Here is a 57,202-nt window from a genome sequence, read left to right on the forward strand (position 1 = left end):
GTTGGCGCCGTGGGAGGTGGTCGAGCGCAAGGCCCGCGAGGTGCTGCGGCGAGGGCGGGCGGCCGAAGGGCACGTGTTCAACCTGGGGCACGGCGTGCTCCCTTCGACCGACCCCGACCAGCTCAAGCGCCTCACCGACCTGGTCCACGCCTTCACCCCCGAGTCCTGACGCCCGCGCCGCCGGTCCTGGAATGACCGTCTCGGGGCCTTGACGCCCGGCCTGCGGCGACCCCGTCTCAGGGCCTTGACGCCCGCGCCGCCGGGCCTGCGGCGGCCGTCTCCGGGCCCTGACGCCCCGGGGTGCCGACATGACCGCCTTCGGGTGCTGCCGCCCGTGCCGAGGGCGGTGCTCGCGTGAGCGCGCCACCGTGTAACGCCCTGTGATGCGCCGCGCCTCACCGCCCTCGACGCGCCCCGCTGTGAAGCGTCGCGTCGATGCCGGGCGGCGCGGCTGCCGGGGTCAGGCGGTTTCCGGGTCCGGGTCGCCCGGGCGCGGGCCACGGGGAGGTGCCGGGATCCCGGGGCGTCGGGCGCGGTCACGGCGGACCAAGTAGACCAGCAGTGCCACCAGAGGCAGTGCGACGATCGTCCACGGCAGCACCGCGCCCAGTACCGTGAGCACGACCTTCGTGAAGGACACCAGCCCGTTCCATCCCGACTTGAGCCCCCCGAGGAACCCGGCGGGCTCTTCCTCTTCCGGCTCGTCCGCGACCGCGACCGGCCCGAGCAGCCGGAGCGTCAGCGTGGCCATGGACACCTGGGCGGCCAGCTCCTTCTGCTGCGCCTGCAGCGATTCGAGGTCGGCCTCCCGAGCGGAGATCTCCCGCTCGACCTCCAGCACCTGCCCGATCGTGTCGGCCCGCGTCAGCAGCGCACGCAGCGACTCGAGCGCCTGCTCGGCCGACTTCAGCCGGCTGTTGACGTCGGCCACTTGCAGCGTGACGTCCTGGGCGGCCTGGTTCATGGAGATCTGCTTACCCAGGTCCTTGCCGAGCCGCCCGAGCACCCCGCCGTACCCGTTCGGCGGGATCTTGAACTCCAGCGTCGCCGAGTCTCGGGAGTCACTGGCCGAGCGGCTCTCCTCCTTGGACAGGTACCCTCCGGCCGCGATCACGATCTGCTTGGCCTGCTCGACGGCCGCGGCGACCTGCTTGACCCGCACGGTCATGCTGCCGGTGTAGATGACCTGCCGCGCCTGCTGGGTGACCTTGACGTTGGAGACGATGCCGTCCTGGCCGCCCTGCTTCTGAGGCTGGCGCTGCTTGGCCTGGACCTCGGCGGTGGCAGCCTGCTCCCTGACCGCGGACTCGGGGGCGGGGGCTCCGGCCGTATCCGAGGTGCTCTGCAACGTGCTGCCACTGCCACCGCAGCTCGTCAGAGCCAGGGCCGCGCAGGCGGCCGAGAGCGCGATGCCGTACCGGATTCTCCTCATGCCTCTAAGACGGCGTGCGGATCATCCCGGTTTGAAGGCGGGAGTCACGGTACGGTCACCGTGTTCATGGCCTGACTCCGTCGCCGTATGCCGCGGCCCTCGCGGCCCCGAGCGGCTGGCCATGCCCATGAGGCGGTAGCGTCAGGAGGCGTGGAAGGGAATCGGGCGCACGTGGTCGTCGTCGGCGCGGGAATCTCCGGTCTCGCCGCCGCTTGGTACATCCGGCAGGGCGCCGGCGAGCGGGTCAAGGTGACCGTGCTCGAGGCGGGCCCGCGCGTCGGGGGCAAGTTGCACGTCTCGGAGGTCGCCGGGGTGAGCGTCGACGCGGGCGCCGAGGCCATGCTGGCCAGGCGGCCCGAGGGCGCCGAGCTGGCCCGGGCCGTCGGGCTCGGCGACGACCTGGTGTTCCCCGGCACCATGCAATCGGCCGTCTACACCAGGGGCGCGCTGCGCCCGATGCCGAAGGGGCAGGTCATGGGCGTCCCCGCCGACCTGACCGAGCTGGCCAAGTCGGGCATCATCTCGCCCGGCGGGCTGCTGCGCGTGCCCCTCGACCAGATCCTGCCGCCCACGCTGGTGCGCACCGACGTGTCCGTGGCCGCCTACATTCGCGCGAGGATGGGCGGCGAGGTCGTGGACCGGCTGGTGGAGCCGCTGCTCGGCGGCGTCTACGCAGGCCGTTCCGACATGTTGTCGCTGGAGGCCACGATGCCGCGGGTGGCGGCCGTCGCCCGTTCCGAGCGCTCGCTGCTGACGGCGGCCCGGCACCTCGTGGAGGAGACGCCCAAAGACGCCGGGCCGGTCTTCACCTCGCTGGCGCACGGCGTCGGCGCGCTCCCCCAGGCGGTCGCCAAGGCGTCGGGGGCCGACGTCAGGACGGGGGTCACCGTACGCGAGCTGCACAGGACCGAGCAGGGCTGGCGGCTGGTGACCGGTCCGGTGCCCAGACCCGAGACGATCGAAGCCGACGCGGTGATCGTCGCGGTGCCGGGGCCGGCCGCGGCCCGGCTGCTCAAGGCCGAGGCGCCCAAGGCGGCCGGGGAGCTGGCCAGGATCGAATACGCCAGCATGGCCATCGTCACGCTCGCTTACCCGCTGGGCGCCTTCCCCGAGCCGCCCGCCTTCAGCGGCTACCTGGTGCCGCCCGTCGAGGGGAGACCGGTCAAGGCGGTCACGTTCAGCTCGGTGAAGTGGCCCCACCTGGCCGGGGACCTGGTGATCCTGCGCTGCTCGATCGGCAGGATCGGCGAGGAGCACTTGCTGCACCGCGAGGACACCGAGCTGGTGTCGCTGGCCACGGCGGAGATGGCCGACGTGATGGGCGCGCGGGGGCTGCCGGTCGACAGCAGGGTGACGCGCTGGGGTGGCGGGCTGCCGCAGTACAACGTGGGACACCTGGATCGGGTGGCGCGCGTGCGCGCAGCGGTCGCGATGCAGCCGGGGCTGGCCGTCTGCGGCGCCGCCTACGACGGAATCGGCATCCCGGCCTGCGTCGGCACCGCCCGCACGGCCGCCGCCCGGATTCTCGACCACCTGTCCCTGCGAGGAGAATAGGAACCATGACAGAGGCAGCTCCGCGGCTCAAGGCCCGCGATCTCAACCAGGTGATCCGTTACACGATGTGGTCGGTCTTCCAGGTGACCGAGCCGTGTCCCGTTGACCGTGACGGCCTGGCGGGCGAGGTCGAGGAGTTGCTGGAGCAGGCCGCCGGCAAGGACGTCGTGACCAGGGGGGTCTACGACGTGGCCGGGTTGCGGGCCGACGCCGACTACATGTTCTGGTGGCACGCGGCCACGCCCGAGGATCTGCAGGACGTCTACGCCAGGTTCCGCCGCACCACGCTCGGGCGGCACAGCAGGCCCGTGTGGTCGGCGATGGCGTTGCACCGGCCGGCCGAGTTCAACAAGTCGCACATTCCGGCGTTCCTCGCGGAGGAGGAGCCGCGGGCGTATGTGAGCGTTTATCCGTTCGTCCGCTCATATGAGTGGTATCTGCTGGAGGACTCCGAGCGGCGGGCCATGCTGGCCGAGCATGGCAGGATGGCGCGCGACTATCCCGACGTGCGGGCCAACACCGTGGCCTGCTTCTCGCTCAACGACTACGAGTGGATGCTGGCGTTCGAGGCCGACGAGCTGCACCGGATCGTCGACCTGATGCGGACGCTGCGGGGCGCGCAGGCCCGCCGTCACACCCGCGTCGAGATCCCGTTCTACACCGGCGCGCGCAAGCCGGTCCGCGAGCTGGTCGCCGCTCTGCCGTAATCCGCCGACCCGAGCCCGGCGTCCTTGATCGGGGGGAGAGTCAGATCCAAGTTGGCGATCCAACTGAAGTGATCTACCCCCTTTGTCAGAATCAGGGAAATCCCTTGTTCGTGGGATGTGACGTGTGGTGGCACGTTCCACGGGGGCAAGGAGGGGCGGGTGGAGACATCCGGAGGGCCGGGCCGCGGACGGCGCCCGGCCGGTCGGCACGCGGCGGGCCGCTCGCGGCACGGGCGGCGGCGTCGCCGTGCTGTGCGGCGGGGGCTGGTGCTGGGGGCATTGGCGCTGGCCGGTGGAGTGGCCGGGCTGCTGGGCACGGGCGGGACCTTCGGCGGGGCGCCGGTGGCCTCCAGATCGCCGGCGCAGCCCGGGTCGCACGCGCGGGCGGAGGAGGCGAGCCCGTCCGCGGCGCTGCCGGGCCGGGCGGGGGCGGCGAGCCCGAGGTCGAGTGGCCAGGCCAAGGCGCGCGAGATCGAGCAGGCCGCGCCGAAGGAGACCAAGACCCCTGTGCGGGAAGAGACTCCCGGCGCGGTGGCGGGCTCCGCCGCGCCTGACGTGGTCGAGGGTTCGGCGCCGCCAGAGGAGGGGCCGGAGGAGCCCGTGCTCCTGGTGCCGGGGATGGACGACACCGATGGCTACCGCGCCGACGGGCCCTCGGCGCATACGGACCGGCGGGCGGCGGAGTATTTCCGTACGCACTGGGGCCCGGACGACAAGGCGCTGAAACGCCTCAAAGACATTCGCACCATCGGCGGATATTTGCGGATTTATACTGATTTACCGGAAACGGCGCACAATTCCCCTCACGCCATAACGTTGTGCAAGCGCGGCCTCGCCTATCTGAAGGCCGCCGGGGTGGCCAGGCCGGTCGTGTTCGTGCAGGCCAGGTTCGGCGGGAACGGCAACCCGGTGCTCGCCAACATCCTCGGCCCCTCCGACCGGAGCTGCCGCGTCACCCACCCGGCGCCGGACTGAGCGGTCACCGCACTCGCACCCGTGTTTTCGCGCACACCTCGCACCGTTGGGTCACGATGCGACCGATGGCCTCGATCGTCACCCAGCGGTGGCGGAGATGGCGGAACCCCACGCGGGATTCTTTACCCGTGGCCGAAGGTTGATACGCGGAGTCGCGAGTCGATCACGCCTTGGGCTCGAGCCGCAGCGAGACCGAGTTGATGCAGTAGCGATCGTCGGTCGGAGTCGGATAACCCTCGCCGTGGAACACGTGCCCCAGATGCGAGTCGCACCGAGCGCACCGGACCTCGATCCGGAGCATGCCGTGACTGCGGTCCTCGATCAGCGTCACCGCATCGGAGTCGGCAGGCGCGAAGAAGCTCGGCCACCCGCAGTGGGACTCGAACTTCGTGTCGGACCGGAACAGCTCGGCCCCGCAGGCGCGGCACGAGTAGACGCCCTCGGTCTTGGTGTCGACGTACTCCCCCGTGAACGGGCGCTCGGTCCCGGCTTCCCTGAGGACGTGGAACTCCTCGGGGGCAAGCTGGACCCGCCACTCGGCCTCGCTCTTGACGACCTTTTCCATACGTCCAGGGTACGAGATCCGGCAAAAAGAGATCTCCACTGGGTGAAGCATCCATTCTGGGGAGAATTCGCGTCTTTGTAGGCAAGGGGGTGTCATCGCCTCCTGCCAAGGGGTGAGATCGTCCGCAGATCCCGCCGAGCGGCACAGCCCACGCCCGTGCTGGAGCCGCTGGGGATCGTCATGGCCGACCGGGTGGCGCGCCAGCGCCCGGAACGGCGACGGACGATCTGTTGGCCCGCCCCGTCGAGCCCTCGGTCCCGCCACCGAGGCGGCTCCGGGGCGGGCCCGCCCTGTTCAGTACCCCGCAGGGGCGGATCCGCCTCAATGTCGCAGGACGGTAGTAGGTTCGGGGGCATGGCATCGCCGTTCATAGAGCTCGAGGTTGGCGAGCGGACCGTCAAGGTCACCAACCCCGACAAGGTGTACTTTCCGGAGATCGGCGCCACGAAGCGCGAACTGGTCGCCTACTACGTGAGCGTCGGCGACGGCGTCCTGCGGGCGCTGAAGGACCGGCCGACCAACCTCAAGCGCCACCCCGACGGCGTGCAGACCGAGGCGATCTACCAGAAGCGCATGCCGCCCAAGCATCCCGACTGGCTCCAGTCGGTCACCGTCACATTCCCGAGCGGCCGGACGGCGCAGTCCGTGCGGGTCACCGAGGTGGCCGCCATCGCCTACTGCGCCAACCTGGGCACCATCGACTTCCATCCCTGGCAGGTGCGGGCCTCCGACGTCGAGCACCCCGACGAGCTGCGCATCGACCTGGACCCGCAGCCCGGCCTGGACTTCGACGCCGCACGCAAGGCCGCGTTCCTCACCAGGGACGTGCTGGGCGAGCTGGGGATGACCGGGTTCGTCAAGACGTCGGGCAACAGGGGCGCGCACATCGCCGTGCGCATCGAACCGCGCTGGGACTTCATCCAGGTCCGCCACGCCGGCATCGCCCTGGCCAGAGCCGTCGAGGAGCGGGACCCGAGCCTGGTGACCACGGCGTGGTGGAAGGAGGAGCGCGGGGACCGGGTCTTCATCGACTTCAACCAGAACGCCCGCGACCGCACGGTGGTCAGCGCCTACTCCGTCAGGGCCCAGCCGCACGCGCCCGTCTCGACGCCGCTGACCTGGGACGAGCTGGCCGACGCCGACCCGCGGGACTTCGACATCCGCACGGTCCCGGCCCGCTTCGCCGACGTGGGCGACGTGCACGCGGACATCGACGACCGGTCATACTCGATCGAGCCCCTGCTGGAGATGTACGCCAAGGACGAACGCGGCGATATGCCATACCCGCCCAACTACCCCAAGATGCCGGGGGAGCCGATGCGGGTCCAGCCGAGCCGGGCCAGGCGCGCCGACTAGTAGCTAAGCGCCGGTTGCCCCGCGCGACGATCCAGGCGACGGCGCGTTCGACGGGTGGGCGCCGGTGGCGGTGTCGGTGTCGTGCAGTCCCAGCCCGCAGGTGGCCTTCCAGCGCAGGCATCTCGCAAGAGCCGTGACGACCCCCGTGACTGCCACGGGACGTGCCGCTCCGTACCCTGTGATCGGTGGTTAAGGGAGGCGCTACTTGACGCCCCCGGTGGGGCGGCCGTACGGTTCGGGAAAGCGCTTTCCCCCCCGTTTGACCTGAAGGGATCCTCAATGAGCGTGCGCACCATCGGCGTCGTGATGAACGGCGTCACCGGGCGGATGGGCTACCGCCAGCACTTGGTCCGGTCCGTCCTGGCGATCAACGAGCAGGGCGGTGTGACGCTCTCGGACGGCGCCCGAGTGAAGCTCAAGCCGGTGCTGGTTGGCCGGAATGCCGACAAATTGGCAGATATCGCGTCGAAGCATGGAATTTCGGATTTCACCACTGACCTCGACGCGGCCCTCGCCGACGACGACAACGTGATCTACTTCGACGCCCAGGTCACCAGCGCCCGGGTGAAGGCCGTGCTGAAGGCCATCGAGGCCGGCAAGCACATCTACGCCGAGAAGCCGACCGCCGAGTCCACGCAGGAGGCGATGGCGCTGGCCGAGGCCGCCGCCGCCAAGGGCATCAAGAACGGCGTGGTCCAGGACAAGCTGTTCCTGCCCGGCCTGCTCAAGCTGAAGCGGCTGATCGACGGCGGCTTCTTCGGCCGCATCCTGTCGGTGCGCGGCGAGTTCGGCTACTGGGTGTTCGAGGGCGACTGGCAGGAGGCGCAGCGCCCCTCGTGGAACTACCGGGCCGAGGACGGCGGCGGCATCGTGCTGGACATGTTCCCGCACTGGCACTACGTGATGGAGAACCTGTTCGGCCGGGTCGAGTCGGTCTACGCCCGCGCCGTGACGCACGTCCCGTCACGTGTGGACGAGCAGGGCAAGACGTACCAGGCCACCGCGGACGACGCCGCGTACGGCATCTTCGAGCTTGAAGGGGGCATCGTCGCGCAGATCAACTCCTCCTGGACCGTCCGCGTGAACCGGGACGAGCTGGTGGAGTTCCAGGTGGACGGCACGCACGGCAGCGCCGTGGCGGGCCTGCGCAACTGCCGCGTGCAGCACCGCTCGGCCACCCCCAAGCCGGTCTGGAACCCCGACCTCCCGGTCACGGCGCGCTTCCGCGACGGCTGGCAAGAGGTGCCGGACAACGCCGAGTTCGACAACGGGTTCAAGATCCAATGGGAGGGGTTCATCAAGCACGTGGTGGAGGACGCGCCCTTCCCGTACGACTTCGCGTCGGGCGCTCGGGGCGTGCAGCTCGCCGAGCTGGGCCTGCGCTCGTCCGCCGAGGGCCGCAGGATCGAGGTGCCGGGGCTGTGATGATCGACCTGCCCGGCGTCGGCGCGTACACGCTGGCCGAGCCGACGGTCTGGCCGGTGTCGGAGACGCCGGCGACCAGCCGCATCGTGTACGCGGCCGCCCACGTGGTGGCCGACCCGCTCGGCGACAACACGCCCGGCTCCCCCGCCGCCGTGGACTGGGACGCCACCCTCCGCTTCCGCCGCCACCTGTGGTCGCACGGCCTGCGGATCGCCGACGCGATGGACACCGCGCAGCGCAACATGGGCCTGGACTGGGCGGCGACCAAGGAGCTCATCCAGCGCAGCGCCGCCGAGGCCCGCTCGTTCGGCGACCCGGCGACGCTGGTGGCCTGCGGGGCCGGCACCGACCACGCGCCTGACGCCGCCGACCTGCACACGATCACGGCCGCGTACGCCGAGCAGCTGGAGACCGTCCAGTCGGCCGGCGCCGGCGTGATCATCATGGCCTCCCGTCAGCTCGCCAAGGTGGCCGCGGGGCCGCAGGACTACCACCAGGTGTACGGCAAGCTCTTCGGCCTGGCCGACCGTCCGGTGATCCTGCACTGGCTGGGCGAGATGTTCGACCCGCAGCTGGCCGGCTACTGGGGCTCGCGGGACGTGAACGCCGCGACCGAGTCGTTCCTGGAGCTGATCCACGCCCACGCCTCGACGGTGGACGGCGTGAAGGTGTCGCTGCTGGACGAGGAGCACGAGGTGCGCCTGCGCGCCGCGCTCCCCGAGGGCGTCAAGCTCTACACGGGCGATGACTTCAACTACCCGTCGCTGATCAAGACGGGCTCGCACGCGCTGCTGGGCATCTTCGACGCGATCGCCCCGGCGGCCGCGGCGGCACTGCAGGTGCTGGACGCGGCCGAGGCGGCCTGCGACGAGGCGGGCCGTGACCGGCTGCTGGCCGCGTACGACGAGATCTTCGGCCCGACGGTCCCGCTGTCACGGAAGATCTTCGAGACGCCGACGTACAACTACAAGACCGGCATCGTCTTCCTGGCCTGGCTGAACGGCCACCAGGACGCGTTCGCCATGGTGAACGGCGCCCAGTCGGCCCGCTCGCTGCTGCACCTGTCGGAGGTGTTCCACCTGGCCGACCAGGCCGGGCTGCTGTCCGACCAGGAGCTGGCCGTGCACCGCATGAAGGCGCTGCTGGCGGTGAACGGCCTGTGAGCGAGCGAAGCGAGGGAACCAAGAGACACAGCAGTCTGACTCAGAGGACCGAAGGTCATCTGAGCCTTTCACTCAACCAGTGGACGACCAGGCGCTGGTCCGTGGCGGAGGCCGTGGACGGGTGCGTGCGGCACGGCCTGGAGGCGATCGGGCTGTGGCGGCAGAATGTGGCCGAGCAGGGCCTGGCGGAGAGTGTCAAGCTGGTGCGGGACGCGGGGCTGCGGGTGTCCTCGCTGTGCCGTGGCGGCTTCCTCACCACCAGCGGCAAGGCGTTCGCCGAAGCGCTCGAGGACAACCGCCGCGCCATCGACGAGGCGGCCGAGCTGGAGGCAGCCTGCCTGGTGATGGTGGTGGGCGGCCTGCCCGGTGTGCAGCCGGGCGAGCCGCTGACCGCGGGCGCGTCGCGGGATCTGGCGGGCGCGCGCGAGCGGGTGGCCGAGGCACTGGCGGAGCTGGCCCCGTACGCCGGTGAGCGGGGGGTCAAGCTGGCCCTGGAGCCGCTGCACCCGATCTACTGCCCGGACCGTGCGGTCCTGTCCACGCTGGGCCAGGCGCTCGACCTGGCGCTGGCGCACCCGGAGGAGCAGGTCGGCGTGGTGGTCGACACGTTCCACGTGTGGTGGGACCCGAGGGTGTTCGACGACATCACGCGGGCCGGCCGCCGGATCGCGTCTTACCAGGTGTGCGACTACCTGCACCCGCTGCCGGAGGACGTGCTGCTGGGCCGGGGCATGATGGGCGACGGCGTCATCGACTTCAAGCCGATCACGCGTGCGGTCCTGGACGCCGGCTACACCGGCGACGTCGAGGTGGAGATCTTCAACGCCGACATCTGGGCCGCCGACCCGGACGAGGTGGTGGCCACGATGAAGGCCCGCTACGAGGACGTGGTGCTGTCGCGTCCGTGAGGCTCGGGGCGGCGGCTCGAAAAGGGCCGCCGCCCGGTCAGCGCTCGGGTTTGTCCCAGGTCAGCAGGTAGCGGCGGAGCAGCAGGCGGCGGAAGCGGCTGCCGGGCAACAGCACACGGGCCTGCTTGGCGACCTGTCCCTTGGTGATGACGGGGTCCATTCCCGGAACGCCGGGCCCGCGCTTGCCGCCGTGGAACAGCTTGAGCACGTGCGAGACCGTCTGTCCGGCGAGGCGCACGACGTGGTCCAGGAGTGTGCGGTCCCGCGCGATGCCGATGATCACGAGCCGGCCGCCCGGCGCCAGCAGCCGGACCAGGCCGTTCATGGCCGCGCCGAAGTCCGCGTGGTGGACGACGGCGACGGCGGTGACGAAGTCGTACTTGCCCTCGGAGAGCAGGCCTTTCCCGTCATCGAGGTAGTCGGCCTCCACGAACGTGACGTTGTCCAGGTCGCCATACTGCCGACGCGCCATCGCGATCGCGTCGGCGGAACGATCCACACCGGTTACGGCCGGCACGCGGGCGGCCAGCTTGCTCACCAGCAGCCCGTCGCCGCAGCCGACGTCGAGCACGTGCTCGCAGCCTTCCGGCAGGAGCTTCAGCACGAGCTGCTGGTAGTGGACATTGTGGTTCCAGTACGCCTCGGGCATTTGATCACAGTAGCGTCACGGTGCCCGCCGCGCCGTTCACTTCGATCTCCTCGCCCGTGGTGATGCGGTGGGTGGCGTCGGGGACGCCGACGACAGCGGGGATGCCGTACTCGCGGGCCACCACCGCGCCGTGCGACATGGCGCCGCCCATCTCCATGACGAGGCCGCCGGCCGTGAGGAACAGCGGCGTCCAGCCGGGGTCGGTGGACGGGCAGACCAGGATCTCGCCCGGCTCCAGGTGCGCGCCGACCGGGTCGAGCACCACCCTGGCCACGCCGGTGACGGTGCCCGCCGAGGCGGCCGTGCCGATCAGCGCGCCGTCCGCGGCGGCGACCGCCAGCGCCTCCGGCTCGGTGCCGTCGGACAGCAGGACTCGGGGGACGTGCCTGCGGCGCCGCTCCTGCTCGTACGCCGCCCGCCGCTCGGCCACGACCCCCCGCAGGTCGCCTCCGCCCAGCGCGGACCTGACCTCCCGCAGGTCCAGGAAGAACACGTCCTCGGCCGCGTCGAGCACACCGAGCCCCACCAGGTGCTCGCCGACCGCGAAGAGGCTGTGCCGCACCGCGGCGAGCGTCTTGACCAGGTAGAACTTGGGCAGCTCACGCAGGCCGGCGAACTTCCTGGTGCGCCGGAGCCCGAACCGCGCCACGGCCCCCCGCCAGCGGGCCCTGCGCCGGGCCTGCGTCACCACGTGCGCGATGGCGGCCTGCGCCTGCTCGGCGCCCTTGGCGAACAGCGCGGCAGGAGCGAGGTCGGCGCCCCCATCCCGCTGCAGGTCCATGCGCAGGTAGTTGGCCAGCACGCCGAGGATGTGCGCAGGCTCCTCCGACCATCGGGGCACGCCCAGGTCGATCTCCGCGACGCCGCGGTGGCCGTATTTGTCCAGAAACGCGGTGATCTCGCGCTGCGCGACGGGCGGCAGGCCGCCCTCCTTGTAGCGGCGGACCAGCTCGGCGACCGGCAGTTCCTTGAACGGCTCCGGCTCGATACGGGTGGCCAGGGCCCACAACTCCAGGTCCATCTCCGTGGTCGGGTTGTGCGGGACGCTGCGCAGCACGTCCTGCATCTCGGCCAGCGGCACACCGGACAGCTTGGACGCCAGCGCGAACAGGCCATACCCGGTGATCACGATGGGCATGATCGAGATGATGGTGGGAAACGTGCCGGCCAGCATACGCTCGGCGTGATCCAGCCGCTGTGCGGGGGTCGCGGAATCGGGCACCTGGAGCCTCTTGTCGAGCTCTCCGCCGAGCCGGGCGGCATCGGCCAGAGCCCTCTCCGGCCTGGTCAGGGCCATCAGGACACGCGATGGGGCATGGACGCGGTGAGCGAAGCGCGCGAGGGCGCGCAGGAACGGGCGGCGGGAGGCGTGGACGAGCGACAGGCGAGGGTCCTCCACCAGCCGCTCCATGACGGTGGCGGTGCGGGCCTCGCCGAGCGTCAGCGCGCGCGGGAGGATGACGCGGCCGGGGCGGCTGCGTACGGCGGTGGTGATGTCGAGCCACAGGCGCTGCCCTGAAACGGACACGAAGGGCGGGCCGTCGAGCGGGTCGGCGGGGCCGTAACCGGGCAGGCTCGCGGCACCGCCGCTGATCAGTTTGAACGCCGACAGCCCCAGAGGCGTGATCGGCCCCATCACGCCTTGGGCCACGTTGACCGAGAAGAAGACCCGCAGGCCCTCCCTGGTGGTCTCCGGCAGCGGGTAGAGGGTGGTGATCGGCCTGGCCTGGGTGAGCCAGAGCGTGCCGTCCGCGTCGATGGCCCATTCGGTGTCCTGCGGCGCGCCGTAGTGGTCCTCGACCCGGGCGCCCAGCTCGGCCAGCGCGAGGACCTGGGCGTCGGTCAGGCAGAGGCCGTCGTGGGCGGTCTCGACGCGCTCGGTGCCGCCGCCGGGCAGGGAGCGGATGGCCAGCCGCTTGTCGCCGGCGTCGCGTTCGAGGATCTCTCCGCCGCACACGACGAAGCGGTCGGGATTGACGGCGCCGGAGACGACCGCCTCGCCCAGCCCCGGGCTGGCGTCGATGACGGCCTCGCGCCGCCGGCCCGTGACCGGGTTCGCGGTGAACATCACCCCGGCGACCTGGGAGTCCACCATGACCTGGACGACCACCGCGAGGCGCACGGCGGCGTGGTCGATGCCGTTGGACTCGCGGTAGGCCACGGCGCGGTCGGTCCAGAGCGAGGCCCAGCAGCGGCGTACGGCCTCGACCACCGCCTCGGCGCCCACGACGTTGAGGTAGGTCTCCTGCTGCCCGGCGAAGCTGGCGAACGGCAGGTCCTCGGCCGTGGCCGACGAGCGCACCGCCACCGCGACGTCGGGGCCGAGCGCGGCGTAGTGCTTCACGATCGTCTCGTGCACGGCGGCCGGCACCGGGGCTTGGAGCAGGTGCCGCCTGGCGCGCTCGGCCAGCCCTTCTCCACCGGTCTCCAGCCCGTCCGCGACCTGACGGTAGGCCTCCGTGGTGAGCACCCAGCCGGGCGGCACGGGCAGCCCGGCCCTGGTCAGCTCGCCGAGGTTGGCGGCCTTGCCGCCCACCTCGGCCAGCATCCCGCCGTCGATCTCGGAGAAGTCCAGTGCCGTGTTCATCGAGTGCACTCCAGCCGTTCAGCGTCCTGTCACTCAGTTTCCCGCTTTTTCGGCAGAAATTCAACACGTGATGAACTCTGTGCTCACTGCTCCAGTGGCCTGCCGTCCAGGTCCCATTCCGGATCGATCGGCACCCCCAGTGCCGCCAGCACCGAGGGCGCCACGTCGACCAGGCGCGGCGTGCCGAGCGAGCGGCCGCCCAGGTCCTCGCCGAGCCGGGCGGCGATCACGAAGACCGTGCGCTCCTCGTCCGAGGTGCCCCCATGGCCGCCCTCGTCCACGTGTCCGTGGTCGGTGGTGACGAACACGGTCCAGCGCTCGCCCGGGTACGACGGCCGCGCGCGGATCGTGTCGAGCAGGCGGCCCAGGTACGCGTCCTGGGCTTGGAGGGCGGCGGCGTACTCGGGGCCGTGCGGGCCGAGGTCGTGGGCCACCTCGTCGGTGTCGCCCAGGTACACGAACACGGCGTCGGGGTGGTCGTGAGCCAAGTGCCGCTCGGCGGCCTCGATGATCTGCTTGTCGGCCTCGGCCCAGCCGCAGGTGTACCCGTCCAGCACGAACCGGTGGTCGATGACCGGACCGAACGCGCCGTGGTCGGCGAGCGCCGCCCAGGAGAAGAACGCCGAGGTCAAGCAGTCCGGCCGGGCATTTTTCGCACGAGTCAGAAAGTCCGGAAATTTCTGGAACTGGGGGTCGGCGAAGCCGTTGTCCACGATGCCGTGTTTGTCGGGCCAGGCTCCGGTCGCGATGGACGACCAGCCCGGCCCCGAGTCGGTGCGGGACTTGATGACCCGGCCGCCGTCCCCCGGCTCCGGGCTCTTGGGCACGACCTCGCCGGGCGACTCCGTGCGGGGCGCGCCGGCCTCCCCGTACGGGAGCAGGCTGGTGCCGTACGCGCCGGTGGACATCAACGCGGTCAGCACGGGGGCGCCCGACGCGGCGAGCAGGTCGAACCGCAGGCCGTCCATCCCGACGACCAAGACTTTGTTCCTAGGTAGGGGCATCCCCCTATCTAAGCGGCGAACCTCCGCACCCAGTCAGCCGCTCCGGGCAGGATCTCCTCAACCGGCGCGACCTGCGGATACCACGTGCGCTCCCATTCCAGCGACACCCACCCGTCGTATCCGGCCTCGCGCAGCAACGCGCCCGCCTCCTCCAGCGGCACGGATCCGGCGCCCATCGGCACCGGCGTGGTGTCCTGCGCCGAGACCGCGTCCTTGACCTGGACGTAGGACAGGTAGGGACCGAGCGCGGCCAGCGAGTCGGCCGGGGACTCGCCATGCCGCCACGGGTGCAGCAGGTCCCAGATCGCTCCCGTGGTCTCAGGGCAGGCCGCCTCGGCGAGCAGCCCCGCCACGGCCGCGCAGGTGGCCATGCTGTCGTGCGTCTCGACGAGCACGCGGCGGCCCAGCGCGGCGGCCGTTCCGGAGACGGCCTTCAGCCTGCGGGCGCCGACGGCCGGATCGTCGCCGCGCGGGAACACCCGCACCCCGGGCGCGCCCAGGTCGGCGGCGAGCCGCAGGTCGGCGAGGAGCGCTTCCAGGACCGGCTCGTCCGGCCCCGGCTCGCAGATCCCGACGTAGCCGGCAAGGGCGGAGATCTCCAGACCCGCGCGCTCCACCCGCTCCCGCACCGAACGTCGCTCCGCCGAGTCCAGCCCGGCGTGCACCCCGGTGTCCGGGTGCAGGCGCAGCTCCAGCCCTTGACACCCGGACCCGGTCGCGATCTCGATCGCCCGGTCCAGATCCTCGCCGGGCGTCCCCAGCGTGCTGACCGCCAGCCTCACATCAGCCTCCGTACGCTTTCCCGCAACACGACCTCGCCGGCGACCTGCTCGACGACAACAGCCTCTTCCTCGCCCAGTGCCAGCTCCAGCGCCCGCGCACCCATGGCCTTCAACGGCAGCCGCACCGTGGTCAGCGCCGGCACGTGATCCCGCAGGGTCACGATGTCGTCGAAACCGGCCACCGACACGTCCTCCGGCACCCGGATTCCGCGTTCGCGGTAGGCCGCCAGCGCCCCGACCGCCATCACGTCGTTGACCGCGAACACGCACGTCGTGTCCTCGCGCACCTGCTGGGCGGCCGCGTAGCCGCCGTCGCGGTCGAACGGCCCGTGGATCACGTGCGGTGCGGGCAGCCCCAACTCCTCCAGCGCCCCGGCGAACCCGGCGCAGCGGTCGGCGGCGGTCACCAGGTGCGGCGGCCCGGCGAGCACCGCGAAGCGGGTGTGCCCGAGCCCGGCCAGCGCGCGTGCCAGCTCCGCCGCTCCCTCCCGGTTGGCGGGCGCGACGGTGTCCACTCCCAGCAGGTCCTGACCGACACAGGCCGCCCGGCCGCCGCCCGAGCGGTATCGGGCCAGCTCGTCGCGGAGCCGCCCGGTGACGGCCGGGTCGGCCACGCGGGAGCCGACCAGCAGCACGGCCCGCACGCGCTGGGCGTTGAGCGTGGCCACGTAGGCGATCTCCTGCTCCGGGTCGCGATGCGTGGTGCCCACCATGACCAGCAGGCCCTCGGTGGCCGCGGCCCGCATCGCCCCGTCGGCCAGGGCCGCGAAGTAGGGGTCGGTCAGGTCGTGCACGACGATGCCGATGACGTTGCCGGCACCGCGGGCCAGCGTCTGGGCCGCGATGTTGGCTCGGTAGCCCAGCTCGTCGGCGGCCTGCTCGACGCGCGCTCGCAGGGCCGCGCCAACCTGGCGGGTGCTGCCGTTGAGCACCCGCGAGGCGGTCGCCAGCGAGACGCCCGCCTGCCTGGCGACGTCCTCAAGCGTGACCACGTGACCTCCCGGAAAGCGGTTTCCAGTGTGCCAGAACAGCACCTGGATCCGCATCCTTACATGCCCGGGCCCCAGACGACAGAACGCCCCCGGCCAGGGCGGGACGGCCGGCAGCCGGCAGCCGGGGGCCGGGGGCCGGGGGCCGGGGGCCGGGGTGCGTAGCGGGTCATCCCCCGGCCCGTGGGAGCGTCACCAGGGGAAGAGGATGTCGAGCAGTCCCTTCCGTTCCTCCTGCGTCGGCGTCGGCGCGGGCGCCTGGGTGGTGGGCTGCTGCGCCGGCTGGCTGCTGCTCGGCTGCGTGGGCTGCTGCTGCTTGCTGTCCGACTGCCCGCTCTGGGGACGCGAGTCCGTGTCCGGGTCCGGGTTCGTGTCCTGCATCTCGCTCACCGGCGGCCTGGTGGCCTTGCTGGTGGCCTTCTTGGTCGGCTCGCCGGCGCGGGTGGAGGTGGGACGAGCGGCCGGCTCGCGAGTCGGCCGCTCCCGCTGGGCCGTCGAGGTGGGCATTGCGGACTCGGTATCGGTCGGCTCCGAGGTGGCCGAATCGTCGGGCTCGGGAGTGGCCTCCTCGGCCGGCGTGTCCTCGGGAGCCGCGGTGTCGGAGGGCGCGGTCACCTCCCTAGCGCTGGCACACTGGCCGCCCTGGCACGGGTCGTCCGACGAGGTGCCGGTGAGCATGAACCCGGCCCCCACCCCGACCAGCACCACCGCGGCCGCCGCCACCAGCAGCTTCCTGGTGCGGCGCCGCACCTCCCGGTCGCCGCCCGAGCGCCCGCGAGGAGAGTCGTCGGTCCACCCCGAGCCGAGAAAGCCGCGCTTGGTCTGCTCCTCCTCGCGGTCGTCGGTGTAACCCCCCTCGTAGCTCCGGTCGAGCGGCAGGTACGGGGCGCCGTCCTCGACCTGATGCGGTCCACTGTGCTCCGGCAGAACGTCATGCGGGCCACTGGCATCGCCGAGCATGTCATGGGGACCGCTGTGGCCACCGAGCACGTCGTAAGGACCGCCAAGAGCGTCGGGAGGACTGCTGTGGCCGCCAAGTACGTCATGGGGACCGCTGTGGCCGCCAAGCACGTCATGGGGGCCGCTGTGGCCGCCAAGCACGTCATGGGGACCGCTGTGGCCGCCGAGCACGTCGTACGGGCCACCGGGGTCGCCCAGCACGTCCTGCGAACCCCCGCCCAGGTCGCGAGGCCCGCCGCTCAGCAGATCGTGCGAGGCCGCCGGGCCGTCGTCGAGCACGTCACGCACGCCGTCACGGCCCACCAACTGCGGCTCACCGGTCAGCGAATTGGGCGGCATGATGTAGGTCTCGTTGCCGACGACCTGGATGGCAGGCTGTTCGTCGGTGTCATCGGTGCTCCACCGCGGCGACAGCACGTCACCCGTCAGCTCCGGGTTCAACGACCTACCCTGCCCATCCTCGTATGGCCTGTCGTTCTCGTCGCGCGCCACGATGAACCTCTCTAGTACGAATGCGGACCGCGCCCTTTCCTAGCAGACCCGACCACTGATTGTCCGGATATTTCACATGTTTCCCTAAAATCACAGAGAGTTATATTCGTCACTCCCCGCTCTCACGCCACCTCAGGCGGTATTCCGGACGGCCGTCAGGGGGTGAGTCCGTTGAGCAGGTCGCCGAGCGCCGACTTCACCCGCTCGATCCCCACCCCGCACTCCCGGATCCGATACGCCAGCAGCGGCGCGGCCAGAGGCGCCAGCAACGCGTCGGACAGACAGGAGGCGTCGGCGTCCGGCCGCACCTGTGCGATCAGCATCGTCAGGTGCCCGTGATAGGCGTCGTACGCGCCGCCGAACCGGGCGAACGGCCCCGCCGTCTCCGCCATGACCAGCAGGTCGAGCTGCTCGACCGTGCGATCCGCGAGTGCGTCGAGGAACGCGCGTGCCCGCACGGCGGGCTCCGCACCTGGCCCGAGCGGCGGCGGCCCCTCGATGAAGGCGGACTGGAACTCCCGCTCCCGCCGGTCGATCAGCGCGTACGCCAGCCCGGAGCGATCCCCGAAGCGCCGGTAGAGCGTGCCGACGCCGACCCCGGCGGCCGCGGCCACCTCCGCCATCGACAAGCCGCCCACTCCCCGGTCGGCGACGATGGCCTCGGCCGCAGCGAGGATCTTCGCGCGATTACGGGCCGCGTCGGTGCGCTCGCGTTTCACGGTCTGCCCTCCCGCGTCACGGTCCGCCCTCTCGCGTCACAGTCTCCGCCCTCTCGCGTCACGGTCGCTGCCCTCGCGCCATCCCGGACCCTCTCACGATCGATCTCCATCCTGGCATCACTTGCATGCGGAATGCGTTCCGATTAGGGTCGAACCGGAACACATTCCGGTTCTTGGAGGATGGCATGATCCGAAAGGTCGCCCTGGTCACGGGCGGGAGCAGGGGAATCGGCGCGGCCGTCGCACGGCGGCTGGCCGGCGACGGATTCGACGTGGCGATCACGTACCAGAACGCGAGCGACCGGGCCGCCACCGTGGCCAAGGAGGTCCAGGCGGCCGGCCGGCGCGCCCTCGGCATGCGCGCGGAGGCCGCCGACGCCGGCGCGCTGGTCGAGGCGGTGGAGCGCACGGTGCGCGAGCTGGGGCGGCTCGACGTGCTGGTGAGCAACGCCGGGATCGCGCCGTACGGAGCGCTGGAGGAGGTGACGCTCGAGGAGGTGGACCGGCTGCTCGCCGTCCACCCGAGGGCTGCGTTCGTGCTGGCGCAGGCGGCCGCCCGGCACATGGGGCGGGGCGGCAGGATCGTCCTCATCGGCAGCAGCCTGGCCGAGCGGGTGCCTTATCCCGGATGGACGGCGTACGCGATGAGCAAGTCGGCGCTGGCCGGCCTCGTCAAGGGTCTGGCTCGAGATCTGGGACCGCGCGGCATCACCGCGAACCTGGTCAACCCGGGCTCCACGGACACTGACATGAACCCTGCCGACACCCCGGAGGCGGAGGAGGAGCGGCGCTACACCGCGCTCGGCACGTACTGCTCTCCCGACGACATCGCCGCCGCCGTCGCCTACCTCGCAGGGGAGGGCGGGCGCCACATCACGGGCGCCTCGATCCCCGTCGACGCAGGCGTCACGGCCTGAGGCTCACAAGCACGGGTTGGTGCTCGAGTCGACCACCTTGTCCTTGAGCGAGTCCGGGATCGCCGATTGCACGCGCACGCCCGGCCAGTCCGCCCCGATCACGAGCTGGACGATCGGGCCGTCGGGCGGCTCGGCGACCTTGGACTTGTACGGCTGGGCGTTGACCGGCTTGACCTTGCCGGCCACCGCGGTCCGCTTGTCCTGGGACAGCCGGACGGCAACCGCGTCGGCGTAGGCCGGTCCGTCCTGGGCGTCCTTCTTCGCGTAGCGGATCGCGGTGGTCGCGGTCGCGGGAGCGTTGCCGACCTCGATGACGGCGAAGCCCTGGGCGGCCAGCTCGTCGGCCACCTGGACGGCCTTGCCCGCCTCGCCGGTGCCGTTGAGCACCTGCACACGCACCAGCTCGTGCTCGATCTTCGGCGTGGCGGACGTGCCGGGGGTCGGGGTGGCGGTGACCTCGACGTCGCTGCGTACGGCCTCGAAGAAGTTCTTCGCGGCCGGCTGGCTGAACTGCACCCGGTTCTTGTCCCCCGGATACGCCTCGACGGGCACCGTGATGCCCTTGAGCTCCTTGGCCGTCAGACCCCTGACGCTGTTGGCGATCTCCAGCATCCGCTCGAACGTCAGCTCACTGTCCACGGTGACCGCGGCGGCGGCGGAGCGCAGGAACCCGTCCAGCCTGATGGGGTTGGTGAGCAGGCCGCCGTCGGTGACCTTCTTCAGCACCTGGGTGAGGAACACCTGTTGACGCTGGATCCTGCTCAGGTCGCTGCCGTCGCCCAGCGCGTAGCGGGTGCGTACGTAGCCGAGCGCCTGCTCGCCGTTGACCACGTGCTTGCCCGCGGGGAGCACCAGCTTCGCCTTGGGGTCGTTGACCGGCTTGGGCAGGCAGATCTCGATGCCGCCGACGGCGTCGATGATGCCCTTGAAGCCGGTGAAGTCGACCTTCACGAAGTGGTTGATCTTGATGTTGGTGAGCGATTCGAGTGTCTTGATGGTGCAGTTGATGCCGCCGTCGTTGAAGGCGGAGTTGATCTGCCGGATCCCGCCGGGCAGCACGGCGCCGTTCCTGCCCTGGCACTCGGGGATCGCCACCATGGAGTCGCGGGGGAAACTGATCATGGTGGCCTTGTCCCTGTTCGGGGAGATGTGCAGCAACATGATCGTGTCAGTGCGCTCCCCCAGCCCCTGCGACTTGGGGCCGTACTGTTTGTTGTCGCCCTCACGGGAGTCGGAGCCGACGAGCAACACGTTGAGCGCCCCCGTATCCGGCGGCCGGCTCTGGCCGGGAATGATGGGGTCGCGGCGGATGCTGCCGTCGATGCTGCGGTAGTACGCGTACGCGGCCAACGTGGTGGCCACGAGCACAAACGTCAGCGCCACGCTCACCCAGCCCAGGGGCGTCAGCGGGTTCCTGCGCGGCCGGGGGTCGAGCTTCCTGGACCGGCGCGGCACGGGGGCGACGCGAGTATCCGCATCGCCGGGTCGCCCTCTCACGCGGTCCACCCCCTGCGTCATGATCGCGAAGCATAGCCACAACCAGGGGGTCCCCGACGGCACATCACTACTTGTCCACCGCCCCCACGCTCAGTTCGCCTGTCCGCGGCCCGGGAGACTATGACCTTTCCGCCACTCCTCCATCACCTGACCTGGGGCGGGCATGGGACGCGGACTAGTTACTCACGAGTAGCATAAGCGTGGAACCCCTTCCAGCAGCGAGGAGCGAATCCGTGCCTTCCTCTCGTGACGTCGTGTTCGTCGACGGCGTGCGCACGCCTTTCGGCAGGTCAGGGCCGAAGGGACTGTACGCCGAGACCCGCGCCGACGACCTGGTCGTCCGTGTCATCCGCGAGCTCATCCGGCGTAATCCCAACCTGCCCCCCGAGCGCGTGGACGAGGTCGCCATCGCCGCGACCACGCAGATCGGCGACCAGGGCCTGACCATCGGCCGGTCGGCGGCCGTGCTGGCCGGGCTGCCCAAGAGCGTGCCCGGCTACGCCATCGACCGCATGTGCGCGGGCGCGATGACCGCGGTCACCACGGTCGCGGGCGGCATCGCGTTCGGCGCGTACGACGTGGCGATCGCGGGCGGCGTCGAGCACATGGGCCGCCACCCGATGGGCGAGGGGGTCGACCCCAACCCGCGCTTCCTGTCGGAGAAGCTGGTCGATCCGAGCGCGCTGGTCATGGGCATGACGGCGGAGAACCTGCACGACCGCTACCCGTCGATCTCCAAGGAGCGCGCGGACGCATACGCGGTGCTCTCGCAGGAGAGGGCGGCCAAGGCGTACGCCGACGGCAAGATCCAGCCCGACCTGGTCCCGACCGCGATCAGGACGGCCGAGAAGGGCTGGGGCCTGGCCGTCGAGGACGAGGCGCCGCGGCCGGGCACCACGATGGAGGGGCTGAGCGGGCTCAAGACGCCCTTCCGGCCGCACGGCAACGTCACGGCGGGCAACTCCTCGGGCATCAACGACGGCGCCACCGGCTGCGTCGTGGCCGCCAAGGACGCCGCCGAGGAGCTCGGGCTGGCGCCGAAGATGCGGCTGGTGTCGTACGCGTTCGCGGGCGTCGACCCCGAGGTCATGGGCGTGGGCCCGATCCCGTCCACGGAACGCGCGCTCCGGCTGGCGAATCTCGATATTTCGGATATCGGGCTGTTCGAGATCAACGAGGCGTTCACCGTACAGGTCCTGGCGTTCCTCGACCACTTCGGCATCGACGGCGACGACCCCCGCGTGAACCCCTACGGCGGCGCGATCGCCTACGGCCACCCGCTCGCCTCTTCGGGCGTGCGACTGATGACGCAGCTCGCCCGGCAGTTCGGCGAGCGTCCCGACGTGCGTTACGGCATCACCACGATGTGCGTCGGCATGGGCATGGGCGGCACTGTGATCTGGGAGAACCTCGCGTGAGCAACATAGACACCTGGCGGGCGCTGCTGAGCGACCGCAACACCGACGAAGTCGTCACCAAGGCGCTGGTGCGGGACGTGCAGCTGCCCTACGGCGCGGGCACGATGGCGCTGATCACGCTGGACAACGGCTTCGACCACACCAAGCCCAACACGTTCGGCCCGCACGGCCTGTTCGCGCTGAACGAGGCGCTGTCGCAGATCGCCGGGCGCACCGACCTGGCCGCGGTCGGCGTGACGGGCAAGCCGTTCATCTTCGCCGTCGGCGCCGACCTCAAGGGCGCGGCCCAGATGGCCTCGCGCGAGGAGGCCCTGGCCATCGGCGCGCTCGGCCACCACGTCTTCCGCAGGCTGGGCGAGCTGCCGATCCCGTCGTTCGCGTTCGTCAACGGCGCGGCCATGGGCGGCGGCCTGGAGGTGGCGCTCCACTGCACGTACCGGACGATCTCCTCCGGCGTGCCCGCGGTGGCGCTGCCGGAGTGTTTCCTCGGCCTGGTGCCGGGCTGGGGCGGCACGCAGCTGCTGCCGCGGCTGATCGGCCCGGCGAAGGCGATCAAGCTGATCGTCGAGAACCCGCTGGCGCAGAACCGCATGATCAAGGGCAAGGACGCGTTCGAGCTCGGCGTCGCGGACGCGATGTTCGAGCCGGCCGATTTCCTGGAGGAGTCGCTGCGCTGGGCCGCCCGCGTGCTCCAGGGCGAGGTGAGCGTCGAGCGCCGCTCCCACGACGGCTGGGAGAAGGCCGTCGGCGACGCCCGCTTCCTGGTGGACATGAAGCTGCGCGGCGCCTCCCCCGCCCCCTACCGGGCGCTCGACCTGATCGCCCTGGCCGAGACCGCCACCCGCGACGAGGGCTTCGCCGCCGAGGACGAGGCGCTGGCCGACCTGCTGATGAGCGACGAGCTGCGGGCCGGGCTCTACTCCTTCGACCTGGTGCAGCGCCGGGCCAAGCGGCCCGCGGGCGCGCCGGACAAGTCGCTGGCCCGCAAGGTCACCAAGGTCGGCATCGTCGGTGCGGGGTTGATGGCCTCGCAGATGGCGCTGTTGTTCGCCCGCCGCCTCGAGGTGCCCGTCGTCATGACGGACCTCGACCAGGCCAGGCTCGACAAGGGCATGGAGTACGTACGCGCCGAGGTCGGCAAGCTCCTCGCCAAGGGCCGCGTCAGCGAGGACCAGGCCAACCGGCTCAGGTCCCTGGTGACCGGCTCGCTGACCAAGGACGCCTTCGCCGACGCCGACTTCGTGATCGAGGCCGTGTTCGAGGACATGGCGGTCAAGAAGCAGGTGTTCAGCGAGGTCGAAGCGGTCGTGGAGCCGACGTGCGTGCTGGCCACGAACACCTCCTCGTTGTCGCTGACCGAGATGGGCTCCGGGCTGAAGCACCCGGAGCGGCTGGTCGGGTTCCACTTCTTCAACCCGGTCGCCGTCATGCCGCTGCTGGAGATCATCAAGGGCGCGGCGACCGACGACGCCACGCTGGCCACGGCCTTCGCCGTCGGCAAGTCACTGAAGAAGTCGTCGGTGCTGGTCAAGGACGCTCCGGCGTTCGTGGTCAACCGGCTGCTGACCTGCTTCATGGGCGAGGTGGTCGCGGCGGTGGACGAGGGCACGCCGCTGGAGGTGGCCGAGCACGCGCTCGACGGGCTGGGGCTGCCGATGACGCCGTTCGCGCTGCTGCAGCTCGTCGGCCCGGCGGTCGGCCTGCACGTGGCCGAGACCCTGCACGAGGCGTTCCCCGACCGCTTCGGCGTCTCGGAGAACATGGCCAAGCTGGTCGCCGCGGGCAAGCCGGGCGTCTACCGCCCCGACTTCACGCTCGACCCGGAGGCGGTGGCGCTCTTCGCGGGCGGCGCCGCACCGTCCACCGCCGAGCAGGTACGCGAACGCGTCCTGACGGCGCTGGCCACGGAGATCCGCATCATGCTCGACGAAGGCGTGGTCGCGGCGCCGCAGGACATCGACCTGTGCATGATCCTCGGCGCGGGCTGGCCGTTCCACCTGGGGGGCATCACGCCTTATCTGGACAGGACCGGCATCGCCCAGCCCCGGTTCCTTCCTCCGGGTGTGGCCTCACTCCCCGCCTGATTCTTTGCGGGGGCCCGACCCGGGCCCCCGCTTTTCATGACCTTCACCTCCGTAGCGTTTGGTGCCGCACGACGAACGGAGGGTAATCATGATGCGAACGATCGGTACGATCGCGCTCTGCGCGGCGTTCCTGGCGTGCTCGTCCCCCGCCGCGCAGGCGGCCCGCCCACCCAAGGGCAAACTGAAGATCGCGATCGCTACGAAGGGCAGCCCGGCGCGGGGCGGCACGCTCCACTGCGGTCCCGACGGCGGCACCCATCCCCACCCACGCGCAGCCTGCGACGTGATCCGCAAGATCGGGGGCGACTTCAACCAGATCCACGTCCCGGCGGACGAGACCTGCGACCAGAAGCTCGAGCCGTACGCGGTGGCGATCACGGGCACCTGGCGCGGCAAGAAGGTGGAGTGGAGCAAGGGATACCGCAACTTCTGCGTGATGCAGGCCGCGGGCGGGAAGCTGCTCTCCTGACCGGTGCGGGGCGGGCTATCGCCCGCCCTTCACGGGCGCGGCCGTCCTGCTGTGCCAGTAGCTGTAGCCGAAGTAGATGACCACGCCGACGGCCATCCAGATCAGGAACCGCAGCCAGGTCTCGATCGGCAGGTTCAGCATCAGGTAAATGCAGGCCAGCACGGACAGGATCGGCAGCACCGGCACGAGTGGCGCGCGGAAGGCCCGGGGCAGGTCCGGCCGGGTGCGCCTGAGCACGACCACGCCGATCGAGACCACCACGAAGGCGAACAGCGTGCCGATGTTGACCAACTCGGCCAGCTCCTCGAAGTCCACGAAACCGGCCAGCGCCATCGTCACCACGCCGATCACGACGGTGAGCCTGGCCGGCGTGCCGAACCGGGGGTGGACCGCCGCCAGCGCGCGCGGCATCAGCCCGTCGCGGGACATCGCGAACAACACCCGGGTCTGGCCCAGCAGCAGCACCAGCACCACGGTCGTCAGGCCGGCGATCGCGCCCACGCTGATGATCGTGGCCAGCCACGGGTGCCCGACGGCCCGGAAGGCGTCCGACAGTGGCGCGGACGTGCTCAGCTGGCTGTAGTTCTGCATGCCCACGACGACCAGCGAGACAGCGACGTACAGGAACGTGCAGATCGCCAGTGAGCCGAGAATGCCGCGGGGCACGTCCCGCTGCGGCTCGAGGGTCTCCTCCGCAGCGGTGGCCACGATGTCGAAGCCGATGAAGGCGAAGAACACGATCGCCGCGGCGGTGAAGATGCCGATCACGCCGAAGGCAACCGGCGTGATCCCGAACAGCACCTGGATCAGCGGCGCGTTCAGTCCGCCGACGCGCGGTGTGGACACCGCCTCGGGGATGAACGGCGTGTAGTTGGCGGCCCGGATGAAGAACAGCCCGGCGATGATGACGAGCAGCACCACCGCGACTTTGGTGACCACCAGGACGAGGTTGACCCGGGAGGAGAGCTTGATGCCGGCGACCAGGATCGCGGTGAGGACGGCGATGATGAGCACGGCGGGGACGTTGACCACGGGGTTCGCCCCGGCGATGGACTCCGGCAGGGGGATGCCGACGGAGGCCAGCATCGAGGCGAAATAGCCGGACCAGCCGGTCGCCACCACGGCCGCCGCCAGCGCCAGCTCCAGGAGCAGGTCCCAGCCGATCACCCAGGCGGGGAACTCGCCCAGAGTGGCGAAGGCGAACGTGTAAGCCGACCCGGCCACCGGGATCGTGGAGGCGAACTCGGCGTAGCACAGGGCGGCCAGCCCGCAGACGATGCCCGCCACGACGAACGACAGCGCCACCGCCGGCCCCGCCAGCCCTTTCGCGACCGTTCCTGTGAGCACGAAGATCCCGGTGCCGATGATCACGCCGATGCCGAAGACCGTGAGGTCCGTGGCGGTCAGGCGTTTACGCAGCTGATGCTCGGGATCCTCGGTGTCACGGATCGATTGCTCGACGGACTTCGTACGAAAAATCTCCACGGCCAGTGATCCTTCCCATACGCTAGGCGATCATTCCTTGATTCCTTGACGGGGATGGTTCCGTGACGTTCCCGATGATCCTCCTGGATCGGGGTAGCGGTCCTGGACTATGTCTCATGGTCTGCTCGACACTCTGGCCAGGCAAGACCTCGGCGTGGTGATGCTGCTCCTGCTGGTCTTCCTGACGCTGGACGCCTCGGTCGGAGTCGGCCTGATCACGCCGGGCGACACCCTGCTGCTGGTCGCGGGCGCCAGCGCGGACACTGCGCCGGAGGCGCTGGCGCTGATCGGCGCGGGCATGCTGGCGTGCTTCGCAGGCGCCTCGGGCGGCTATTTCCTGGGCCGCCGGTACGGGACCCGGCTGCGGCACGGGCGGCTTGGGCGGCGCGTCGGCGAGGCCCGGTGGCAGCGCGCGGAGCAGCTGTTCGAGCGCAAGGGATGGGCGCTGGCGCTGGCGTATTTCCTGCCGGTGCTGCACGCGCTGACCCCGGCCGTGGCGGGCACGGTCGGTATGCCCTATCGCACGTTCATGCCGTGGGCGATGGTCGGCAGCACGGCCTGGGTGAGCGCGTACGTCACGCTCGGCGCCGTGGCGGGCGGCGTGGCGCGGCAACACGCTGAGTGGCTGGTGCCGATCGCGGCCGCGGCGGTGATCGTCGTGCTGGGGATCTCCGCCGCGGTCCGCAGGGCGATCAGTGGCGGGCAGGCTCCACGTGGGAGGTCCGCTTCGCGACGGCCTCGGTGATCTGGCGGGCGAGGTCTTGGCCGGTCAGTCCGATCTGGCCGAGGATCGCCGCCCGCTTGGCGTGGTTGAGGAACTCCTGCGGGATGCCGTAGGTGCGCACGGGCACGTCGACGTCGGCGTCGCGCAGCAGCCGCGCCACGGCGTCGCCCACACCGCCGACCCGGCCGTTGTCCTCCACGACGGCCACCAGCTTGTGCGCGCTCGCGGCCAGCACGAGCGCCTCGTCCAGCGGCTTGACCCAGCGCGGGTCGACCACGGTGGCCGCGATGCCCTGGGCGTCGAGCAGGACGGCCGCGTCCAGGCAGACCTGCGCCATCGGCCCCACACCGACCAGCAGCACGTCAGGCTCTCCCACGGGGGCGCGCAGCAGATCCATCTCGCCCAGCTTGCCGACCGGCTCGACCGCCTCGGCCACGGGGCCCTTGGGGAAACGCAGCACGGTCGGGCCGTCGGTGACCTCCACGGCCTCGCGCAGCAACTCGGTGAGCCGGTCCCCGTCGCGCGGCACCGCGATCCTGAGCCCGGGAACCACTTGGAGGATGGACAGGTCCCACATGCCGTTGTGGCTGGCGCCGTCGTCACCCGTGACGCCCGCCCGGTCGAGCACGACGGTCACCGGCAGCCGGTGCAGGGCGACGTCCATGAGGAGCTGGTCGAAGGCCCTGTTGAGGAACGTGGCGTAGACGGCCACGACCGGGTGCATGCCGCCAAGCGCCAGCCCGGCGGCGCTGGTCAGCGCGTGCTGCTCGGCGATGCCCACGTCGTAGATGCGCTCGGGGTAGGCCTCGGCGAACGCGTTGAGCCCCGTCGGGTGGAGCATGGCCGCGGTGATGGCGACGATGTCGTCCCGCTCTTTGCCGAGCCGGACGAGCTCCTCGCTGAACACGTTGGTCCAGATGCGGCCCTTGGGCTTCTCCTGGCCCGTGACCTTGTCGAAGGGTCCGGGGCCGTGGAACTGGTCCTCGTCGTGGTTTTCCGCCGGCGTGTAGCCGCGGCCCTTCTGGGTGACCGCGTGCACGATGACGGGGCCGCGGAAGTCGCGGGCCTTACGCAGGGCGGCCTCCATGGCCTGCTCGTCGTGGCCGTCGATGGGGCCGAGGTATTTCAGCCCGAGGTCCTCGAACATGACCTGCGGCGCCAGCACGTCCTTGACGCCCTTCTTCACGCCGTGCAGCGCGTCGTAGAGCAGCGGAACGTTGCCGATCTTGTCCTTGACGTAGTCGAGGAAGTCCTCATAGCGGCGGTTGACCCGCAGTGAGGACAGGTGGGAGGCGAGCCCGCCGATCGTCGGCGAGTAGGAGCGGCCGTTGTCGTTGACCACGATCACGACCGGCAGGTCCTCGCCGGCGGCGATGTTGTTGAGCGCCTCCCAGGCCATGCCGCCGGTCAGCGCGCCGTCGCCGATCACCGCGACGACCGTCCGGTCGTGCTCGCCGCGCACCTTGAACGCCTTGGCCAGGCCGTCGGCGTAGGACAGCGCGGTCGAGGCGTGGGAGTTTTCCACGAAGTCGTGCTCGGACTCGGCCTGGCTCGGATAGCCGGACAGGCCGCCCTCCTGCTTGAGCGCCGCGAACCCGGCGGCCCGGCCGGTGAGGAGCTTATGCACGTAGGCCTGGTGTCCGGTGTCCCAGACGATCGGGTCGCGCGGGGAGTCGAAGACGCGGTGCACGGCGAGGGTGAGCTCCACGACACCGAGGTTGGGGCCCAGGTGGCCGCCGAATCTCGCGCACGAGTCGACGAGCAGATCACGAATCTCCCCCGCGAGCCCCGGCAGCTCCTCTGCCGCCAGCCGTTTGACGTCGTCCGGTCCCTTGATCGAGCCCAGCAACCCGCTCACGGATCCGACTCCCCTCTGCTCTTGTGCGCCGACCCCCCGAGTGTAGTTCGCGGACGCCTCGCTGACTCCATCGAGTCAAACGCGCCCACATATGTCCGATCTTGACCTAGTCTTTCGGTACCTATGAACTCCGTCCCCATAAGCAAACTTGTGGCACTCGTCGCCGCGCTTCTGGCGCTCGCTCTGGCGGCGGCCGGTCTGGTGCTCGTGCTCGCCGACGTGGCCACGACCTCGACGGAGTCGGCCAACGAGGCCCAACAGATCGTCTCACCGCCGGTGAAGGCCGCCGATGCGAAGAAGGCGGCGCCGGGCAAGGCGCTGGCCACGGCGAACCCGCTCTACAAGACGGGGCGGCTGGCCGACGTGAACTGCTCGCCCGGTCACCTGCCGGCCGGCAGCATGACGGCGTACCGGCGTTTCCTCACCCGCGTCACCGGGTGCCTGAACAGGGCGTGGGGCGCCCAGTTCCGCAAGGCCGGGCTGCCCTTCGCCAAGCCGCGCCTGCGCATCATCACCAGCAAGATCAAGACGCCCTGCGGGTCATGGAACGCCGGCGCCGACGGCGTCTACTGCTCCACTGACCGCACCATGTACCTGATGATCAGCCGGGACCAGCTGCGCAACCCGTTCCCGCTGGGCATCACGCGGCTGATCGCCCACGAGTACGGCCACCACGTCCAGCAGATCTCCGGCATCTGGAACTACTACTGGACGGCCAGGATGGGAGCGACCAAGGCCCAGCGGCTCATGCTCTCGCGCAAGTCGGAGCTGCAGGCCGAGTGCTTCTCGTCGGTCTTCATGAGCACGATGCAGGGCACGCCGCTGGTCACCGACGCGGACTGGGCGTACACGGTGGACTGGTTCAGGAAGAACGGCGCCAAGGGGTGGCCGCAGAACGACCACGGCAAGGGCCCGACGCAGGCCGCCTGGATGACACGGGGCTTCAACCGCGGCACTCCTGGCTCATGCAACACGTGGGCCGCGAACCATCGCAATGTCAACTGACGCCACGCTTTAATCTTCCTTTACCTGGAACTCCCTCTTTACTAGGGTTCATTCCCATGCGTATCCCCCGATTGGCGCTCATGGCGGGCGCCCTGGCGAGCGTGCTGTTCGCCGGCACGGCCCCTGCGGCCGCCGTCTCCGCTCCGGCGTACAAGCCGGTCCTGGCCAAGAACGCGATTTACAAGACGGGCGAGCTGGGCCTCGAGACCTGCGAGGAGCCGAAGGTCTTGACCGGGAGCGCGGAAGAGGTCAAGGGCTATATGGACGTGGTCCTCGACTGCCTCAACGCCGCCTGGGAACCGAAGATCAAGAAGGCCGGCTTCGCCTTCAGCAAGCCCTCGTTCCAGGTGGTCACCAAGGTCGGCGCGGCGACCGGATGCGGCAAGTACCCCGCGGGCGCGCTGGCGCTGTACTGCTCGCTCAACAAGAAGATCTCCCTCCTGGTCCAGCCGGCTCTCGTCGAGGAGCAGTCGGACATGCTCCTGCTGGTGACCGTCGCCCACGAGTACGGCCACCACATCCAGCAGCTCACGGGCATGTTCAAGGGCCTGACGCGCTACAACGGCAAGAACGAGGCCAGGGTGCTGGACGAGCTGCGCCGCTTCGAGCTGCAGGCCGAGTGCCTGAGCGGGGCGTTCATCGGCGACGTGTGGCACTCGCTCGGCCGCCGGCAGACCGAGTTCGACTACCTCGTCAAGGGCGGCGGCAGCGGCGCCGGCCTGGGCCTCATCGGGGTGAACGAGGAGGACTGGGGCTCGAAGACGCACGGCAAGCCCACCACCGTGGGCCGCTGGCTGAAGCGCGGCTTCGACACCGAGTCCGCGGGCGGCTGCAACACCTTCAAGGCGCCGAAGTCGCACGTACTTTAGGACTCTAGGACAAATCCCGACATATTGATCTATGATCCGCGGTCGTGCGCACTCTTCTCGTAGCGGCAGCTACGTGCACGATCGCGGGTCTTCTCTTATCGGGGCCGGCCCGGGCGGCGGCGCCGGGCACTCCCCAGGCCGGCTTGTCCGACGTGATGGGCGGTGACCAGCTCCGCCTGACATGCGCGATCCCCGCGATCCGGGCAGGTGTCGTCGCCTCGCTGAAGGCCTTCCACCGGGCGATGGCCCGCTGCGCCGACCGGTTCTGGGCCGATCGCTTCGCGGCCGCCGGGCTGACGTACAGCGCTCCCGAGGTGACGATCACGACAGGCGCCGACTCCGTCTGCGGGAAGATCACCAGCAGCGGCGCCCACTACTGCCCGCACCAGCGCACGATCGTCATCCGCATCACGAAACAGGACCTGCGGGACCCCTTCAGGATGAACATGGCGCACTCCGTCGCCCACGAGTGGGGGCATCACGTGCAGCAGCTCACCGGCGTGCTGGACGCGCAGAGCGCGCTGTACTGGCCGGCGTCCGGCAGCGCGCGCACCCTGCTCAGCCATCGTCTTGAGATGCAGGCCGAGTGCTTCGCCGGCGTCTTCTACAGTGCGACGCTCGAGTCGATCAAGCCCGGGATCGAGTGGGAGGAATGGATCGACGCCGTGCGGCGGGCCGAGGAGAGCGAGATCCACGGCAAGCCGAAGAACCTGGCGTTCTGGCAGGACCGTGGCTATCGGGGCGGGGCCACAGGCTTCTGCAACACGTGGACGGCCACCAAGGCCAAGGTCACCTGAGAAGATCAGGTGTTGGCGCGGGCCAGGACTTCCAAGGGGTCGGCGAGGACGTGGGCGAAGGCCAGCTCGGCGGCGCCCACCAGCGTGGCCGCGTCCCCCAGCGCCGAGGTGCGCAACCGCAGCCGCTCCCGCTGCGGCGCCATGGCGTGCAGCGCCAGCTGCGTACGCACCTGTGCCGCCGACCCGAGATAGACCTCACGCAACATCCCCCCGAAGATCAGCAGTTCCGGGTTGAAGATGTTCACCAGGTTCGCGACGCCCAGCCCCAGCCACTCGCCGATCCGGCTCAGCGCCTCCTGCGCGACGATGTCCCCCCGGTCGGCGGCCTCGACCACGGCCCGCACCGCGTCCCGCCCCTGCGGCCCGGCCCCGAACCGGCCGGCCGCCTCCAGCAGGGCCCGCTCCCCCACCTCCGCCTCCAGGCAGCCGTGCGAGCCGCAGCCGCACGCCCGGCCGCCCGGGTTGACCACCATGTGGCCGATCTCACCGCCGTAGCCGTCGTGACCGCCGAGCAGATGCCCTCCGGCGATGATCCCGCCGCCGATCCCCACGTCGCCGTGCAGGTAGATGAGGTCGCGGACGGCGACGCCGACGCCGCGGCTGTGCTCGGCCAGCGCGGCCAGGTTGGCGTCGTTGCCCACGCTGACCGGCAGCCCCAGACCCAGCTTGCGGCCCAGCTCCTCGCCGAACGGCACCTCCTCGGCCTTCAGGTTGGGCCCGAACATGACCACGCCGTCGGCCTTGCGCACGCCGCCCGACACGGCCGCCGCCGCGCCGACGCAGACCGTGTCGTCCCTGGTCTTGCGCCGCATCTGGCGGGCGAACCCGGCCAGCTCGCCGATCAGCTCCTCCAGCTCGAACGCACCCCGCCGCCGGACGGTCTCCCGTTGGTCGAGGATGACCCCGCCGAGACCGACCCGGGCGACGGCGAGCCGGTCGGGACCCACGTCGAAGGCGAACACGTAGACACGCGCCGACTCGGGGCGCACCACGAGCGAGGGCCGGCCCGCGCGGCCCGTCTCGCGGGGCAGCTCCTCGCGCACCAGCCCGGCGGCGGTGAGATCGGAGGTCAGGGCCATGATCGTGCTGCGGTTGAGCCCCATCTTCGAGGTCAGCTCGGCACGCGAGATCGGCCCGCCGAGGTGGACATGACGCAGCAGCGCGCCGAGGTTGTGGCGTCTGATGTCCTCTTGCGACGGGCCGGCACGCATGGGCTGGGGTTCCTTCAGGGGCTGCTGGTCGCCGATCACCTTAACCCAGCGGCAGCCGCCCGCTTGCGCGCCAAGGCGTCCACGCCTGCGGCAAGCAGCAGAACGGACCCCGTGACCAGATACTTCACGCTCGCCCCGTATCCCATCAGACCCATGCCGTTCTCGATCACGGCCACCACGGCGCCGCCGAGCACGGCGTCGAGCACCCGGCCCTTCCCGCCGAACAGGCTCGTTCCGCCGATGACCGCGGCGCCGACCGCGTACAGCAGGACGGAGCTGCCGCCCGTGTTCGGGTCGACGGAGCTGGCGCGGGAAGCGGCCACGATGCCGCCGATGGCGGCCATCGAGGAGCAGATCACGAACGCGCTGATCCTGAGCCGGTCGACCGGGATGCCCGCCCTGCGGGCGGCCTCGGTGTTCCCGCCGACCGCGTAGAGATGGCGGCCGAACGCGGTGCGCCGCAGGATCACGGTCCACACGACCAGCAGCACCAGGATGACGGGGACCACGATCGGCACGCCGGTCAGCGAGACCAGCAGGGGGTTGCGGCTGCGCTCCAGGTTGAGCACGAACACCGCGGCCCCGGCCAGCACCGCCAGCGCCCCGACGCGGAAGGCGATCAGCGACAGCGGGTCGGCCACCAGCCCGCGCTTGGCCCGCTTCCTGGCCCGCAGCAGTTGCACGGCCGCGAACACCGCCACGGACACGGCGTACAGCGCCCAGCCGAGCCACGGCGGCAGGTTCCTGTTCGCGATCGCGACGATCACGGTGTCCCGGATGGAGATGTTCGTGCCCTCGTCGACCAGCACCAGGACCAGGCCCTGGAAGGCGAGGAACGCGGCCAGCGTCACGACGAACGACGGTATGCCGACCTTGGCCACCAGCGTGCCGAGCACGGTCCCGATGATCACGCCGGTGATGATGGCGGCCAGCGCGCACACGTACCACGGCAGACCCATGCTGGTGAGCGTGACGGCGAGCACCGCCGCGCACACGCCGCTGGCGAAGCCGGCCGACAGGTCGATCTCGCCGAGCAGCAGCACGAACACCAGGCCCATCGCGATGAGCGTGACGGCGGCGCCCTGGGTGAACAGGTTGGCGAAGTTGCCCGCGGTCACGAAGGACGGGCGGGCGACGGCGAAGACCACGCAGAGCACGACCAGGCCGAGCACGGCGGGCAGCGCTCCCATGTCGCCGCCGCGCACCCGCTGAATGTACGCGCGGAAGCTGTTCTTGATCGACGGGGCCTGCGTCGCTGTGACGATGGCCTCGCCGGGGAGTTCCTTGACCTTGATCATGGCGTGACCCCGTTCTTGAGGCCGAGATCCCCGCTGCGGCCCGCGGTGATCAGTTCGACGACCTGGGCGTGCGTCACGTCGGAGGTCTTGACCTGTGCGGCCATCCTGCCGAGGTAGAGCGCCGCGATCCGGTCGGAGACGGCGAACACGTCGTTCATGTTGTGGGAGATGAGGACGACGGCGAGGCCCGTGTCGGCCAGCCTGCGGACGAGTTCGAGCACCTGCGCGGTCTGGGCGACGCCCAGCGCCGCGGTCGGCTCGTCGAGGATGACGACCTTGCTGTTCCACAGCACGGCCTTGGCGATGGCGACGGTCTGCCGCTGCCCGCCGGACAGGCTGGAGACCTGCTGCCGGATGGACTTGACCGTACGCACGGACAGGCTGCTGAGCGTCTTCTCGGCCAGTTCCTCCATGCTGTCCTCGTCCAGCAGGAGCCCGCTCTTGCGCTCCCTGCCGAGGAACATGTTCTGGACGATGTCGAGGTTGTCGCACAGCGCCAGGTCCTGGTAGACGATCTCGATCCCGAGCTCGCCCGCGTCGCGGGGAGTGTGGATCACGACCGGGCGGCCGTCGAACAGGACCTCGCCCGCGTCGATCGGATAGATGCCGCCGATGCACTTGACCAGCGTCGACTTGCCCGCGCCGTTGTCGCCGACGAGCGCTGTGACCTCGCCGGGGTACGCCGAGAGCTCGACGTTGTGCAGGACTTTCACCGGACCGAAGCTCTTGTCGATCCCGCGCACTTCAAGCAGGGGGGTCATGGGGCTCCCTCAAGGGGGCGCGACCGGCGGCCGCGCCCCCATGGACTCACTGGATTCCGGCCTCGGTGCACTTCGCGGCGAAGTCACCGGTGCACAGTTCCTCCTTGGTCACGTAACCGTCGGCCACCACGTCCTTGACGTTGTCGAAGTAGATGGCCTGGGGATCCATGAGCTCGGAAGGCACGTCCTGACCGGTCTCCGGGTCCTTGACGCTCGAGGCGGCCGTGGGCTTCTCACCCTTGGCCAGCGCCACCGCGAGCTTGGCCGCGGCGTCGGCCTCCTTCTTGACCGCCTTGTAGACGGTCATGCACTGGTCACCCGCGAGGATGTTCTGCAGGCCCTGGACGGTGGCGTCCTGGCCGGTGACCGGCACCTTGCCGTTGAGGTTGTTCTTCTTCAGCACGGTGATGGCGGCGTTGCCCAGGCCGTCGTTGGCGGCCAGCACGCCGGCGATCTTCGGCTGCTCGGTCAGCATCTGCTCGAACAGCGTTCCTGCCTGGGTGTTGTCCCAGTCGGGCACCGACTGCTCGGGGCCCTTGACGTAGTCGCCGGAGTCGAACTTCGGCTTGAGCACCCCGTCGTAGCCGCTCTTGAACAGCGTCGCGTTGTTGTCGGTCGGCGAGCCGTTCAGGTAAGCCACGATCGGCTTTTCGGCCTTCTTGTCGGTCAGGCACTTGGTGAGGCCTTCGCCCTGGAGCGTGCCGACCTTGGTGTTGTCGAAGCTGACGTAGTAGGCGGCGCCGCCGCCGAGCGTCAGCCGGTCGTAGTCGATCGTCGGCACACCTTGAGACTTGGCCTTCTCGATGACCGTCTTGCCGGTGCCGCTGTCGAGGTTGACGATCATCAGAACGGTGGCGCCGTTCGTGATCATCTGGTCGGCGATGGTCTGGAACGCCGTCTTGTCGTTCTGGGCGTTCTGAATGTCGTACTGGACGCCGGCTGTCGTGAACGCCTCTTGCAGGTACTTGCGGTCCGCCGTCTCCCACCGGGCGGACGACTTGCTGTCCGGCAGGATGACGCCGATCTTTCCCGCCTTGGCCGCGGGGGCCGATGCGGTCGACGTCGACGTGGTCTGACCGCTATCGCCCCCGCAGGCGGTGAGACCGAGGGCGAGCGCGGCTGCCGCGGCGGTCAAGCTGAGGATCCCCTTGCGCATGGTGCAGGGTCCTTTCTTCCGGAGGGGCCCGGATGAATGTTGTTTGCGGCAACGTATTCCGGGACGGCCTGCTTTGGAAGAGGCTGGGGGCCGGGAGTTTGTTGTATCCGGTAACAATCCAGAAACGCCACCTCAATCTCCCCGACTCCTCCTCGCCACCTGTGCACCACCAGGACCTTCCTGGGACAATCCGGGCATGGCAGATCTCGTCGAAGTCGTGGACTACGACCGGGGCTGGCCGGCGCGGTTCGCCGCACTGGGCGCGGCGATGCGTTCGGCGCTCGGCGACGTCGCGGTGCGCATCGATCACATCGGGTCGACGTCCGTTCCCGGTCTGGCCGCCAAGCCGGTGATCGACATCCAGATCTCGGTACGCTCCTTCGAGCCGCTGGAGGCGTTCAAGGCTCCGCTGGAACGTCTGGGACTGATGCATCGGGCGGGACTGTTCCGCGACTACCTGCGCGTCCACCCCGCCGCAGCGGCCGAGTTCGCCGAGGCGAAACGGCGCTGCGCGGAGCGCTTTCGCGACGAACGGGAGAAATACGTCGCGGCCAAGGAGCCGTACGTCTGGGACGTCGTGCGGCGGGCCGACACGTGGGCTCAGGGCGTCGGCTGGCGACCCGGTCCCAGCGACGCGTGAGGCGTCCTCAGGGTGCCATGACCTGGCTGACCACGTTCTGCACGATCAACGCCGCCGCCGAGGCCGCCGCCACGACCAGGACGCCCGCACGCACCTTCCCGCCGTCGAGATAGCGCCGCAACGGCCCCGACACCAAGAAGCCCAGCACCATCGGCACGATGAGGATCGCCCCCGTCGTCAGCGCCCGGGACGGCAACTCATCCACCAGGGCCAGGATGGCCAGCGACTGCGCCGCGCTGAGGAAGAAGAACATCGCCAGTGTCGCGCGAATCTGCGGGCCCTTGGCGTTCTGATAGACCAGCGCGAGAGGCGGCCCGCCGATGCCCGTGGCGGTGCCGGTGATCCCCGACACGAAACCCGCCGACGTGATCGTCACACCGTTGCGCGGCACGCTCAGCGCCCTGGCGGTCAATGCCACCGCGACGAGCACCATGACCGCGACGAAGATGCCGCGTGTGTAGACAGAAACGTAGACAACTATGAGTGCGCCGAGGACGCTGCCAGGGATCCTGCCGAGCACCGCGAAGCCCAGCCCGCGCCAGTCCACCTTCCGCCATTCGGCGGCCAGCGTGAACAGCGGCAACGTCATGTTGACGACCTGAATCGCGCCCGGCATCAGCTCGGGATTGAGCAAGGTGAGCACGGGCGCTGCGACCAGGCCAAGGCCGAAACCCACGGCGCCCTGGACGATCGCACCGACGAAAACCGCCAGACCGGCAAGGATCAGCACCAATGCGGCATTAGTCATGAACGAGAGTCAACCATCTTTACGCTCCGTTGCCGTTCCTGCTGCGAGAGTAACCGCTCCGGGGTATGGTTTCCAAGACGCCGACGTAGCCTGTCGAGTATGAGCATGAAGCCTAAAGCTGCGACGACGATACGCGTCAGCGTCGACACCAGAGACCGTCTAGCCCGAATCGCCCGGCAGGAGGGCCGAACCATGACCGAGGTGCTTAACGAAGCCATCGCCGACTACGAGCAGAAGCTGTTCTGGCAGACCCTCAACGAACAGATCGAGCGGACCCAGCGCGAAGACCCGGAGGGCTGGGCCGAATACCTCGCCGAGCGCGAGGCCTTCCTGGGTCCACGGCCACGCTCCCGTCAGATCGCACCGGAGTGGGAAGGACTGATCACATTCCCCGAGGAGAAGGATGAAACTAACGCAAGGTGAGATCTGGTTCACACGGTTCGATCCCCGCCCCATCGGTCGCGAGCAAGGCTTCGATCGTCCGGCCATGATTCTCAGCAACGACCAGTTCAACCGATCGAGGCTGGGGCTCGTCTGGGCGGTGCCGCTGACCAGCCGTGAGCGCGGATATGTTTCTCATATTCGCATTGGCGGCAAGGGCACGGGGCTAACCAAGACCAGTTGGGCGATGATCGAGCAGGTGCGCGCGATCTCGCCCGACAGGCTCGACTTCTTCATTGGCAACGCACCTGACGACGTCGTCGCAGAAGCGATCACCGCGCTCAACCGAATGCTATGAGGCTTGCCGCCCGGCGAAATAGTAGTTCGCCGGGTGGCATCCCCATCGTGCCACACGCCACTGATCGTTAAGCTGCCCATCGTGCAATCCCTCCCACTCAAGCGTGCCCTGACGCTCGTCGCGAGCCTGGCGATCGCCTGCGTACCCGCCCAGAGCGCCCAGGCGGCCCCAGTCGCTTTCCCCAAGAAGGCCGGCAAGCTGGCGATCACGTCGTGTCCGGAGACGGCGATCAGTTCGGGAGGGATTCCACGGACGCGGGAGTATCTCCAGGGCGTCGTGAAATGTCTGGACAAGTCGTGGGCGGCGTACTTCAAGCGGACGCGGTGGACGTTCCACAAGCCGGTCGTGCTCTACTTCGAGGAGCCCCAGAGCACCGTCTGCGGGGTGGCGTGGCCTGAGCACGCGGCGGCCTTCTACTGCACTGAGCGCGGCACGTTGGTGTTCCCGCTCACCGGGCGGTGGATCGAGGACAGGACTGATCTCTTTCCGTTCAAGGTGGCGGCCCATGAGTACGGGCATCATCTGCAGAGCCTCACCGGGGTGCGGGGCGCCTACGAAGTACGGGTGCGGGCCGAGCCGGTGCGTCAGGACGAACTGAAGCGGCGCTACGAGTTGCAGGCCGACTGCCTGGCCGGTGTGTTCCTGGGCAGCGTGTGGGGATCGCTGGACCGTACGGGGCGCGACTGGGAGGCGCTCGTCGATGTCACCCGGGCCAGCGGGGATGACGGCGATGATTACCGCAGCCATGGCAAGGGCGCCACCCGTGTCTACTGGCTCAAGCGCGGGTATCGGGCCCTGTCCCCCGCCGCCTGCGACACCTGGTCGGCGCCCACCTCGAAGGTCTCCTGACCGACGACTTCCACGCCGCCGCCACACGGCCGTGTCGCCGTGCCGCCGTGCCGCCGTGTCGCGTGCCGCCCTGTCGCCGTGCCGCCCTGTCGCCGTGCGGCCCTGTCGCCGTGCCGCCCTGCCGCCGTGTGCGAGGGTGCCGTTCAGCGGCCTCGTTGAACCGGTTAGTCGTCGCCTCGGCGGGCGGGTGTTCGTGCTGGATGAGGCCGCGGCGGCGGCATGGGAGCGCTTCCAAACGGACGTCTCGAAAGCGTCACGGCTATTGACGGCATGGACATGCGGAATTTACGTTCGCGGTACTTATCCGGTTCAGCAGGGTCGCGTGACCTGTGACTACTGAAGAGTGATCGCTCACCGGTCTCATAGGCGGAGCGTGCTTGCGTTACGTGTGGGAGCGCTCCCAGCAAACCCGGCACCAGCAGGCGCGGGGCCCGTCCGAGCCCGGCCCATCGGGGTGTTGAAGCACACGTGCGAACCTTCGCGCCAGACGCGCGGAGGGAAGGAGAGAAGCGATGCGTAACCGGGCTCGGATCATGATTCCGCTCGTGGCGGCGGGCCTGCTCGCCACGGCCTGCACCGGCGGCGGATCCACGCCGACCCCGCCGGCCGGTCAGACACAGGGGAGCCAGGGCGCGGCGGCTCCTGCCAACCCCGATCAGCTGCCGCGTAGCGAGACGCTCTACACCACGGGCACGCAATGGGGTCCACCGGCCAACTTCAACCCGATCAGGGAATGGGACTCGGCCGTGGGCACCAAGGGCCTGGTGTACGAGACGTTGTTCCACTACGACACCACCGCGGCCAAGCTCACCCCGTGGCTGGCCGAGAGCGGCTCGTGGGCCGACGACTCCACCTATCAGGTCAAGCTGCGCCAGGGGATCAAGTGGTCCGACGGGCAGCCGCTGACCGCCAAGGACGTGGTGTTCTCGTTCGAGCTCGGCAAGATGGAGACGATCCCGTACCACAACCTGTGGACCTGGCTGAAGACCGTCGAGGCCGTTGACGACCAGACGGTGACGTTCACCTTCTCCAAGGCCAACTACCAGCAGTGGGACTTCAACCTCTACGGCCGCACGATCGTGCCCGAGCACATCTGGAAGGGCCGCTCGGAGAAGGAGGTCCTGGACGGGGTCAACGAGAACCCGGTCGGCACCGGCGCGTACAAGTTCATGAGCAAGGACCAGGACCGCGTGGTGCTGCAGCGCCGCGACGACTGGTGGGGCAAGACGGCACTGAACATGGAGCCCAAGCCCCGCTACATCGTGGACATCGCCACCCCGAGCAACGAGGTCGCGCTGGGTCTGCTGATGCAGAAGGGCCTGGACCTGTCCAACAACTTCCTGCCCGGCGTGGCGAACCTGGTCAAGGGCAACTTCGGCCTGACGACCTACTACGCCGAGCCGCCGTACCACCTGTCCGCCAACACCGCCTGGCTGGTGCCCAACAACACCAAGAAGCCGATGAACGACCCGGCCTTCCGCAAGGCGCTGGCCTCCTCCATCGACACCAAGCAGATCGTCGAGGGCGTCTACGGCAACCTGGTCAAGGCTTCCAGCCCGACCGGCCTGCTGCCGCAGTGGGAGCAGTTCGTGGACCAGAACGTGGTCTCCTCCTCCGGGTTCGCGTTCGACGCCGCCAAGGCCAAGAAGCTGCTGTCGGACGCCGGCTACAAGGACACCGACGGCGACGGGTTCGTGGAGAACAAGGACGGCTCCAAGATGAACCTGACGCTCATCGTGCCGTCCGGCTGGACCGACTGGATGGAGTCGGCCCGGTCCATCGCGACCAGCGCCAAGGGCGCCGGCATCCAGATCACGCCGGACTTCCCCGACTTCAACGCGCTGGTCGAGAAGCGCGCGAAGGGCGACTACGACCTGCTGATCAACAACGAGCGGCAGCTGTCGAACTCGCCGTACACCTACTACGAGTACATGTTCCAGCTGCCGATCCAGAAGCAGCAGAACACCGTCAACTTCGCCCGTTACGAGAACAAGAAGGCCTGGGACCTGGTGCAGCAGCTCGACCAGGTCAAGACCGACGACGTCGAGGGCATGAAGAAGATCATCTCACAGCTCCAGCAGATCCACCTGGACGACATGCCGGTGATCCCGCTCTGGTACAACGGCCTGTGGGCGCAGTCCAGCAACTCCGTGTGGAAGAACTGGCCGTCCGGCGCGGGCAGCGCTCCCAAGACCGGCGCCGTCATGTGGCGTAACTGGCTCGAACTCGGCGGTTTCGAGAGCCTCACCCAGCTCCAGCCCTCCGGCTCCTGATCGGCCCCTCGACCCCGCCAACCCCTTAGCCCCCCGCTCGCCGAGCGGGGGGCCTTCCCGGAGAGCCGCACGTGCGTCGTTATTTCGGCAGAAAACTCCTCATCTACGGATTGACCTTCTTCGTCGCGGTCACGGTCAACTGGATGATCCCGCGCTTCATGCCGGGTGACCCCGTCGCCAGCATGGTGGCCAGGGCCAACGTGACCAGGCCCGAGGCCGTGGAGGCCATGCGGGCCTACTACAACAACCTCTTCGGCTTCGACCAGCCGCTGTGGCAGCAGTATCTGAACTTCTGGGGCGCCCTGTTCAGGGGCGACTTCGGGCTGAGCATCTGGCTGTTCCCGACGCCGGTCAGCGACGTGATCATCAACGCGGTGCCGTACACGCTGGCGCTGATCGTCCCGTCGGTGCTGCTCAGCTGGGTGGTGGGCAACCAGTTCGGCGCGTACGCCGCCCGCCGCAAGCTCCTCGACAACACCGTGCTCCCGGTCGGGTACGTGTTGACGGCCATGCCGTACATGTGGCTGGCGGTGCTCCTGGCGTGGGCGCTCGGCGTGATCGGCGGCTTCTTCCCGGTCGCCGGCGGCTACAGCTTCTCGATGCGCCCCAACTGGTCGTGGACCTTCATGCTCGACCTGGTGCACCACTGGACGCTGCCGTTCCTGTCGTTGTTCCTGGTGGCGCTGGGCGGCTGGGCCATCGGCATGCGCAACATGATCATCTATGAGCTGGAGTCCGACTACTCCAACTACCTGTCGGCGCTCGGCGCCCCGTCCAGGCTGATCCGCAGGTATGCCTTCCGCAACGCCGTCCTGCCGCAGATCACCGGCCTGGCGCTGCAGCTGGGCGTGCTGGTGGCCGGAGCGCTGGTCACCGAGATCGTCTTCGCCTATCCGGGCCTCGGCAGCCTGATTCTCAACGCCATCAAGAACAAGGACTTCTTCCTGCTCCAGGGCTCGTTCCTGTTCATCGTGCTCGGCGTGCTGATCGCCAACTTCATCATCGACATCGTCTACGTCGTGGTCGATCCGCGGACCAGGGCGGGAATGGCGGGTGCGCAGGCATGACGACGCTCCAGGAAGTCGCCCCGCGCGAGCGGGCCGGGGTGCGGCGCGAGGCGCTGTACTTCGCGGTGCGCAACGGCAAGCTGATGACCGGCCTCGGCATCGTGCTCGCGCTGCTCGTGCTGGGCATGATCGGGCCGCTGTTCGTGGACGCCGCGCCCAACCAGTACGGCCCGAAGCCCATGAGCCCGCCCTCCGGCGAGTACTGGCTCGGCACCAGCACGTTCGGCCAGGACATCTTCGCCCAGTTCGTGCACGGGCTGCGCAGCACCTTCGCGGTCGGCGTGATCGGCGGCGGCATCGCCGCGGTCATCGGCATGGTCGTCGGCTTCGTGGCCGGCTACCTCGGCGGCATCGTCGACGAGGTGCTCAACATGCTGACCAACATCATCCTGGTCATCCCGACCTTGGCCGTGCTGCTGATCATCAACGCGTATCTGGGCATCCGCAGCGTGGCCGTGCAGGGGCTGTTCATCGGGCTGACGCAGTGGCCGTGGGCGGCGCGGGCGATCAGGGCGCAGACGTTCTCGCTGCGTACGCGGGAGTTCGTGGACCTGGCCAGGATGAGCGGCTCGGGCACCGGGCGGATCATCGCCAGGGAGGTCGCGCCGAACATGAGCTCCTACCTGTTCATGACGTTCATCCTGCTGTTCGGCGGCTCGGTGCTCATCGCCTCCTCGCTGGACTTCATCGGCCTCGGCCCCACCGAGGGGGTCTCGCTGGGGTTGATGCTGCAGAACGCCACCCAGTGGAGCGCACTCCAGTTAGGCATGTGGTGGTGGTTCGTGCCGCCGGGCGCGGCCATCACGGCCATCGTGGGCGCCCTGTACGTGGCCAACGTCGGCCTCGACGAGGTCTTCAACCCGAAGCTGAGGGAGACATGAGTCTGCGGGTCAGCGAGCTGCGCGTGCACTACAGGACGCTGAAGGGCGAGGTACGCGCCCTCGACGGCATGTCCTTCGACCTCGGCGACGGCGAGATCCTCGGCCTGGTCGGCGAGTCCGGCTGCGGCAAGAGCACGCTGGGCAAGAGCCTCATCCGCATGGACGGCCGCATGCAGCACGTGGGCGGCCGCGTGGAGCTCGACGGCACGGAGCTGCCGATCGCCGACGACCGCAGGATGAACGACTTCCGCTTCAAGGAGGTCTCCCTCATCCCGCAGTACGCCATGAGCGCGCTCAACCCCACCCGCAAGATCCGCAGGATGGTGACCGAGCTGCTCAAGTCCCGGGGCGCGACCCTCGACACCGCGGAGTTGGAGCGCCGGATGGACCAGGTCGGGCTGCCGCGCGAGGTGCTCGACCGCTACCCGATCGAGCTGTCGGGCGGCATGAAGCAGCGCATGGTGATGGTCATCTCCACGCTGCTCGACCCGTCGCTGCTGATCGCCGACGAGGTCACCTCCGCGCTGGACGTCTCCACCCAGAAGGCCGTCGCCCGCGCCCTGCTCGGCTTCCGCGACAGCGGCTACGTCAAGAGCATGATCTTCGTCACCCACGACCTCGCGCTCACCCACCACATCGCCGACACGATCATGGTCATGTACGCGGGCAAGCTGGCCGAGAAGGCGCCCGCCGACGTGATCGTCAAGGCGCCGCGGCACCCGTACACGAGGCTGCTCCTGGACTCCCTGCCCGAGGTCGGCGTGCGGTACGCCGAGCGCCGGCTGGAGGGCATCGCCGGCAGCCCGCCGTCGCTGCTGAACCCGCCGGCCGGTTGCCGCTTCCGCGATCGCTGCCCGATCGCCGGGGACGAGTGCGCCGAGGAGCCGCCGGTGGTCGAGATCGCGCCCGCCCACCACGTCGCCTGCTGGAAGGCATGATGCTGAGACTCGACGACGTCACCAAGGAATTCAAGGTCGGCGCCTTCGGCGGCAAGACCGTCGCGGCCGTGCGGAGCGTCAGCTTCGACGTCGTGCCCGGCGAGGTCGTCTCCCTGATCGGGGAGAGCGGCAGCGGCAAGAGCACGATCGGCCGCATGATCCTCGGGCTGAACCCGGTGACCAGCGGCTCGATCACGTTCGACGGGCGGCCGGTGCGCGGCGCCAAGGAGTACTACCGCCATGTCCAGGGGATCTTCCAGGATCCGTTCAGCTCGTTCAACCCGGTGTTCAAGGCCGACCGCGTGTTCGCCATGATCAAGGAGTCGTACTACCCGGCGGTGCCCGAGCAGGAGTGGGACGAGCGGGTGCGCGCCGCGCTGCGGGACGTGCGGCTCAATCCGGACCAGGTGCTCGGCAAGTATCCGCACCAGCTCAGCGGCGGCCAGCTGCAGCGCCTGCTCATCGCCCGGGCGCTGCTGCTGGACATCAAGCTGCTGGTGGCCGATGAGATCACCAGCATGCTGGACGCCTCCACCCGCATCGACGTGCTCAACCTGCTGGCCGAGCTGAAGACCAGAGGACTCGGCGTGCTCTACATCACGCACGACCTGTCGCTCGGCAACTACCTGGCCGAGCGCACGGTGGTGCTGCGCAAGGGCGGCGTGGTGGAGATGGGGCTGACGGACAAGGTCTTCGGCGACCCGCTGCACCCGTACACGCGCGAACTGCTGTCGGCGGTGCCGCGCCTGCACGAGGAGTGGGCCGACGCCGCGGCCGTGGACAGCTGCCTCTACCACGAGCGCGGCGCGACCGGGGCCCTGTTGGAGGCCGGACCGGGGCATTTCGTGGCCTGCGCCCAGCTCGAAACCTGCTAAGGAGATCTACTTGACCTACCGTCCGCTGCACGACGGCTGGACCCTGTCGTCGCAGGACATCACGGGCGTGGCCGCGACCGTGCCCGGCTGCGTGCACATCGATCTGCTCGCGGCCGGGATCATCGACGACCCCTATCTCGACGACCACGAGCACCGCCTGGCCTGGATCGGCCGGACGGAATGGACCTACCGCACCACGTTCGCCTGGTCGCCGGACGAGCACGAGCGCACGGACCTGGTGTGCGAGGGCCTGGACACGGTCGCCGCGATCGAGCTCAACGGGGTGCGCGTCGGCAGCACGGCCAACCAGCACCGCTCCTACCGCTTTCCTGTCCGCCACCTGCTGCGGGACGGTGACAACGAGCTGACGGTGACCTTCGGTTCGGCCTACGCCTACGCCGAGGAGCGGCGGGCGGCGCTCGGGACGCGGCCGGGCGCCTACGACGAGCCCTATCCCTTCATCCGCAAGATGGCCTGCAACTTCGGCTGGGACTGGGGTCCCACGCTGGTCACGGCCGGGATCTGGCGGCCGATCGGGCTGGAGAGCTGGAGCGGCGCCCGGCTGGCGGAGGTGCGCCCGCTTGCGCATGCGGACGGCACGGTGCACGTGCACGTCCGCGTCGAGCGGACCGCCGAGGAGCCGCTCACGCTGTCCGCCGAGATCGCCGGGGTCACCGCGGAGCAACGCGTGGACGGGCGGGCCGCCGTGCTCTCGCTCCAGGTCTCCGGCCCCGAGCCGTGGTGGCCACGCGGATACGGCGACCAGCCCCTCTACGATCTGGCCGTCCGCCTCGGCGAGGACGTATGGCGGGGCAGGATCGGGTTCCGGTCCGTGGAGCTGGAGCGTGAGGCGTTCAGGCTCGAGGTCAACGGCGTCCCGGTCTTCGTCAAGGGCGTCAACTGGATCCCCGACGACTGCTTCCCCTCCCGCGTCACCAGGGAACGCCTGGCCGAGCGGCTTGGGCAGGCCGCGGACGCAGGGGTCAACCTGCTGCGGGTCTGGGGCGGCGGCCTGTACGAGAGCGACGACTTCTACGACCTGGCCGACGAGCTGGGCCTGATGGTCTGGCAGGACTTCCCGTTCGCCTGCGCCGCCTACCCGGAGGAGGAGCCGTTCCGCTCCGAGGTGGCCGCGGAGGCCAGGGAGAACGTGTCCCGGCTCGCCCCGCATCCCAGTCTGGTGGTGTGGTGCGGCAACAACGAGAACCTGGAGGGCCACGCCGACTGGGGCTGGCAGGAGCGGCTCGAGGGGCGCAGCTGGGGGGCGGGGTTCTACTACGACCTGCTCCCCGGGATCGTCGCCGAGCTCGACCCCACGCGCCCGTACTGGCCGGGCAGTCCTTACTCGGGCGCGCCCGGCCTGCCGCCGGACGACCCCGCGCGTGGCACGATCCATATTTGGGACGTCTGGAACCGCGAGGATTACTCCCGGTACGCCGCCTACCGGCCCCGGTTCGTGGCCGAGTTCGGCTTCCAGGGGCCGCCCGCGTACGCGACCCTGCGCCGGGCCTCCTCCGACGAGCCGCTGACGCCGGACTCCGCGCACCAGAAGGCGATCGACGGGCGCGCCAAGCTGCTGCGCGGGCTGGGCGAGCACCTGCCGCGGCCTGAGACGTTCGACGACTGGCACTACCTGACGCAGCTCAACCAGGCGCGGGCGGTGACGTTCGGGATCGAGCGGTTCCGCTCGCTCATGCCCTGGACGATGGGCACGATCGTCTGGCAGCTCAACGACTGCTGGCCGGTGACGTCGTGGTCTGCCGTCGACGGCGACGGCCGCCGCAAGCCGCTCTGGTACGCGCTGCGCCGCGCCTACGCCCACCGGCTGCTCACCGTGCAGGACGGCGAGCTCGCCCTGGTCAACGACCTGCCCGAGCCCTGGTCGGGTGAGCTGCAGCTGGTCCGGCAGAGCCTGTCGGGCGAGCCTTTGGCCAAGGAGGTCGTGGCCGTGCACGTGGCCCCCCGGTCGGTGACCAAGGTGACGCTGCCGGAGCCGGTCGCCGTGCCCGACGACCCGGCGCGGGAGCTGCTCGCCGCCCGGCTGGGCCACGTCCGCGTGGTGCGCCTCTACGCCGAGGACACCGCCGTGGCGTTGCCCGACGCGGCCTACGACGCCTACGTCGAGCGGTCGTCCGGCGGCTACCGGGTGATCGTGACCGCGATCAGTCTGCTGCGGGAGCTCGCGATCTTCCCCGACCGGCTCGACCCGGACGCGACCGTGGACGACCAGCTCGTCACCCTGCTGCCGGGCGAGAGCGCGGTCTTCCAGGTCACCACGGCCAGGGATCTGGACGCCGGGGCGTTGACGAGCTTTCCCGTGCTGCGGTGCGTGAACGAGGTCAGACCCTGAACTCCTCGGTGCGGTGCGCGTACGCGGGCACCGCGGCCCGCATCGCGTCGGTGACGACCGGCGGCGGCAGCGGCGCGATCTCGCGCTCGTGGAAGCGCAGCACGTCCTCGCCGCCGGCGTACAACTCCCGCACCGCCCGCAGGCAGGGGGCCACGACATGGGGATCGGTGATGCGCCGGCCTCCCCCGCAGCCGCCGTAGCGGTCGTAGAGCACCTCGTACATGAGGGACGGCGAGAAGATCACCAGCTCGGGCAGGGGGTCGAGGGCGGCGACCCGCTCGGCGGGCACCACCCGGCAGGGTGATCCGGCCCGGGCGCGCACGGCCAGCACGTGCAGCTCCCACTGCAGGTACGCGGTGATCGGGAACTCCACGACCCGCACCCGCCAGACCGGCACGCGGCTGCGGAAGTAATCCTCCAGCGGCCCGGTCATGCGCTCGGCCAGGGCCAGCGAGCCCGCCCAGTCACCGTCCATCATGGCCCGCCAGCTCGCCACGTCCGGCTCGTAGAACACCTGGGCGCGCTCCAGCTTCCACATCGGCTCGGTGCGTGCGGTGTGGTCGCGGTCGAATCGGGACTGATAGTCCGGCACGTCCAGGTCGAGCCCGTCGGCGTGCGCGACGGCGGCGAACGGGTTGGCCGGAGTGCCCTCGGTCATGCGGCGTCCCTTTCGCGTTTAAGGCCCGCCCAGATCATCAGTTCAGCCCACGACAGGGTCAAGGCCCAAAACCGACCTGGACGGACCTCAGCGGCGATAGTGGAAACGCCGGTGGATCAGGCTGAAGACCATCGCGCCCACGAACAGCGCGAACAGCACCTTGAAGATGCCGAGCCCGAAGATCAGGCTCAACACCATGAGCACGAACAGCACGCCGACGAACGGGTGCGGGCCCCGGTGATGCTGCCGCAACGGGTGCCCGTGGCGGTGCCACTGCCGCCGCATCTCCCTTTGGGCCTGGCGCATGTCGCTATGGGCCTGCCGCATGGCCTCGACCTGGTAGCGGTTCGCCATCATCGAGGCGCGCCAGTCGTCCATGGCGTGCTGCGGAGTGGGCTGATGCCCGGGCAGGTCGGCCGTGATCTGCGTCAGGTCCCGGCCGGTCTTGGCGGTCAGCGTCCGGTCGAGCCGCTCGTCGAGCTCCTCGTGGGTCAGGCGGCCCTGCGCGAAGTGCTCACGCAGGGCGGCCATCGTCTGCTCACGCTCGGCATCGCCGATGCGCAGGTCGTCACGCTCCATACCCGACTCCTCGGTCCCCGTAGCCCGGTCACTCCTCGCCCGGTTCGTCGTCTGCCAGGATCTGGTAGAGCTTGCGCCGGGTCTCTACCAAAGTCTTACGCGCTTCCCGGATTTGTGCGTCGTTTCCGGTTTGGAGAATTTGCATCATCGCGAAGGCCGACTGGCGGGCGATGTGCCAGAGATCGGCGGTGTTGTCGTCGATGTCCGGGCGCATCTCGTCCCACGGGGCGCGGACCTCGTCGGCGTGCGCCTCGATGTAAGTGCGGCCTTCGTCGGTAAGGCGGAAGGTCTTGCGGCCTTCGCTCTCCTCCGAGACCACCAGGCCCTCGTCGGTGAGCTGCTGCAGCGCCGGGTAGACGGCGCCCGGGCTGGGCTTCCAGCCGCCCTCGCTGCGCTCGGCGATCTCCTGGATGATCTGGTAGCCGTTGCGCGGCTGCTCGGCGAGCAGGGCCAGGATCGCGGCGCGCACGTCGCCCCGCTTGGCCTTGCGGCCCCTGCCGCCCCAGCCACGGTGACCGCCCCACGGCCCGCCGGGGCCGCCCCAGGGACCGCCCCGCCCGAAGTCGAACGGGAACGGTCCTGGACCGCGCCGCGGGCCGCGCTCCCGGTGCTCGTGGTGGTGGTGCCGGCCACCCATCTGCTCGAAGGCCTCAGACAAGGTCTTGAACGCCTCGCGGGCTGCCTGCTTGGCCTCGCGGGCCGCCTGACGGTATTCGTGTGCGCCGGGCCAGTGCCCTCCTGCTGTTTGTGCGGAACTCATAGGTTTCCCCCTATATCGTGATCTGTTCTCGATGCGTCAACGATATATCGATAGCGTGTCGTTCGCAAGCGCCGACCAAGAGTGATCCAGATCACGAAAAAGTTGCGGAATCCGGGAACAGGATTGGGGAGAGGGTCGTTGTTCAGAGCAGACGAGGTCGTTCCGCGTCGGCAGGGCTGGGGGGTGCTGTCGCCGCGGAGACGACCTCGTCTGCGTTTCCGGCTCATGCTTCGCCGTGTCCGGCCCCGCTTCACCGCGTAAAGGGCTTCTTTGCCGTACAGTCCCGATCATGATGGGGCACACGCATGCGTTGACCGGGGCCATCGCCTGGTTGGGGCTGGCGCCGCCGCTGGCGGCGCTGCCGCTGCTGACCGAGTCCTCCCGGTTCATCGAGACAGGGATCATGGCGGGCGCGTTAGGCCCCGCCGAGCTGATCGCGGGCGCCGTGGTCTGCGCGGGCGCCGCGATGCTGCCCGACCTCGACCACCCGAGCGCGACCATCGCTCAGACGTTCGGGCCGGTCACGTGGGGGCTCAGCAAGGCCGTGTCGTGGATCAGCGGCGGGCACCGCGGCGCCACGCACTCGCTGGCCTTCGCCGTGGCGATGGGGTTCGGGGCGCACTGGCTGGCCAACACCTATCCCATCGGCCGCGACATCATGGTCGTGCTGCTCATCGGTCTCGCGCTGCGCGCGGTGGGCATCGGGATCCCGGGAAACAAGATGGGGTCCGCCATGATCAACGTCGGGCTGACCGCCGGGCTCTACGCCGTCTTCCTCTCGCTGTCCGTCGGGTACGCGTGGCTGGGGCTGGCCGTGGCGATCGGCTGCCTGATCCATGTGGTAGGCGACTGCATGACCGAACGGGGCTGTCCGGTGTTGTGGCCGCTGGGCGCGAAGTTCATGCTGCCGTGGAAGATCGGCATCAAGACGGGCAAGACGTTCGAGCAGAAGATCCTGGCGCCGATCCTGTCGGTCGCGATCATCGGCCTGCTGTTCTGGCGCCTGGCGCCCGTTTAACTTGATGTCGAGATACTCTAGAGATATCTTGACGTCGAGACATCTGTGCCGCAGTACTCCGGGCCTGCGAGTTAGGTTTACCTAACATGCATGCTCCTCCGGGAGTGCGGCAGGATTTGGTCTGGAACCCTGTCTGATGGAGGAGGCGAATCACCGTGTCCGCGAACAGCTTCGGCAGCCGTGACACGCTACGCGTCGGCGACGCGTCTTACGAAATTTTCCGGCTGGATGCCGTCGAGGGCGCCGCACGCCTCCCGTACAGCCTGAAGATCCTGCTGGAAAACCTCCTTCGCACCGAGGACGGCGCCAACATCACCGCCGACCACATCCGGGCGCTGGGATCGTGGGACCCCAAGGCGACGCCGAGCGTGGAGATCCAGTTCACGCCCGCGCGCGTGATCATGCAGGACTTCACCGGCGTGCCGTGCGTGGTCGACCTGGCCACCATGCGTGAGGCCGTCCGCGACCTCGGCGGCGACCCGGCCCGCATCAACCCGCTCGCACCTGCCGAGATGGTCATCGACCACTCGGTCATCGTCGACTTCTTCGGCCACCCCGACGCCTTCCAGCGCAACGTGGAGCGGGAGTACGAGCGCAACCGCGAGCGTTACCAGTTCCTGCGCTGGGGCCAGACGGCCTTCGACGAGTTCAAGGTCGTGCCGCCCGGCACCGGCATCGTCCACCAGGTCAACATCGAGCACCTGGCCCGCGTGGTCATGACCCGCGACGGCAAGGCCTACCCCGACACCTGCGTCGGCACCGACTCCCACACCACCATGGAAAACGGCATCGGCGTCCTCGGCTGGGGCGTCGGCGGCATCGAGGCCGAGGCCGCGATGCTCGGCCAGCCGATCTCCATGCTGATCCCGCGGGTGGTCGGCTTCAAGCTCAACGGCCAGCTCCCGGCCGGCGCGACCGCCACCGACCTGGTCCTGACGATCACCGAGATCCTGCGCAAGCACGGCGTGGTCGGCAAGTTCGTGGAGTTCTACGGCGAGGGCGTGGCGTCCGTGCCGCTGGCCGACCGGGCGACGATCGGCAACATGAGCCCCGAGTTCGGCTCCACCTGCGCCATCTTCCCGATCGACGGCCAGACCGTCGACTACCTGCGGCTGACCGGCCGCAGCGAGGAGCAGATCGCGCTCGTCGAGGCGTACGCCAAGACGCAGGGCCTCTGGCTCGACCCCTCCGCGCCCGAGCCGGAGTTCTCCGAATACATCGAGCTCGACCTGGCCACCGTCGTGCCGTCCATCGCCGGGCCCAAGCGCCCGCAGGACCGCATCGCGCTGTCGGCCGCCAAGAGCACCTGGCGCCACGACGTGCAGAACTACGTGGCCGAGGGCGAGGAGGAGGGCGAGGAGTCGTTCCCCGCCTCCGACGCGCCCGCCTCCAACGCCGCGGCCAACGGCGGCCGGCCGCACAAGCCGGTCCCGGTCACGATGGCCGACGGCACGTCGTTCGAGATCGACCACGGCATCGTCTCGATCGCCGCGATCACCTCGTGCACCAACACCTCCAACCCCTTCGTCATGCTCGGCGCGGCACTGCTGGCCCGCAACGCCGTCGACAAGGGCCTGACCCGCAAGCCGTGGGTCAAGACCTCGCTGGCCCCCGGGTCGCAGGTGGTCACCGGCTACTTCGAGCGTTCCGGGCTGCAGCCCTACCTCGACAAGATCGGCTTCAACCTGGTCGGCTACGGGTGCACCACCTGCATCGGCAACTCGGGGCCGCTGCCGACGGAGATCTCCGAGGCCATCCAGGCCAACGACCTCGCGGTCACGGCCGTGCTCTCGGGCAACCGCAACTTCGAGGGCCGCATCAACCCCGACGTCAAGATGAACTACCTGGCCTCGCCGCCGCTCGTGGTGGCGTACGCGCTGGCCGGGACCATGGACATCGACCTCGACACCGAGCCGCTCGGCCTCGGCACCGACGGCGAGCCGGTCTACCTCAAGGACATCTGGCCGTCGCCGGAGGAGATCTCCGCCGTGGTCAACTCCTCCATCGGCCGCGACATGTTCGAGCGTGACTACGCCGACGTGTTCAAGGGCGACGACCACTGGCGCTCGCTGCCGATCCCGACCGGCAACACCTTCGAGTGGGACCCGGACTCGACCTACGTCCGCAAGGCGCCCTACTTCGACGGCATGCCGGAGAAGCCGGAGCCGGTCACGGACATCGCGGGCGCCCGCGTGCTGGTCAAGGTCGGCGACTCGGTCACCACCGACCACATCTCGCCGGCCGGCTCCATCAAGGCCGGCACCCCGGCCGCGCAATACCTGCAGGCCAACGGGGTCGAGGTCAAGGACTTCAACTCCTACGGCTCGCGGCGCGGCAACCACGAGGTGATGATCAGGGGCACGTTCGCCAACATCCGCCTGCGCAACCAGATCGCCCCCGGCACCGAGGGCGGCTACACCCGCGACTTCACCCAGCCCGAGAGCCCGGTGTCGTTCATCTACGACGCCTCGGTCAACTACGCGGCCGCGGGGACGCCGCTGGTGGTGCTGGCGGGCAAGGAATACGGCTCGGGCTCCTCGCGCGACTGGGCGGCCAAGGGCACGGCGCTGCTGGGCGTGCGAGCGGTCATCGCGGAGTCCTACGAGCGCATCCACCGCTCCAACCTGATCGGCATGGGCGTGCTGCCGCTGCAGTTCCCCGAGGGCGCGTCCGCCGCATCCCTCGGGCTGACGGGCGAGGAGACGTTCGACATCACGGGCGTCGAGGAGCTCAACAAGGGCGGCATCCCGCAGACGGTGCACGTCAAGGCGGGCGATGTCGAGTTCGACGCGGTGGTCCGCATCGACACGCCCGGCGAGGCCGACTACTACCGGCACGGCGGCATCATGCAGTACGTGCTGCGTTCGCTGCTCGCCAAGTAGATCTTCCCGCACCCGTCCGGTCATGAGCCGGGCGGGAGCCGGGAGCCCTTGGCAGTTTCGTCGAGCCGGGGGTGGGGCGCGATCCTCACGCGCCCGTATCGGGGGAACCACCCGACACATGAGAGCCGCCCGGCGGGAAACCCCCGCCGGGCGGCTTTCGCGTTTTCGGGGGCAGCCGGCCGTGTCGAACGTCACAAGCCTCCGATGGGTTTCGGTCCGGCCGGCAGGACCGGCCGATCGTCCGGCGCAGACGCTTCAACGATCACTTTGGTTTACCCCCACAACACCGGAATATTGCGAATTTGATGACAAATGGGTTGCGGTCCCGACAGAATGCGGAGCCATCCAGCGTCTACCGCAACTGGAGGAAACCCCCTATGCGTAGACCCCTTGGGGTACTCGCCGGCTTCGTGAGCCTGGCCGCGCTCTGCGTCCCGGTCACGGCGGCCGAGGCCGCAACGGCGTCGGAGGCAGCCAGGTGCCGCGTCAGCGTGGCCAAGCCCCGGCTCAACAGCGCATTGAAGATCGAATCCTTTGCCGCCCGCCGCGGCTGTTTCTCATCCGCGCTGCTGCGCATCCGGATCAAGCGCGCCGTCCCCGGCCGCGACCCCGTGGTCAAGAGCGGGGCCACCGGGAACGGCCGCGTCAAGGTCGCGGTGGCCTGCGAGCCCGGCGTCTACTACGCCCTCGCCACCGACCTCCGCGGCCGTACCATCGCCAAGTCCAGGGCGGCCAGGTTGTCCTGCTCCCCGGACAGCAGCAGCACTCCCACCCCGACGCCGTCGGGCTCCCCCACCGCGACGCCTTCGACGGGGGCGGTGGGCACGGCCGAGGAGAACGAGGTCGTCCGGCTGACCAACGCCGAGCGGGCCAAGGGCGGCTGCGGGCCGCTCACGCACGACGCACAGCTGCGTGCCGCTGCCTTCGGCCACTCCGAGGACATGGCGAAGAACAACTACTTCGACCACACCTCCAGGGACGGCCGCAGCTTCACCGACCGGATCAAGGCGGCCGGGTTCACGGGAGGATCGGCCTGGGCCGAGAACATTGCCTTCGGCCAGCCGTCGCCCGCCTCCGTGGTCCAGGGCTGGATGAACAGCCCGGGTCACCGTGCCAACATCATGAACTGCCGGTTCAACCTGATCGGCGTCGGCGCGGCCAAGAACTCCCAGGGCCGGATCTACTGGACCCAGGACTTCGCGGCCCGGTAAAGCGCTAGGCCACCCACCGCCTCTCCCTGCGGCCTGATCCGCGCCTCGGGCCGCGGGAAGGCGGTGCGGTACGCCGAGACGCCGAGCACGTCGTCAACCCATCTCCTCAAGTTTGCGGCCCTTGGTCTCTCTGACGTATTTGGCCACGAACAGGTACGACAGCAGCGCGAACAATGCGTACCCGGCGTACGTGAGCGGCAGGTTCCACGCCGACAGGGCCGGGAACGACACCGTGATCGCCCAGTTGGCGATCCACTGGGCCGCGGCGGCGAGACCCAGGGCGGCGGCGCGGATGCGGTTCGGGAACATCTCGCCCAGCAGCACCCACACCACGACGCCCCACGACAGCGCGAAGAACAACACGAACACGTTGGCCGCGATCAGCGCGATCGGCCCCTGCGGGTCCGGCAACGAGACCGCGCCATCGGCGACCCTGGCCGCGCTGAACGCCCACGCCGCGGTGGCCAGCGAGACCGCCATCCCGGCCGAGCCGATCATGAGCAGCGGCCTGCGGCCGATCTTGTCCACGAGCGAGATCGCGATGAACGTTCCGATGATGTTGATAATCGAGCTGGAGAAGCTGATCAGCAGGGAGTCGGCCTGGTTGATGCCGACCGACTGCCACAACACGGTCGAGTAGTAGAAGATCACGTTGATGCCGACGAACTGTTGGAAGACCGACAGGGCGATGCCGATCCAGACGATCGGCAGCAGCCCGAGCGCCGGCCCGCGCAGGTCCTTCACGCCCGGCACGCGCTGGGTCCGCAACACGTGCTGGATCTCCGAGATCCGCTCGTCGATGTCCACCCCGTCGCCCTCGACCTCGGCCAGCACCTCGCGTGCCCGCCTGGTGCGCCCTCTCATGACGAGGTAGCGGGGCGACTCGGGGATGTTCAGGGCGAACAGCAGATACAGCAGGGCCGGCACCGCGCAGGCGCCCAGCATCCACTGCCACGCCTGCAGCGGCCCCAGGTGGTTGTTCACGTCGCCGCCGGCCCGCCAGGCGATCAGGTAGTTGACCAGCTGCGAGACCGCGATGCCGAGCACGATGGCCAGCTGCTGGAGGGAGCCGAGCCGGCCACGGTAGGCCGCCGGGGCCACCTCGGCGATGTACGCGGGCGCCAGGACCGAGGCCATGCCGATCGCGAAGCCCGCCATCACCCGCCACACCGCGAGATCCCAGATCGCGAACGGCAACATCTGCCCGATCGAGCTCACCGCGAACAGCAGCGCCGCCACCTGCATGGACCTGGTGCGCCCCAGCCGATCGGCCAACCGGCCACCCGTCCACGCGCCCGCGGCGGACCCGAGCAGCGCGATGGCCACCACGAACCCGATCTCGACCGGCCCGACGCCGAAGTGCCTGCGGATCCCGACGACCGCGCCGTTGATGACGGCGCTGTCGTACCCGAACAGGAACCCGCCCATGGCCGCGGCGGCCGTGATGAAGAGCACGTGGCCCAGGTGCTCGGGGTGCGTGCGCTGAGACGTCATGCGGGTTCCTCCCCTGGGGTCGGGACATACCCGCACGTCAGCGACGTATCGCTCGGCTTACCCAAGCTTTACAGCCGCGGGTCCACCGGCTCCGACTCCAGGGCCAGCACGGCGAAGACCGGCTCGTGCACCCGCCAGGCCGGCTCGCCGTCCGCCAGCCGCGACAGCGCCTCCAGGCCCAGCGTGTACTCGCGCAGCGCCAGCGAGCGCTTCTTGCCGAGGAAACGCCTGCGCAGCACGTCGAGCGACTCGGTGTAGTCGGGGCCGTAGATGATCCGCAGGTATTCGCGTCCGCGGACCTTGACCCCAGGCTGCACCCGGCCGGGCGCGTACGCGGACGGCTTGACCACCATGCCCTCGCCGCCCGCCGCCGTCATCGACTCCCACCAGGCGGTCGCCTCGGCCCTGGACTCCGGCGAGCCGAGGTCGACGAACACGTGGCGGGTCGGGGCGATCAGCGGCGAGTCGAGCAGCGCCAGCGTGCTCAGGTGCCAGGCGTGCGGCTCCAGCGCCGCGGCCCGGCCCTCACAGGCGAGGATCTGGAACGGCGCCACCTTGACACCCTCCAGCCCGTCGACCGGCCAGCAGTAACGGGCATAGGCCTCGCGGAACAGGGCAGCGTTGTGCGAGCGGCGGCGGGTGCGGTCCAGCAGATCGCCCACATCCAGCCCGCGCTCGGCCGCCGCCTCCAGGGCCCGCACCGCCGCGGGCAGCGCGGCGCGGGCGGCCGCGCCGACGGAGGCGTACTGGCTCCTGATGAGGGCGCCGGCCTTGGCGGACCAGGGCAGCAGCTCGCAGTCGAGCACCACCCAGTCGGAGCCGAGCTCGGCCCACAGCGGCTCGCAGGCCGCCCGCAGCCGTTCGACGAGCGGCCCCGTGTCGGCGAAGAACGGCCGCCCGGTACGCGTGTAGACGACGCCGGCGCTGCCGTCGCTCACCCCGAACCGGGCCGCGGCCACCTCCGGGGTCCTGGCCAGCATGGCGACGGCCCGCGAGCCCATGTGCTTCTCCTCGCACACGACCTCGCGCACCCCGGCGGCGGCGAACTCCTCGAACGCCTCGTGCGGGTGCTCCAGGTAGCCGTCGAGCCGGGAGGTCTCCGGCGGGGCCATGGTGGGCGGCAGGTAGACCAGCCAGCGCGGGTCCACCGCGAAGCGGCTCATGACCTCCAGGGCCGCGGCCGCGTTTTCCTCCAGGACCTTCACCCGGGCGCCGAACCTGGTCTCCACGTGGCGGGTGCCGATCACGTCGTTGACGTCCAGCATGCCCGGGTCGCGGACGCCCGCGCCGAGCGGCTTCGTCGGCTCGTACCAGACCTTCTCCGCCGGGACCTGGACGATCTGGCGCTCGGGGTAACGCAGGGCGGTCAGGTGGCCGCCGAAGACGCAGCCGGTGTCGAGGCAGATCGTGTTGTTGATCCACTC

51 protein-coding genes (2 of these 51 running past the window's edge) are annotated in these 57,202 nt (G+C 69.7%); 29 read left to right on the forward strand and 22 right to left on the reverse strand.

Annotation, left to right across the window (positions count from 1 at the left end):
• On the forward strand, window positions 1-169 hold the 3' portion of the coding sequence (gene hemE, locus ACTWQA_RS16265; protein WP_443160122.1) for a uroporphyrinogen decarboxylase. The gene continues 788 nt to the left of window position 1, outside the view; only the last 169 of its 957 coding nucleotides appear in the window; the start codon falls outside the window, past its left edge; its stop codon occupies window positions 167-169.
• Window positions 170-460: 291 nt separating this feature from the next.
• Here the strand turns inward: hemE and ACTWQA_RS16270 are convergent, their stop codons facing one another.
• Window positions 461-1,432: a DUF4349 domain-containing protein gene (locus ACTWQA_RS16270; protein ID WP_443160050.1), complete on the reverse strand. Its 972-nt coding sequence runs from the start codon at window positions 1,430-1,432 to the stop codon at window positions 461-463.
• Between the two features lie 150 nt (window positions 1,433-1,582).
• On the opposite strand from ACTWQA_RS16270, the gene hemG reads away from it, so the two are divergent.
• The 3 genes from hemG to ACTWQA_RS16285 all read left to right on the forward strand — a co-directional run bounded on the left by hemG (window position 1,583) and on the right by ACTWQA_RS16285 (window position 4,668).
• Complete coding sequence (hemG, locus tag ACTWQA_RS16275; protein WP_443160051.1) at window positions 1,583-2,986, forward strand: protoporphyrinogen oxidase; 1,404 nt, start codon at window positions 1,583-1,585, stop codon at window positions 2,984-2,986.
• Window positions 2,987-2,991: 5 nt separating this feature from the next.
• Window positions 2,992-3,693, forward strand: coding sequence for a hydrogen peroxide-dependent heme synthase (gene hemQ, locus ACTWQA_RS16280; RefSeq protein ID WP_305922650.1), 702 nt, complete (start codon window positions 2,992-2,994; stop codon window positions 3,691-3,693).
• Window positions 3,694-3,852: 159 nt separating this feature from the next.
• Complete coding sequence (locus ACTWQA_RS16285) at window positions 3,853-4,668, forward strand: hypothetical protein (RefSeq protein WP_443160052.1); 816 nt, start codon at window positions 3,853-3,855, stop codon at window positions 4,666-4,668.
• Between the two features lie 163 nt (window positions 4,669-4,831).
• On the opposite strand, the gene msrB is transcribed toward ACTWQA_RS16285, so the two are convergent.
• Window positions 4,832-5,233: a peptide-methionine (R)-S-oxide reductase MsrB gene (gene msrB, locus ACTWQA_RS16290; RefSeq protein WP_443160053.1), complete on the reverse strand. Its 402-nt coding sequence runs from the start codon at window positions 5,231-5,233 to the stop codon at window positions 4,832-4,834.
• Between the two features lie 354 nt (window positions 5,234-5,587).
• Here msrB and ligD point away from each other — a divergent pair, with 354 nt between their 5' ends.
• The 4 genes from ligD (at window position 5,588) to ACTWQA_RS16310 (ending at window position 10,085) form a co-directional block, all read left to right on the forward strand.
• Window positions 5,588-6,589 (forward strand): non-homologous end-joining DNA ligase, encoded by a 1,002-nt coding sequence (ligD, locus tag ACTWQA_RS16295; RefSeq protein WP_443160054.1) that lies wholly within the window; start codon window positions 5,588-5,590, stop codon window positions 6,587-6,589.
• Window positions 6,590-6,868: 279 nt separating this feature from the next.
• Window positions 6,869-8,014: a Gfo/Idh/MocA family protein gene (locus ACTWQA_RS16300; protein WP_443160055.1), complete on the forward strand. Its 1,146-nt coding sequence runs from the start codon at window positions 6,869-6,871 to the stop codon at window positions 8,012-8,014.
• A complete protein-coding gene (locus tag ACTWQA_RS16305; protein ID WP_443160123.1) occupies window positions 8,014-9,177 on the forward strand; it encodes a dihydrodipicolinate synthase family protein in 1,164 nt (387 codons plus the stop codon). The genes ACTWQA_RS16300 and ACTWQA_RS16305 overlap by 1 nt, the downstream gene beginning before the upstream one ends.
• A gap of 59 nt (window positions 9,178-9,236) precedes the next feature.
• Complete coding sequence (locus ACTWQA_RS16310; protein WP_443160124.1) at window positions 9,237-10,085, forward strand: sugar phosphate isomerase/epimerase family protein; 849 nt, start codon at window positions 9,237-9,239, stop codon at window positions 10,083-10,085.
• A gap of 37 nt (window positions 10,086-10,122) precedes the next feature.
• Here the strand turns inward: ACTWQA_RS16310 and ACTWQA_RS16315 are convergent, their stop codons facing one another.
• The 7 genes from ACTWQA_RS16315 to ACTWQA_RS16345 all read right to left on the reverse strand — a co-directional run bounded on the left by ACTWQA_RS16315 (window position 10,123) and on the right by ACTWQA_RS16345 (window position 18,267).
• Window positions 10,123-10,734, reverse strand: a complete 612-nt coding sequence (locus ACTWQA_RS16315) for a class I SAM-dependent methyltransferase (RefSeq protein ID WP_443160056.1) — start codon at window positions 10,732-10,734, stop codon at window positions 10,123-10,125.
• 4 nt (window positions 10,735-10,738) lie between these two features.
• Complete coding sequence (locus tag ACTWQA_RS16320) at window positions 10,739-13,321, reverse strand: PEP/pyruvate-binding domain-containing protein (RefSeq protein WP_443160057.1); 2,583 nt, start codon at window positions 13,319-13,321, stop codon at window positions 10,739-10,741.
• An 83-nt stretch (window positions 13,322-13,404) separates the two neighbouring features.
• Entirely contained in the window at window positions 13,405-14,301 is an 897-nt protein-coding gene (locus ACTWQA_RS16325) for an alkaline phosphatase family protein (RefSeq protein ID WP_443160058.1), read from the reverse strand.
• Between the two features lie 32 nt (window positions 14,302-14,333).
• The gene (locus tag ACTWQA_RS16330) at window positions 14,334-15,107 is read right to left on the reverse strand and encodes a sugar phosphate isomerase/epimerase family protein (protein WP_443160059.1); all 774 of its coding nucleotides are present in this window, start codon (window positions 15,105-15,107) and stop codon (window positions 14,334-14,336) included.
• A complete protein-coding gene (locus ACTWQA_RS16335) occupies window positions 15,104-16,099 on the reverse strand; it encodes a LacI family DNA-binding transcriptional regulator (RefSeq protein WP_443160060.1) in 996 nt (331 codons plus the stop codon). Before ACTWQA_RS16335 ends, ACTWQA_RS16330 begins: the two co-directional genes overlap by 4 nt.
• A gap of 189 nt (window positions 16,100-16,288) precedes the next feature.
• Window positions 16,289-17,497: a hypothetical protein gene (locus tag ACTWQA_RS16340; RefSeq protein WP_443160061.1), complete on the reverse strand. Its 1,209-nt coding sequence runs from the start codon at window positions 17,495-17,497 to the stop codon at window positions 16,289-16,291.
• A gap of 206 nt (window positions 17,498-17,703) precedes the next feature.
• A complete protein-coding gene (locus ACTWQA_RS16345) occupies window positions 17,704-18,267 on the reverse strand; it encodes a TetR/AcrR family transcriptional regulator (RefSeq protein ID WP_443160062.1) in 564 nt (187 codons plus the stop codon).
• Between the two features lie 185 nt (window positions 18,268-18,452).
• On the opposite strand from ACTWQA_RS16345, the gene ACTWQA_RS16350 reads away from it, so the two are divergent.
• Complete coding sequence (locus ACTWQA_RS16350) at window positions 18,453-19,184, forward strand: SDR family NAD(P)-dependent oxidoreductase (protein ID WP_443160063.1); 732 nt, start codon at window positions 18,453-18,455, stop codon at window positions 19,182-19,184.
• A 3-nt stretch (window positions 19,185-19,187) separates the two neighbouring features.
• Here ACTWQA_RS16350 and ACTWQA_RS16355 read toward each other — a convergent pair whose 3' ends face one another.
• Window positions 19,188-20,639 (reverse strand): LCP family protein, encoded by a 1,452-nt coding sequence (locus ACTWQA_RS16355; RefSeq protein ID WP_443160064.1) that lies wholly within the window; start codon window positions 20,637-20,639, stop codon window positions 19,188-19,190.
• A 296-nt stretch (window positions 20,640-20,935) separates the two neighbouring features.
• On the opposite strand from ACTWQA_RS16355, the gene ACTWQA_RS16360 reads away from it, so the two are divergent.
• The 3 genes from ACTWQA_RS16360 to ACTWQA_RS16370 all read left to right on the forward strand — a co-directional run bounded on the left by ACTWQA_RS16360 (window position 20,936) and on the right by ACTWQA_RS16370 (window position 24,652).
• Complete coding sequence (locus tag ACTWQA_RS16360; RefSeq protein ID WP_443160125.1) at window positions 20,936-22,099, forward strand: thiolase family protein; 1,164 nt, start codon at window positions 20,936-20,938, stop codon at window positions 22,097-22,099.
• On the forward strand, window positions 22,096-24,183 hold the full coding sequence (locus ACTWQA_RS16365) for a 3-hydroxyacyl-CoA dehydrogenase NAD-binding domain-containing protein (protein ID WP_443160065.1): 2,088 nt from the start codon (window positions 22,096-22,098) through the stop codon (window positions 24,181-24,183). The genes ACTWQA_RS16360 and ACTWQA_RS16365 overlap by 4 nt, the downstream gene beginning before the upstream one ends.
• An 88-nt stretch (window positions 24,184-24,271) precedes the next feature.
• Window positions 24,272-24,652 carry an SSI family serine proteinase inhibitor gene (locus tag ACTWQA_RS16370; protein WP_443160066.1) on the forward strand — a complete coding sequence of 127 codons (381 nt, stop codon included), beginning with the start codon at window positions 24,272-24,274 and terminating at the stop codon, window positions 24,650-24,652.
• A 15-nt stretch (window positions 24,653-24,667) separates the two neighbouring features.
• Here the strand turns inward: ACTWQA_RS16370 and ACTWQA_RS16375 are convergent, their stop codons facing one another.
• On the reverse strand, window positions 24,668-26,137 hold the full coding sequence (locus ACTWQA_RS16375; protein WP_443160067.1) for an amino acid permease: 1,470 nt from the start codon (window positions 26,135-26,137) through the stop codon (window positions 24,668-24,670).
• A gap of 109 nt (window positions 26,138-26,246) precedes the next feature.
• Between ACTWQA_RS16375 and ACTWQA_RS16380 the strand changes: the two genes are divergently transcribed.
• Entirely contained in the window at window positions 26,247-26,882 is a 636-nt protein-coding gene (locus ACTWQA_RS16380; RefSeq protein ID WP_443160068.1) for a DedA family protein, read from the forward strand.
• On the opposite strand, the gene dxs is transcribed toward ACTWQA_RS16380, so the two are convergent.
• Entirely contained in the window at window positions 26,830-28,710 is a 1,881-nt protein-coding gene (gene dxs / locus ACTWQA_RS16385; RefSeq protein WP_443160126.1) for a 1-deoxy-D-xylulose-5-phosphate synthase, read from the reverse strand. The genes ACTWQA_RS16380 and dxs overlap by 53 nt on opposite strands.
• A gap of 159 nt (window positions 28,711-28,869) precedes the next feature.
• On the opposite strand from dxs, the gene ACTWQA_RS16390 reads away from it, so the two are divergent.
• The 3 genes from ACTWQA_RS16390 to ACTWQA_RS16400 are packed head-to-tail and all read left to right on the forward strand — an operon-like array spanning window position 28,870 to window position 31,390.
• Window positions 28,870-29,724, forward strand: coding sequence for a neutral zinc metallopeptidase (locus tag ACTWQA_RS16390; protein ID WP_443160069.1), 855 nt, complete (start codon window positions 28,870-28,872; stop codon window positions 29,722-29,724).
• 56 nt (window positions 29,725-29,780) lie between these two features.
• Entirely contained in the window at window positions 29,781-30,593 is an 813-nt protein-coding gene (locus tag ACTWQA_RS16395; protein WP_443160070.1) for a neutral zinc metallopeptidase, read from the forward strand.
• A gap of 44 nt (window positions 30,594-30,637) precedes the next feature.
• Complete coding sequence (locus ACTWQA_RS16400; RefSeq protein ID WP_443160071.1) at window positions 30,638-31,390, forward strand: neutral zinc metallopeptidase; 753 nt, start codon at window positions 30,638-30,640, stop codon at window positions 31,388-31,390.
• Window positions 31,391-31,395: 5 nt separating this feature from the next.
• Here the strand turns inward: ACTWQA_RS16400 and ACTWQA_RS16405 are convergent, their stop codons facing one another.
• From ACTWQA_RS16405 to ACTWQA_RS16420, 4 genes are read right to left on the reverse strand one after another with little or no spacing between them, the layout of a single operon-like run.
• On the reverse strand, window positions 31,396-32,601 hold the full coding sequence (locus ACTWQA_RS16405; RefSeq protein WP_443160072.1) for an ROK family transcriptional regulator: 1,206 nt from the start codon (window positions 32,599-32,601) through the stop codon (window positions 31,396-31,398).
• A gap of 35 nt (window positions 32,602-32,636) precedes the next feature.
• Window positions 32,637-33,899 (reverse strand): sugar ABC transporter permease, encoded by a 1,263-nt coding sequence (locus ACTWQA_RS16410; RefSeq protein WP_443160073.1) that lies wholly within the window; start codon window positions 33,897-33,899, stop codon window positions 32,637-32,639.
• The gene (locus tag ACTWQA_RS16415; protein WP_443160074.1) at window positions 33,896-34,660 is read right to left on the reverse strand and encodes an ATP-binding cassette domain-containing protein; all 765 of its coding nucleotides are present in this window, start codon (window positions 34,658-34,660) and stop codon (window positions 33,896-33,898) included. The genes ACTWQA_RS16410 and ACTWQA_RS16415 overlap by 4 nt, the downstream gene beginning before the upstream one ends.
• A 46-nt stretch (window positions 34,661-34,706) precedes the next feature.
• Window positions 34,707-35,816, reverse strand: coding sequence for a sugar ABC transporter substrate-binding protein (locus tag ACTWQA_RS16420; RefSeq protein WP_443160075.1), 1,110 nt, complete (start codon window positions 35,814-35,816; stop codon window positions 34,707-34,709).
• A 196-nt stretch (window positions 35,817-36,012) separates the two neighbouring features.
• Between ACTWQA_RS16420 and ACTWQA_RS16425 the strand changes: the two genes are divergently transcribed.
• The gene (locus ACTWQA_RS16425; RefSeq protein ID WP_443160076.1) at window positions 36,013-36,456 is read left to right on the forward strand and encodes a GrpB family protein; all 444 of its coding nucleotides are present in this window, start codon (window positions 36,013-36,015) and stop codon (window positions 36,454-36,456) included.
• A 7-nt stretch (window positions 36,457-36,463) separates the two neighbouring features.
• Here ACTWQA_RS16425 and ACTWQA_RS16430 read toward each other — a convergent pair whose 3' ends face one another.
• Window positions 36,464-37,204, reverse strand: a complete 741-nt coding sequence (locus tag ACTWQA_RS16430; protein WP_443160077.1) for a sulfite exporter TauE/SafE family protein — start codon at window positions 37,202-37,204, stop codon at window positions 36,464-36,466.
• A 192-nt stretch (window positions 37,205-37,396) separates the two neighbouring features.
• Between ACTWQA_RS16430 and ACTWQA_RS16435 the strand changes: the two genes are divergently transcribed.
• From ACTWQA_RS16435 to ACTWQA_RS16475, 9 genes are all read left to right on the forward strand, one after another.
• Window positions 37,397-37,627, forward strand: a complete 231-nt coding sequence (locus tag ACTWQA_RS16435; protein WP_443160078.1) for a hypothetical protein — start codon at window positions 37,397-37,399, stop codon at window positions 37,625-37,627.
• Window positions 37,608-37,943: a type II toxin-antitoxin system PemK/MazF family toxin gene (locus ACTWQA_RS16440; protein ID WP_305922620.1), complete on the forward strand. Its 336-nt coding sequence runs from the start codon at window positions 37,608-37,610 to the stop codon at window positions 37,941-37,943. The genes ACTWQA_RS16435 and ACTWQA_RS16440 overlap by 20 nt, the downstream gene beginning before the upstream one ends.
• An 81-nt stretch (window positions 37,944-38,024) precedes the next feature.
• Window positions 38,025-38,792: a neutral zinc metallopeptidase gene (locus tag ACTWQA_RS16445; protein ID WP_443160079.1), complete on the forward strand. Its 768-nt coding sequence runs from the start codon at window positions 38,025-38,027 to the stop codon at window positions 38,790-38,792.
• A 512-nt stretch (window positions 38,793-39,304) separates the two neighbouring features.
• Window positions 39,305-41,065 (forward strand): ABC transporter substrate-binding protein, encoded by a 1,761-nt coding sequence (locus ACTWQA_RS16450; protein ID WP_443160080.1) that lies wholly within the window; start codon window positions 39,305-39,307, stop codon window positions 41,063-41,065.
• 71 nt (window positions 41,066-41,136) lie between these two features.
• On the forward strand, window positions 41,137-42,132 hold the full coding sequence (locus tag ACTWQA_RS16455; protein WP_305922415.1) for an ABC transporter permease: 996 nt from the start codon (window positions 41,137-41,139) through the stop codon (window positions 42,130-42,132).
• Window positions 42,129-43,013, forward strand: a complete 885-nt coding sequence (locus tag ACTWQA_RS16460; RefSeq protein WP_443160081.1) for an ABC transporter permease — start codon at window positions 42,129-42,131, stop codon at window positions 43,011-43,013. The genes ACTWQA_RS16455 and ACTWQA_RS16460 overlap by 4 nt, the downstream gene beginning before the upstream one ends.
• Window positions 43,010-43,951: an ABC transporter ATP-binding protein gene (locus ACTWQA_RS16465; protein ID WP_443160082.1), complete on the forward strand. Its 942-nt coding sequence runs from the start codon at window positions 43,010-43,012 to the stop codon at window positions 43,949-43,951. Before ACTWQA_RS16460 ends, ACTWQA_RS16465 begins: the two co-directional genes overlap by 4 nt.
• Entirely contained in the window at window positions 43,951-44,826 is an 876-nt protein-coding gene (locus ACTWQA_RS16470) for an ABC transporter ATP-binding protein (RefSeq protein WP_443160127.1), read from the forward strand. Before ACTWQA_RS16465 ends, ACTWQA_RS16470 begins: the two co-directional genes overlap by 1 nt.
• Before the next feature lie 10 nt (window positions 44,827-44,836).
• Entirely contained in the window at window positions 44,837-47,176 is a 2,340-nt protein-coding gene (locus ACTWQA_RS16475) for a glycosyl hydrolase 2 galactose-binding domain-containing protein (protein ID WP_443160083.1), read from the forward strand.
• On the opposite strand, the gene ACTWQA_RS16480 is transcribed toward ACTWQA_RS16475, so the two are convergent.
• The 3 genes from ACTWQA_RS16480 to ACTWQA_RS16490 form a co-directional block, all read right to left on the reverse strand.
• The gene (locus tag ACTWQA_RS16480) at window positions 47,166-47,834 is read right to left on the reverse strand and encodes a DUF6879 family protein (protein WP_443160084.1); all 669 of its coding nucleotides are present in this window, start codon (window positions 47,832-47,834) and stop codon (window positions 47,166-47,168) included. The genes ACTWQA_RS16475 and ACTWQA_RS16480 overlap by 11 nt on opposite strands.
• 87 nt (window positions 47,835-47,921) lie before the next feature.
• Complete coding sequence (locus ACTWQA_RS16485) at window positions 47,922-48,413, reverse strand: DUF1707 SHOCT-like domain-containing protein (protein WP_443160085.1); 492 nt, start codon at window positions 48,411-48,413, stop codon at window positions 47,922-47,924.
• A gap of 28 nt (window positions 48,414-48,441) precedes the next feature.
• Complete coding sequence (locus ACTWQA_RS16490; RefSeq protein WP_443160086.1) at window positions 48,442-49,173, reverse strand: PadR family transcriptional regulator; 732 nt, start codon at window positions 49,171-49,173, stop codon at window positions 48,442-48,444.
• Window positions 49,174-49,462: 289 nt separating this feature from the next.
• Between ACTWQA_RS16490 and ACTWQA_RS16495 the strand changes: the two genes are divergently transcribed.
• The 3 genes from ACTWQA_RS16495 (at window position 49,463) to ACTWQA_RS16505 (ending at window position 54,284) form a co-directional block, all read left to right on the forward strand.
• Window positions 49,463-50,191, forward strand: coding sequence for a metal-dependent hydrolase (locus ACTWQA_RS16495; RefSeq protein WP_443160087.1), 729 nt, complete (start codon window positions 49,463-49,465; stop codon window positions 50,189-50,191).
• Window positions 50,192-50,346: 155 nt separating this feature from the next.
• A complete protein-coding gene (gene acnA, locus ACTWQA_RS16500) occupies window positions 50,347-53,073 on the forward strand; it encodes an aconitate hydratase AcnA (protein WP_443160088.1) in 2,727 nt (908 codons plus the stop codon).
• 377 nt (window positions 53,074-53,450) lie between these two features.
• The gene (locus ACTWQA_RS16505; protein ID WP_443160089.1) at window positions 53,451-54,284 is read left to right on the forward strand and encodes a CAP domain-containing protein; all 834 of its coding nucleotides are present in this window, start codon (window positions 53,451-53,453) and stop codon (window positions 54,282-54,284) included.
• 93 nt (window positions 54,285-54,377) lie between these two features.
• Here ACTWQA_RS16505 and ACTWQA_RS16510 read toward each other — a convergent pair whose 3' ends face one another.
• Entirely contained in the window at window positions 54,378-55,778 is a 1,401-nt protein-coding gene (locus tag ACTWQA_RS16510) for a sugar porter family MFS transporter (protein WP_443160090.1), read from the reverse strand.
• Window positions 55,779-55,846: 68 nt separating this feature from the next.
• Window positions 55,847-57,202, reverse strand: the 3' portion of a protein-coding gene (locus tag ACTWQA_RS16515; RefSeq protein WP_443160091.1) for a polynucleotide kinase-phosphatase. 1,104 nt of this gene lie beyond the right edge of the window; 1,356 of the gene's 2,460 nt are visible here — the last part of the coding sequence; its start codon lies off the right edge, out of view; it ends in the stop codon at window positions 55,847-55,849.

It is taken from the genome of Nonomuraea sp. 10N515B (assembly GCF_052245915.1).
GTDB lineage: Bacteria > Actinomycetota > Actinomycetes > Streptosporangiales > Streptosporangiaceae > Nonomuraea.

What these genes read in the sequence shown, in the direction of transcription:
- ACTWQA_RS16410 (WP_443160073.1), bottom strand. Translation starts at nt 33,899, where the DNA reads ATGATCAAGGTCAAGGAACTCCCCGGCGAGGCCATCGTCACAGCGACG.
- ACTWQA_RS16420 (WP_443160075.1), bottom strand. Translation starts at nt 35,816, where the DNA reads ATGCGCAAGGGGATCCTCAGCTTGACCGCCGCGGCAGCCGCGCTCGCC.
- ACTWQA_RS16395 (WP_443160070.1), top strand. Translation starts at nt 29,781, where the DNA reads ATGCGTATCCCCCGATTGGCGCTCATGGCGGGCGCCCTGGCGAGCGTG.
- ACTWQA_RS16460 (WP_443160081.1), top strand. Translation starts at nt 42,129, where the DNA reads ATGACGACGCTCCAGGAAGTCGCCCCGCGCGAGCGGGCCGGGGTGCGG.
- ACTWQA_RS16380 (WP_443160068.1), top strand. Translation starts at nt 26,247, where the DNA reads ATGTCTCATGGTCTGCTCGACACTCTGGCCAGGCAAGACCTCGGCGTG.
- ACTWQA_RS16480 (WP_443160084.1), bottom strand. Translation starts at nt 47,834, where the DNA reads ATGACCGAGGGCACTCCGGCCAACCCGTTCGCCGCCGTCGCGCACGCC.
- ACTWQA_RS16440 (WP_305922620.1), top strand. Translation starts at nt 37,608, where the DNA reads ATGAAACTAACGCAAGGTGAGATCTGGTTCACACGGTTCGATCCCCGC.
- ACTWQA_RS16415 (WP_443160074.1), bottom strand. Translation starts at nt 34,660, where the DNA reads ATGACCCCCCTGCTTGAAGTGCGCGGGATCGACAAGAGCTTCGGTCCG.
- ACTWQA_RS16495 (WP_443160087.1), top strand. Translation starts at nt 49,463, where the DNA reads ATGATGGGGCACACGCATGCGTTGACCGGGGCCATCGCCTGGTTGGGG.
- ACTWQA_RS16425 (WP_443160076.1), top strand. Translation starts at nt 36,013, where the DNA reads ATGGCAGATCTCGTCGAAGTCGTGGACTACGACCGGGGCTGGCCGGCG.
- ligD (WP_443160054.1), top strand. Translation starts at nt 5,588, where the DNA reads ATGGCATCGCCGTTCATAGAGCTCGAGGTTGGCGAGCGGACCGTCAAG.
- ACTWQA_RS16315 (WP_443160056.1), bottom strand. Translation starts at nt 10,734, where the DNA reads ATGCCCGAGGCGTACTGGAACCACAATGTCCACTACCAGCAGCTCGTG.
- msrB (WP_443160053.1), bottom strand. Translation starts at nt 5,233, where the DNA reads ATGGAAAAGGTCGTCAAGAGCGAGGCCGAGTGGCGGGTCCAGCTTGCC.
- ACTWQA_RS16485 (WP_443160085.1), bottom strand. Translation starts at nt 48,413, where the DNA reads ATGGAGCGTGACGACCTGCGCATCGGCGATGCCGAGCGTGAGCAGACG.
- ACTWQA_RS16510 (WP_443160090.1), bottom strand. Translation starts at nt 55,778, where the DNA reads ATGACGTCTCAGCGCACGCACCCCGAGCACCTGGGCCACGTGCTCTTC.
- ACTWQA_RS16305 (WP_443160123.1), top strand. Translation starts at nt 8,014, where the DNA reads ATGATCGACCTGCCCGGCGTCGGCGCGTACACGCTGGCCGAGCCGACG.
- ACTWQA_RS16465 (WP_443160082.1), top strand. Translation starts at nt 43,010, where the DNA reads ATGAGTCTGCGGGTCAGCGAGCTGCGCGTGCACTACAGGACGCTGAAG.
- ACTWQA_RS16435 (WP_443160078.1), top strand. Translation starts at nt 37,397, where the DNA reads ATGACCGAGGTGCTTAACGAAGCCATCGCCGACTACGAGCAGAAGCTG.
- ACTWQA_RS16370 (WP_443160066.1), top strand. Translation starts at nt 24,272, where the DNA reads ATGATGCGAACGATCGGTACGATCGCGCTCTGCGCGGCGTTCCTGGCG.
- ACTWQA_RS16405 (WP_443160072.1), bottom strand. Translation starts at nt 32,601, where the DNA reads ATGCGTGCCGGCCCGTCGCAAGAGGACATCAGACGCCACAACCTCGGC.
- ACTWQA_RS16490 (WP_443160086.1), bottom strand. Translation starts at nt 49,173, where the DNA reads ATGAGTTCCGCACAAACAGCAGGAGGGCACTGGCCCGGCGCACACGAA.
- ACTWQA_RS16350 (WP_443160063.1), top strand. Translation starts at nt 18,453, where the DNA reads ATGATCCGAAAGGTCGCCCTGGTCACGGGCGGGAGCAGGGGAATCGGC.
- ACTWQA_RS16430 (WP_443160077.1), bottom strand. Translation starts at nt 37,204, where the DNA reads ATGACTAATGCCGCATTGGTGCTGATCCTTGCCGGTCTGGCGGTTTTC.
- ACTWQA_RS16300 (WP_443160055.1), top strand. Translation starts at nt 6,869, where the DNA reads ATGAGCGTGCGCACCATCGGCGTCGTGATGAACGGCGTCACCGGGCGG.
- ACTWQA_RS16320 (WP_443160057.1), bottom strand. Translation starts at nt 13,321, where the DNA reads ATGAACACGGCACTGGACTTCTCCGAGATCGACGGCGGGATGCTGGCC.
- ACTWQA_RS16450 (WP_443160080.1), top strand. Translation starts at nt 39,305, where the DNA reads ATGCGTAACCGGGCTCGGATCATGATTCCGCTCGTGGCGGCGGGCCTG.
- ACTWQA_RS16270 (WP_443160050.1), bottom strand. Translation starts at nt 1,432, where the DNA reads ATGAGGAGAATCCGGTACGGCATCGCGCTCTCGGCCGCCTGCGCGGCC.
- ACTWQA_RS16505 (WP_443160089.1), top strand. Translation starts at nt 53,451, where the DNA reads ATGCGTAGACCCCTTGGGGTACTCGCCGGCTTCGTGAGCCTGGCCGCG.
- ACTWQA_RS16470 (WP_443160127.1), top strand. Translation starts at nt 43,951, where the DNA reads ATGCTGAGACTCGACGACGTCACCAAGGAATTCAAGGTCGGCGCCTTC.
- hemQ (WP_305922650.1), top strand. Translation starts at nt 2,992, where the DNA reads ATGACAGAGGCAGCTCCGCGGCTCAAGGCCCGCGATCTCAACCAGGTG.